This window comes from Micromonospora sp. DT228, assembly GCF_049841595.1.
GTDB lineage: Bacteria > Actinomycetota > Actinomycetes > Mycobacteriales > Micromonosporaceae > Micromonospora.
The window spans coordinates 113,585-171,255 of sequence record NZ_JBNCKO010000004.1; the positions used below are offsets into that span (position 1 = coordinate 113,585).

General features: G+C 71.6%; 49 protein-coding genes and 1 pseudogene (2 of these 50 running past the window's edge). 25 read left to right on the forward strand and 25 right to left on the reverse strand.

The features are described 5' to 3' along the window. A pseudogene (locus tag ACLQ29_RS10050) lies at positions 1–68 on the forward strand (glycosyltransferase) (its annotated part extends 994 nt beyond the left edge of the window); the annotation flags it as partial. A 20-nt stretch (positions 69–88) separates the two neighbouring features. On the opposite strand, the gene ACLQ29_RS10055 reads toward ACLQ29_RS10050, so the two are convergent. Next, positions 89–787 carry an acyltransferase gene (locus tag ACLQ29_RS10055; protein WP_425771349.1) on the reverse strand — a complete coding sequence of 233 codons (699 nt, stop codon included), beginning with the start codon at positions 785–787 and terminating at the stop codon, positions 89–91. A gap of 147 nt (positions 788–934) precedes the next feature. On the opposite strand from ACLQ29_RS10055, the gene ACLQ29_RS10060 reads away from it, so the two are divergent. From ACLQ29_RS10060 to ACLQ29_RS10085, 6 genes are all read left to right on the forward strand, one after another. Beyond that, the gene (locus ACLQ29_RS10060; protein ID WP_425771350.1) at positions 935–2,017 is read left to right on the forward strand and encodes an ATP-grasp domain-containing protein; all 1,083 of its coding nucleotides are present in this window, start codon (positions 935–937) and stop codon (positions 2,015–2,017) included. A gap of 337 nt (positions 2,018–2,354) precedes the next feature. Continuing rightward, on the forward strand, positions 2,355–3,503 hold the full coding sequence (locus ACLQ29_RS10065) for a DegT/DnrJ/EryC1/StrS family aminotransferase (RefSeq protein WP_425771351.1): 1,149 nt from the start codon (positions 2,355–2,357) through the stop codon (positions 3,501–3,503). A 147-nt stretch (positions 3,504–3,650) separates the two neighbouring features. Further along, positions 3,651–5,525, forward strand: a complete 1,875-nt coding sequence (locus tag ACLQ29_RS10070; RefSeq protein ID WP_425771352.1) for a polysaccharide biosynthesis protein — start codon at positions 3,651–3,653, stop codon at positions 5,523–5,525. A gap of 139 nt (positions 5,526–5,664) precedes the next feature. Continuing rightward, positions 5,665–7,083 (forward strand): lipopolysaccharide biosynthesis protein, encoded by a 1,419-nt coding sequence (locus tag ACLQ29_RS10075; RefSeq protein ID WP_425771353.1) that lies wholly within the window; start codon positions 5,665–5,667, stop codon positions 7,081–7,083. Continuing rightward, positions 7,080–8,450: a glycosyltransferase family protein gene (locus ACLQ29_RS10080; RefSeq protein ID WP_425771354.1), complete on the forward strand. Its 1,371-nt coding sequence runs from the start codon at positions 7,080–7,082 to the stop codon at positions 8,448–8,450. The genes ACLQ29_RS10075 and ACLQ29_RS10080 overlap by 4 nt, the downstream gene beginning before the upstream one ends. Positions 8,451–8,470: 20 nt before the next feature. After that, the gene (locus tag ACLQ29_RS10085; protein ID WP_425771355.1) at positions 8,471–9,664 is read left to right on the forward strand and encodes a glycosyltransferase family protein; all 1,194 of its coding nucleotides are present in this window, start codon (positions 8,471–8,473) and stop codon (positions 9,662–9,664) included. On the opposite strand, the gene ACLQ29_RS10090 is transcribed toward ACLQ29_RS10085, so the two are convergent. Together ACLQ29_RS10090 and ACLQ29_RS10095 are read right to left on the reverse strand one after the other, a co-directional pair. Then, positions 9,613–11,067: a hypothetical protein gene (locus ACLQ29_RS10090; RefSeq protein ID WP_425771356.1), complete on the reverse strand. Its 1,455-nt coding sequence runs from the start codon at positions 11,065–11,067 to the stop codon at positions 9,613–9,615. The two genes, ACLQ29_RS10085 and ACLQ29_RS10090, sit on opposite strands and share 52 nt — an antisense overlap. A gap of 224 nt (positions 11,068–11,291) precedes the next feature. After that, positions 11,292–12,518 (reverse strand): O-antigen ligase family protein, encoded by a 1,227-nt coding sequence (locus tag ACLQ29_RS10095; RefSeq protein WP_425771357.1) that lies wholly within the window; start codon positions 12,516–12,518, stop codon positions 11,292–11,294. A gap of 438 nt (positions 12,519–12,956) precedes the next feature. Between ACLQ29_RS10095 and ACLQ29_RS10100 the strand changes: the two genes are divergently transcribed. Both ACLQ29_RS10100 and ACLQ29_RS10105 read left to right on the forward strand, forming a co-directional pair. Next, the gene (locus ACLQ29_RS10100) at positions 12,957–14,960 is read left to right on the forward strand and encodes a heparinase II/III domain-containing protein (RefSeq protein WP_425771358.1); all 2,004 of its coding nucleotides are present in this window, start codon (positions 12,957–12,959) and stop codon (positions 14,958–14,960) included. Beyond that, positions 14,957–16,138, forward strand: coding sequence for a glycosyltransferase family 4 protein (locus tag ACLQ29_RS10105; protein ID WP_425771359.1), 1,182 nt, complete (start codon positions 14,957–14,959; stop codon positions 16,136–16,138). Before ACLQ29_RS10100 ends, ACLQ29_RS10105 begins: the two co-directional genes overlap by 4 nt. A gap of 68 nt (positions 16,139–16,206) precedes the next feature. On the opposite strand, the gene ACLQ29_RS10110 is transcribed toward ACLQ29_RS10105, so the two are convergent. Further along, the gene (locus tag ACLQ29_RS10110) at positions 16,207–18,375 is read right to left on the reverse strand and encodes a bi-domain-containing oxidoreductase (protein ID WP_425771360.1); all 2,169 of its coding nucleotides are present in this window, start codon (positions 18,373–18,375) and stop codon (positions 16,207–16,209) included. 175 nt (positions 18,376–18,550) lie between these two features. Between ACLQ29_RS10110 and wecB the strand changes: the two genes are divergently transcribed. From wecB to ACLQ29_RS10125, 3 genes are all read left to right on the forward strand, one after another. Then, positions 18,551–19,633 (forward strand): non-hydrolyzing UDP-N-acetylglucosamine 2-epimerase, encoded by a 1,083-nt coding sequence (gene wecB / locus ACLQ29_RS10115; protein ID WP_425771361.1) that lies wholly within the window; start codon positions 18,551–18,553, stop codon positions 19,631–19,633. A 129-nt stretch (positions 19,634–19,762) separates the two neighbouring features. Next, positions 19,763–22,867 (forward strand): M14 family zinc carboxypeptidase, encoded by a 3,105-nt coding sequence (locus tag ACLQ29_RS10120; protein ID WP_425771362.1) that lies wholly within the window; start codon positions 19,763–19,765, stop codon positions 22,865–22,867. Positions 22,868–22,967: 100 nt separating this feature from the next. After that, complete coding sequence (locus ACLQ29_RS10125) at positions 22,968–23,879, forward strand: NAD(+)/NADH kinase (RefSeq protein ID WP_393367959.1); 912 nt, start codon at positions 22,968–22,970, stop codon at positions 23,877–23,879. 1 nt (position 23,880) lies between these two features. Here ACLQ29_RS10125 and pgm read toward each other — a convergent pair whose 3' ends face one another. Both pgm and glgC read right to left on the reverse strand, forming a co-directional pair. Continuing rightward, entirely contained in the window at positions 23,881–25,521 is a 1,641-nt protein-coding gene (pgm, locus tag ACLQ29_RS10130) for a phosphoglucomutase (alpha-D-glucose-1,6-bisphosphate-dependent) (protein WP_425771363.1), read from the reverse strand. A 31-nt stretch (positions 25,522–25,552) separates the two neighbouring features. After that, positions 25,553–26,785 carry a glucose-1-phosphate adenylyltransferase gene (gene glgC / locus ACLQ29_RS10135; RefSeq protein ID WP_425771364.1) on the reverse strand — a complete coding sequence of 411 codons (1,233 nt, stop codon included), beginning with the start codon at positions 26,783–26,785 and terminating at the stop codon, positions 25,553–25,555. A gap of 72 nt (positions 26,786–26,857) precedes the next feature. On the opposite strand from glgC, the gene glgA reads away from it, so the two are divergent. Both glgA and ACLQ29_RS10145 read left to right on the forward strand, forming a co-directional pair. Continuing rightward, complete coding sequence (gene glgA / locus ACLQ29_RS10140; protein ID WP_425771365.1) at positions 26,858–28,108, forward strand: glycogen synthase; 1,251 nt, start codon at positions 26,858–26,860, stop codon at positions 28,106–28,108. 13 nt (positions 28,109–28,121) lie between these two features. Further along, positions 28,122–28,616 carry a hypothetical protein gene (locus ACLQ29_RS10145; protein ID WP_425771366.1) on the forward strand — a complete coding sequence of 165 codons (495 nt, stop codon included), beginning with the start codon at positions 28,122–28,124 and terminating at the stop codon, positions 28,614–28,616. Here ACLQ29_RS10145 and ACLQ29_RS10150 read toward each other — a convergent pair. Then, entirely contained in the window at positions 28,588–29,541 is a 954-nt protein-coding gene (locus ACLQ29_RS10150) for an inositol-3-phosphate synthase (protein WP_425771367.1), read from the reverse strand. The genes ACLQ29_RS10145 and ACLQ29_RS10150 overlap by 29 nt on opposite strands. A 95-nt stretch (positions 29,542–29,636) precedes the next feature. Here ACLQ29_RS10150 and ACLQ29_RS10155 point away from each other — a divergent pair, with 95 nt between their 5' ends. Beyond that, positions 29,637–30,887 carry a DUF222 domain-containing protein gene (locus ACLQ29_RS10155; protein WP_425771368.1) on the forward strand — a complete coding sequence of 417 codons (1,251 nt, stop codon included), beginning with the start codon at positions 29,637–29,639 and terminating at the stop codon, positions 30,885–30,887. Between the two features lie 106 nt (positions 30,888–30,993). On the opposite strand, the gene ACLQ29_RS10160 is transcribed toward ACLQ29_RS10155, so the two are convergent. Both ACLQ29_RS10160 and ACLQ29_RS10165 read right to left on the reverse strand, forming a co-directional pair. Then, positions 30,994–31,824: an NAD-dependent epimerase/dehydratase family protein gene (locus ACLQ29_RS10160; RefSeq protein WP_425771369.1), complete on the reverse strand. Its 831-nt coding sequence runs from the start codon at positions 31,822–31,824 to the stop codon at positions 30,994–30,996. After that, complete coding sequence (locus tag ACLQ29_RS10165) at positions 31,821–32,201, reverse strand: nuclear transport factor 2 family protein (protein ID WP_425771370.1); 381 nt, start codon at positions 32,199–32,201, stop codon at positions 31,821–31,823. Before ACLQ29_RS10165 ends, ACLQ29_RS10160 begins: the two co-directional genes overlap by 4 nt. A gap of 136 nt (positions 32,202–32,337) precedes the next feature. Between ACLQ29_RS10165 and ACLQ29_RS10170 the strand changes: the two genes are divergently transcribed. Next, positions 32,338–32,916 carry a TetR/AcrR family transcriptional regulator gene (locus tag ACLQ29_RS10170; protein WP_425771371.1) on the forward strand — a complete coding sequence of 193 codons (579 nt, stop codon included), beginning with the start codon at positions 32,338–32,340 and terminating at the stop codon, positions 32,914–32,916. A 29-nt stretch (positions 32,917–32,945) separates the two neighbouring features. Here the strand turns inward: ACLQ29_RS10170 and ACLQ29_RS10175 are convergent, their stop codons facing one another. Then, entirely contained in the window at positions 32,946–34,082 is a 1,137-nt protein-coding gene (locus ACLQ29_RS10175; protein WP_425771372.1) for a helix-turn-helix domain-containing protein, read from the reverse strand. Between the two features lie 16 nt (positions 34,083–34,098). Further along, complete coding sequence (locus ACLQ29_RS10180) at positions 34,099–34,296, reverse strand: hypothetical protein (protein ID WP_425771373.1); 198 nt, start codon at positions 34,294–34,296, stop codon at positions 34,099–34,101. Positions 34,297–34,595: 299 nt separating this feature from the next. Between ACLQ29_RS10180 and ACLQ29_RS10185 the strand changes: the two genes are divergently transcribed. Further along, positions 34,596–34,823, forward strand: a complete 228-nt coding sequence (locus tag ACLQ29_RS10185; RefSeq protein ID WP_425771374.1) for a winged helix-turn-helix domain-containing protein — start codon at positions 34,596–34,598, stop codon at positions 34,821–34,823. Between the two features lie 579 nt (positions 34,824–35,402). Here the strand turns inward: ACLQ29_RS10185 and ACLQ29_RS10190 are convergent. Both ACLQ29_RS10190 and ACLQ29_RS10195 read right to left on the reverse strand, forming a co-directional pair. Continuing rightward, positions 35,403–35,858 carry a type II toxin-antitoxin system VapC family toxin gene (locus ACLQ29_RS10190; protein WP_425771375.1) on the reverse strand — a complete coding sequence of 152 codons (456 nt, stop codon included), beginning with the start codon at positions 35,856–35,858 and terminating at the stop codon, positions 35,403–35,405. Further along, positions 35,848–36,087 carry an AbrB/MazE/SpoVT family DNA-binding domain-containing protein gene (locus ACLQ29_RS10195; RefSeq protein WP_357104693.1) on the reverse strand — a complete coding sequence of 80 codons (240 nt, stop codon included), beginning with the start codon at positions 36,085–36,087 and terminating at the stop codon, positions 35,848–35,850. Before ACLQ29_RS10195 ends, ACLQ29_RS10190 begins: the two co-directional genes overlap by 11 nt. Before the next feature lie 146 nt (positions 36,088–36,233). On the opposite strand from ACLQ29_RS10195, the gene ACLQ29_RS10200 reads away from it, so the two are divergent. Further along, complete coding sequence (locus ACLQ29_RS10200) at positions 36,234–38,309, forward strand: maltotransferase domain-containing protein (protein WP_425771376.1); 2,076 nt, start codon at positions 36,234–36,236, stop codon at positions 38,307–38,309. Next, positions 38,297–40,399, forward strand: a complete 2,103-nt coding sequence (glgB, locus tag ACLQ29_RS10205) for a 1,4-alpha-glucan branching protein GlgB (protein ID WP_425771377.1) — start codon at positions 38,297–38,299, stop codon at positions 40,397–40,399. Before ACLQ29_RS10200 ends, glgB begins: the two co-directional genes overlap by 13 nt. Positions 40,400–40,489: 90 nt before the next feature. Here glgB and ACLQ29_RS10210 read toward each other — a convergent pair whose 3' ends face one another. From ACLQ29_RS10210 to ACLQ29_RS10235, 6 genes are all read right to left on the reverse strand, one after another. After that, complete coding sequence (locus tag ACLQ29_RS10210; protein WP_425771378.1) at positions 40,490–41,149, reverse strand: DUF6346 domain-containing protein; 660 nt, start codon at positions 41,147–41,149, stop codon at positions 40,490–40,492. A gap of 244 nt (positions 41,150–41,393) precedes the next feature. Continuing rightward, positions 41,394–41,879: a hypothetical protein gene (locus ACLQ29_RS10215; RefSeq protein WP_425771379.1), complete on the reverse strand. Its 486-nt coding sequence runs from the start codon at positions 41,877–41,879 to the stop codon at positions 41,394–41,396. A gap of 96 nt (positions 41,880–41,975) precedes the next feature. Further along, positions 41,976–42,365, reverse strand: coding sequence for a hypothetical protein (locus ACLQ29_RS10220; protein ID WP_425757786.1), 390 nt, complete (start codon positions 42,363–42,365; stop codon positions 41,976–41,978). An 11-nt stretch (positions 42,366–42,376) separates the two neighbouring features. Beyond that, positions 42,377–42,895: a hypothetical protein gene (locus tag ACLQ29_RS10225; protein WP_425771380.1), complete on the reverse strand. Its 519-nt coding sequence runs from the start codon at positions 42,893–42,895 to the stop codon at positions 42,377–42,379. A gap of 5 nt (positions 42,896–42,900) precedes the next feature. Continuing rightward, a complete protein-coding gene (locus tag ACLQ29_RS10230; protein WP_425771381.1) occupies positions 42,901–43,284 on the reverse strand; it encodes a hypothetical protein in 384 nt (127 codons plus the stop codon). Positions 43,285–43,475: 191 nt separating this feature from the next. After that, on the reverse strand, positions 43,476–44,483 hold the full coding sequence (locus ACLQ29_RS10235) for an alpha/beta fold hydrolase (protein WP_425771382.1): 1,008 nt from the start codon (positions 44,481–44,483) through the stop codon (positions 43,476–43,478). 83 nt (positions 44,484–44,566) lie between these two features. On the opposite strand from ACLQ29_RS10235, the gene ACLQ29_RS10240 reads away from it, so the two are divergent. After that, on the forward strand, positions 44,567–45,214 hold the full coding sequence (locus tag ACLQ29_RS10240; protein WP_425771383.1) for a TetR/AcrR family transcriptional regulator: 648 nt from the start codon (positions 44,567–44,569) through the stop codon (positions 45,212–45,214). A gap of 7 nt (positions 45,215–45,221) precedes the next feature. On the opposite strand, the gene ACLQ29_RS10245 is transcribed toward ACLQ29_RS10240, so the two are convergent. Continuing rightward, the gene (locus tag ACLQ29_RS10245; RefSeq protein WP_425771384.1) at positions 45,222–46,262 is read right to left on the reverse strand and encodes an App1 family protein; all 1,041 of its coding nucleotides are present in this window, start codon (positions 46,260–46,262) and stop codon (positions 45,222–45,224) included. Positions 46,263–46,386: 124 nt separating this feature from the next. On the opposite strand from ACLQ29_RS10245, the gene ACLQ29_RS10250 reads away from it, so the two are divergent. The 4 genes from ACLQ29_RS10250 to ACLQ29_RS10265 all read left to right on the forward strand — a co-directional run bounded on the left by ACLQ29_RS10250 (position 46,387) and on the right by ACLQ29_RS10265 (position 50,717). Further along, positions 46,387–48,006 (forward strand): ArnT family glycosyltransferase, encoded by a 1,620-nt coding sequence (locus tag ACLQ29_RS10250; protein WP_425771385.1) that lies wholly within the window; start codon positions 46,387–46,389, stop codon positions 48,004–48,006. Positions 48,007–48,057: 51 nt separating this feature from the next. Continuing rightward, complete coding sequence (gene yaaA / locus ACLQ29_RS10255; protein ID WP_393367422.1) at positions 48,058–48,855, forward strand: peroxide stress protein YaaA; 798 nt, start codon at positions 48,058–48,060, stop codon at positions 48,853–48,855. Between the two features lie 107 nt (positions 48,856–48,962). Then, entirely contained in the window at positions 48,963–49,673 is a 711-nt protein-coding gene (locus tag ACLQ29_RS10260) for a hypothetical protein (RefSeq protein WP_425771386.1), read from the forward strand. 81 nt (positions 49,674–49,754) lie between these two features. Further along, positions 49,755–50,717 (forward strand): TAXI family TRAP transporter solute-binding subunit, encoded by a 963-nt coding sequence (locus ACLQ29_RS10265; protein WP_425771387.1) that lies wholly within the window; start codon positions 49,755–49,757, stop codon positions 50,715–50,717. A 10-nt stretch (positions 50,718–50,727) separates the two neighbouring features. Here the strand turns inward: ACLQ29_RS10265 and ACLQ29_RS10270 are convergent, their stop codons facing one another. The 3 genes from ACLQ29_RS10270 to ACLQ29_RS10280 all read right to left on the reverse strand — a co-directional run bounded on the left by ACLQ29_RS10270 (position 50,728) and on the right by ACLQ29_RS10280 (position 53,256). Continuing rightward, on the reverse strand, positions 50,728–52,194 hold the full coding sequence (locus ACLQ29_RS10270) for an ATP-binding protein (protein WP_425771388.1): 1,467 nt from the start codon (positions 52,192–52,194) through the stop codon (positions 50,728–50,730). Between the two features lie 9 nt (positions 52,195–52,203). Then, complete coding sequence (locus tag ACLQ29_RS10275; RefSeq protein WP_393367418.1) at positions 52,204–52,860, reverse strand: response regulator transcription factor; 657 nt, start codon at positions 52,858–52,860, stop codon at positions 52,204–52,206. A gap of 84 nt (positions 52,861–52,944) precedes the next feature. Further along, on the reverse strand, positions 52,945–53,256 hold the full coding sequence (locus ACLQ29_RS10280) for a hypothetical protein (RefSeq protein WP_355031047.1): 312 nt from the start codon (positions 53,254–53,256) through the stop codon (positions 52,945–52,947). A 113-nt stretch (positions 53,257–53,369) separates the two neighbouring features. Here ACLQ29_RS10280 and ACLQ29_RS10285 point away from each other — a divergent pair, with 113 nt between their 5' ends. Then, positions 53,370–53,708: a DUF952 domain-containing protein gene (locus ACLQ29_RS10285; protein ID WP_425771389.1), complete on the forward strand. Its 339-nt coding sequence runs from the start codon at positions 53,370–53,372 to the stop codon at positions 53,706–53,708. An 83-nt stretch (positions 53,709–53,791) separates the two neighbouring features. Here the strand turns inward: ACLQ29_RS10285 and ACLQ29_RS10290 are convergent, their stop codons facing one another. After that, positions 53,792–55,555 carry a CDP-glycerol glycerophosphotransferase family protein gene (locus tag ACLQ29_RS10290; protein ID WP_425771390.1) on the reverse strand — a complete coding sequence of 588 codons (1,764 nt, stop codon included), beginning with the start codon at positions 55,553–55,555 and terminating at the stop codon, positions 53,792–53,794. Positions 55,556–55,785: 230 nt separating this feature from the next. Then, a protein-coding gene (locus ACLQ29_RS10295) for a DUF6077 domain-containing protein (protein ID WP_425771391.1) crosses the window boundary here: on the reverse strand, positions 55,786–57,671 show its 3' portion. It continues 229 nt past the right edge of the window; the window shows 1,886 of its 2,115 coding nt (coding positions 230–2,115); its start codon lies beyond the right edge, outside the window; the stop codon is at positions 55,786–55,788.

The window sequence follows — 57,671 nt, forward strand, 5'->3', positions numbered from 1 at the left end:
GGCGCGGCATCGAGCGGGCGCTGCGTCTCGACGACGCGGCCTGGCGGGCGATGAGCCGCGCGGCCCGGGAGCGGGCCCACTGTTTCGACTATCGCGGCTGGACGCCTGTGGTCAGCGACTTCGTCACGGGCGTCGGGCGCGGCTCGGGCGCCGGCAGCTCGGCGAGGCCGGCCATCTCGGCGGCGGTCAGCCGACGGTCGGCCGGGTAGAGCTGCCGCTCGTGGGCCTGGATGGTCTCCACCGGCCACCGCAGGCGGATCACCCGGGCCGGGTTGCCGGCGGTCACCGCGTACGGCGGGACCGACCGGGTGACCACCGCGCCGGCGCCGATCACGGCGCCCCGGCCGATGGTCACCCCGTGCAGGATCACCGCCCGGGTGCCCACCCACACGTCGTCGCCGATGGTCACGCCCCGGTCGTGGCTGTCGTCGCCGGCCTCCTTGTCGACCGCGATCATCGGTACGCCGACCTGCTCGATGCGGTGGTTGCCACCCCGGATCGTCACCTCGGGGCCGAACATCACGTTGTCACCGATGCGGATCCGACTCCGGGCCGCCACCAGGATCGGCCGGTATCCGAGATCCACGTTGTCGCCGACCTCGATCGACTCGCAGGTGTACACACCGTCCGGGTCGAACGTGAAGTTGTCTCCGCGGGCCGCGAACCGGCCGGCGAGCGCAAGACCCCGGATCGCCCGACGGGCCCGCGCCCCCGCGCACAGGAGACGATCGAGTGCCCCGATCACCGGGCCGAGCAGCGTTCCAGGTTGGTCGCGGCGGACGCGCATCAGACCCCCGCCCGCTCGGGCACCACACGCATGTCGCCCCCGCATCTCCGCCGTTCGTCCAGGTCGATACCGGGGCCGATGGTAGCCTCATCATCCTCCACAATAGGTGCGTAACGCTCGAAATCTGCGTGGCGCAGAGAGTCCGAGATGACCAGAATCCTGATCCTGACCGACTACCGCGGCACGTTCTACTCCACCGCCCGCACCCAGCACGGGCTGTGCACGATGGACGTCGACCGGATCACCGCGTACCTCGCCCGCGCCGGCCTCGCGCCGGAGGTCATCCGCTTCGCGGACCTGGACCTGAGCGACGATCTGCGCGGTGTCCCGGTGCTCTACACCTCCTCGGAGGATCGCGGGCTGTGCTACAAGAGTTGGATCGAGGACCTGGTGCTGGCGTTGGAGACCAGCGGCGCCCAGGTCCTTCCGGGCTACCGCTACCTGCGCGCGCACCACAACAAGGTGATGATGGAGGCGCTGCGCGCCCACCTCTTCCCCGCGGACGCCAGGCGTCTGGGCACCCGCTCCTTCGGCACCTACGAGGAACTCGCCGAGACGACCCTGGACGGGCCATGGCCGATGGTGCTCAAGTCCGCCTACGGCGCCGGCTCCCAGTTCGTGGCCCGCGCCGCCAACCGAACGGAACTGCTGCGCGCCGCCCGCACCCTCAGCCGCACCCACGACCACGCGGAGTCCGTTCGCGAGCACGGCAGACGACTGCTTCGCCGCGCCCACCACCCGCGCTCGCTGCACCGACAGAAGTTCCTGGTGCAGGCGCTGATTCCGGGGCTGACCGGCGACTTCAAGGTGCTGAAGATGGGCGCGCGCTACTACACCCTCTACCGCCGTAACCGGCCCGGCGACTTCCGGGCCAGCGGCAGCGGCGACTTCGACTTCCAGGACATGGCGGGCGTCGACCGCGACGCGCTGCTGGACTACGCCGAGCAGGTCTGCGACGTCCTCGGCACCCCGCTCGCGTCGCTGGACATCGGCCACAGCGGCGACCGCTTCCACCTGATCGAGTTTCAGTGCCTGCACTTCGGCACCGTCACCGCGGAGAAATCGACCGGCTACCACGTCCGGGCGGGCGAGGCGTGGCAGCACGTCGAAGAGGAGTGCGACATCGAGGCGGTGTTCTGCGCGGCGATCGTCGGCCACCTTCGACGCCCCGGGCCCGCACTGCCGGCGCAGCCGACCCGATCGGCCACCTCGCGGCCATCGACCCACTGACGTCGAGCGCGTCCACTCGGTGACCTGAGCGGCGGCACAACCCCCCGCCGAAGGGGCCACCCCTCCCCTCGCCCGACCGGCCAGTCTTCCCCTCGCCCGACCGGCCGTTGCGACGCTCGCGGCTCGCGCCGCCGACCACCAGACCGCAGAAGGCAGCCGACCTGGCCGTGTCCGACTGTGGGTTTTGCGGTTGATCGGGGGAATGCTGGTTGAGTGTCACCAATCAGGGTCGTCATCCGATTTCTGCCCCGGTGGGCCACTCACCCGGCGTTGTCCCCGACGCCGTTGGAGGTCAGATCGTGCCGATCCCTGGTGGTCTCGTGACCGGCGGTGCCCCATGAGCGACACCGTGTACCTGTCGACACCCGACATCGGGCCACTCGAGGAGTCGTACCTGATCGCCGCCCTGCGCTCGGGCTGGGTCGCGCCTGTCGGCCCGGACCTGGAGGCGTTCGAGCAGGACGTGGCAGCCCGGGTCGGCACCCAGGGAGCCGTGGCCGTCAACTCGGGGACGGCGGCTCTGCACCTCGCCCTGCTCGGTGTCGGTGTCGGCCCCGGCGACGTGGTCATCGTGCCCACGCTCACCTTCGTCGCCACCGCGAACGCGGCCCGCTACATCGGGGCGCGGCCGGTCTTCGTCGACTGTGATCCCCGCACCGGCAACGTGGACGTCGCCCTCGTCGACGAGGCGCTGCGACGGCTGCGCTCGCGCGGCGAGCGGGTCGGCGCGGTCGTTCCCGTCGACATGTTCGGCAGCTGCGCCGACTACCGAGCACTGATCCCGGTCTGTGCCGACGCCGACGTCCCGGTGGTGGAGGACGCCGCGGAGGCCCTCGGCGCCCGCCACGGCGGACAGGCCGCCGGCTCCTTCGGGCGCGTCGGCGTGCTCTCCTTCAACGGCAACAAGATCATGACCACCTCCGGCGGTGGGATGCTGGTGTCCGACGACGCCGCGCTCCTCACCCGGGCCCGCCACCTCGCGACCCAGGCCCGCGAACCCGCGCGGCACTACGAGCACCGCGAGACGGGTTACAACTACCGGCTCAGCAACCTGCTCGCGGCGCTCGGCCGGGCCCAGTTGCTGCGGCTGGACGCGATGATCGCCCGCCGTCGACACCTGCGCGACCACTACGCCAAGCTCTTCGCCCCGGTGCCGGGCGTCCGGCTGCTCGGCGCGGAGGACGGCGAGTCCAACTGTTGGCTCACCGTCCTCACCGTCGAGCCGAAGCGGTGCGGCTGGCGGGCGGACGACCTGGCGGACCACCTGGCCGAGCGCGACATCGAGACCCGGCCGGTGTGGAAGCCCATGCACCTGCAGCCCATGCACGACGGCGCGGAGAGCCTGCTCACCGGCGCGGCGGAGCGCCTGTTCACCGACGGGCTCACGCTGCCCAGCGGAAGCGCCCTCACCGAGCCGCAGATCGCCCGGGTGTCCGCCGCGATCGAGGAGTTCCTGAGCCGCCGGACGGGAGCCGGCCCGGTGTGACCGCCGAGAGGCGCGAGAGGTGGCCACGGCGATATAAGCCAGAAACCGCCCGAAGACACGAAACTGCCTGTAGCAAGGACAAAGGGCGTTAAACCCCTTCTGCCGTACGCGGCGGAAGCGGTCGCAGACGGGTCAGGGAGCCAGCACATGTCGCAGGAGACCGAGCACACGGAGCACGCGGACCGCTCGACACGGCGGGCCCGGGCCCGCCGCCGCACCGCGGGCTTCCTCGCCACCGACACCACCGCCTGGGTCAGCGGCTTCGCCGCGGCCGTCTGGGCCCGGTTCGAGTTTGACCTCCCGGCGGGCCAACTGGGCCGGGCCGCGGCGATCGGCCTGCTCGCCGCGGTCGTGCACGTGGGCGTGGCGGCGGTCCGCCGGCTCTACTCCGGACGACACCCGCTGGGCAGCCTGCAGGAGGTCCAGGGCGTCGCCGGCACCGCCATCTCGACGGCGACCATCGTGCTGCTCGGCCTGCTGTCCTCCGGTGAACGGCCGGTGCCGGCGAGCACCCCGCTGGTCGGCGGCGCCCTCGCCCTGCTGCTGATGCTCGGCGCCCGGTTCGCGTACCGGCACCGCCGGGACCTCTCCATGCGCCCCGACGTGCGGTCGTCGACGCCTGTGCTGCTGTTCGGGATGGGCAACGCCGGGCAGGAACTGCTGCGGGCGATGGTCGGCGACCCGCGCGGCCGGTACCTGCCGGTGGGCGCCCTCGACGACGATCCGGACAAGCGCGACCTGCGCATCCGGCGGGTACGGGTGCTGGGCGGGCGGGACGACGTCGATGCCGCGGTCCGCCGGACCGGCGCGAAGGCGGTCATCTTCTCGGTGGCCAACGCCGACGCGGCGCTGATCCGCCAGATCCGCGAGGCCACGCTCACCGCGGGGGCGGTGTTCAAGGTGCTGCCCCCCGTGCGGGACCTGGTCGACCACCGGATCACCGTCACCGACGTCCGGGACGTGCAGATCGGCGATCTGCTCGGCCGCCGCCAGGTGATCGGTGACCTTCCGCTGAACACGAACAGCCTGACCGGGCGGCGGGTCCTGGTCACCGGCGCCGGCGGGTCGATCGGCTCGGAACTCTGCCGGCAGGTGATGAAGGCCGACCCGGGTGAGCTGATGATGCTGGACCGCGACGAGTCGGCCCTGCACGGCCTGCAGATGTCGCTCGCCGGCCGAGCCCTGCTGGACAGCCCCGAGCTGATCCTCGCCGACCTGCGCGACGACGAGGGTCTCCGCCGGATCATCCGGGATCGCCGTCCGGAGATCATCCTGCACGCGGCGGCGCTCAAGCACCTGACCCTGTTGCAGCGGCACCCCGGCGAGGCGGTCAAGACGAACGTGTGGGGCACCCTGTCGGTGCTGGACGCCTGCCAGGACGTGGCCAAGTTCGTCAACATCTCCACCGACAAGGCGGCCGACCCGATCAGCGTGCTCGGGTACTCCAAGCGGATCACCGAGCGACTGACCGCGCACGCCGCGTCCCGGTTCCCGGGGACCTTCCTCAGCGTCCGGTTCGGCAACGTGCTCAGCAGCCGCGGCTCGGTGGTGACGGCCTTCCAGCGACAGATCGAGGACGCCAAGCCGCTGACCGTCACCCACCCGGACGTCACCCGCTACCTGATGACCGTCCAGGAGGCGGTCCACCTGGTGCTCCAGGCCGCCGAGATCGGCCGGGACGGGGAGGCGCTGGTGCTGGACATGGGTGAGCCGGTCCGCATCGCCGACCTGGCCCGGCAGATGGCCGAGCAGGCGTCCAGCCGGGTGCCGATCGTCTACACCGGCCTGCGTCCCGGCGAGAAGCTGCACGAGGACCTGTTCGGCGCCGGCGAGGTCGACACCCGGCCGTTCCACCCGCTGGTGTCCCACGTGGCCGTGCCGGGGCTCGACCCGATGGAGGTGAGCGGGCTCGACCCGTACGACGACGCGGCGAAGATCGCCGAGCACCTGGCGCTGCTCTGCGCCCAGCCGATCGACCCGACGGTGGGCGGCCCGGTGGGCGTACCCCTGCAGTCCCGGTGACCGGCGGGCGCGGACGGTGGCCGGGAGCCGCACCCAAATCCCCGCACCGGCAGTTATGACCGTGAGGAACCCCAACGCGAGGCCGCGTCGCGGCAGCCGCCTCCCTCCGGCGTTCGCCGCAGACCGACAGGACCGAGAGATGCGGACCCGGGACGGCAGGTCTCAGCGGTACGAGCCGCTGCACGCCGCACCGCCAAGGTCGCGCCGGGCCGTCCAGACGTTGGAGCCACACGCGTCGGTCGAGGCCACTCCCCCCGCCCCGAGGCGCGGTCGTCGACTGCTGTCCTGGATCGCCACCGCCGCGCTGAGCCGGGTGGTAAGCGCTCTCGTGCCACTCGTCCTCCTCCCCGTGACCCTGTCCTATCTGGGCACCGACCTGTACGGACTGTGGGCCGCGGTGCTGGCCGTCACCGGGATGGTGGCCTTCGCGGACCTGGGCGTCGGTCTCGGGCTCATGACGAGGCTCGCGCCCTGTCGGGTGGACGGCGACTCGGACGCGGCCCGGCGGTACGTCTCCAGCGCCTACGCGGCGGTCTGCGGGGTGGCGCTGCCGACGTGTGGCCTGCTCTGGCTGTTCGGCGGGTTCATCCCGTGGCCGCTGCTCTTCAACGCGACCGGGGCGGCGGCGCGCGACGCCCACCTCGTCGCCCTGGTGTGCCTGACCGCGTTCCTGCTCAACATCCCGCTGTCGCTCATCGCCCGCGTCCAGTACGCGTATCAGCAGGTGGCGGCCAGCAATGTCTGGCAGGCGACGGCAAGCGCGCTCTCCCTCCCACTCGCGCTCGGCGCGGTGTACGCGAAGCTGCCCCCGATCGCGGTGATCGCCAGCATCGCGATCGGCCCGTTGCTCGTCAACATCGTCAACACGGTCTGGACGTTCGGCTGGCGCCTGCCGCAGCTGAGGCCCCGGCCGAGATACGTCGACGGCCGGGGGGTCCGGGAGCTGTTCGGCCTGGGCGGCCTCTTCTTCCTGGTCACGCTGATCATGGTCCTGGCGGACAATGCCGACCCACTGCTCATCGCACACGTGCTGGGTCTCGCCAGTGTCACCGCGTACGCGGTGCCGGCCCGACTGTTCAACCAGCTCGGCGCGCTCGTGACACTTGTCAACCAACCCTTGTGGCCGATGCACGGTGAGGCCCTGGCGCGTGGCGACCTCGACTGGATCCGCCGAACCGTGCGCCGGATGACGATCGTGTCGACGCTCATCGCGGTCGGGCCGTCGACGATCCTGGTGCTGTTCGGCGAGCAACTCCTCGCCGCCTGGCTGCCGATCTCGATCGGAAACCGGTCACTCCTGTTGGGCCTCGCCTGCTGGTGGATCGTGCTGGCCGCGATCTCGCCCCGGTTCATGGTGCAGAACGCGGCCGGAGTCGTCCGCCCCCAGTTGTGCGGCTATCTGCTGTACCTACCACTGTCAATTGTCGGAAAACTGCTCGGAGTGCACTGGTGGGGAGTGGCCGCGGCGCCTTACGTCGCCGTTGTCGTCTACACCGTGACTGTTGTCCCGGCGGCCATTGTCGGCTACCGGCGGGCGCTGAGAATACGGACCACATGAGAGAGGCGGACGCACCGATGGTGTTGGACGAGGAATTTCCGCGGGTGCTGGTGGTGAGCCACACGCCCTTCAGCCGGGTCAGCGGCACCGCCATGACCCTGTCGAACCTCTTCTCCGGCTGGCCCAGGGACCGCCTCGCCCAGGTGCACACCGGAAACATTCCGCCGACCACGGACGTGTGCGAGAACTTCTTCCACTTCCCGCCCCGAGACCACTACCTGCCGATCCAGTACTACGCCATGCGGATGTCGGGCTGGAACGGTCGCACGCCCCTGCAACAGAGCCGGCCGATCGCCGCCGTACACGCCGCGGCGGAGAGCCGTCCCACCATGGCCAAGATCTACGCACAACTGCGCGCGACGGCCGACCTCAGCCCGATCCGCGTCCCCCCGGCGCTGATCGAGTGGATGCGTGGTTTCCGGCCGGACGTCGTCTACTCGATGCTCGGCAGCGTACGGCTGACGAGGATCACGGCGCTCGCGGCGCGTACCTGTGGCGTCCCGGTCGTGCCGCACTTCACCGACGACTGGCCGGCGACCCTGTACGACAACGGTGAGCTGTTCGGTCGGGCCGACCGCTCCGTCCAGGAGACGATCGCGAGGCTCATCCGCCTGGCCCCGCTGGGCATGGTCATCAGTCAGCCGATGGCCCAGGAGTACACCCGGCGCTACGGCGTCCCGTTCAGCGCGTTCGCCAACTGCGTCGACGAGACCTTCTTCGCCCCGCCCCGCCGCGAGGCGGAGCAGCGGGGAACGACCGAGCTGGTCTACGTCGGCGCCCTGCACCTCAACCGCTGGGAGTCGCTGCGCGACATCGGCGCCGCGCTGGACGGCCTGGCCGCGGCCGGTCTGCCCGTCCGGCTGACCATCCACGCGCCGGAGCAGGACCTCACCCGGTACGCGCGCCACTTCGCCCCCCTGGCGCGGGTGCGGCTCGGGCCGTCGCTGAGCAGCGACGAGGTGCCCGCCGCGCTGCACGGCGCGGACGTCCTCGTCCACATCGAGTCCTTCGACGAGGAGATCCGCCGCTACACCCGCTACTCGGTCTCGACGAAGATCCCCCAGTACCTCGCCTCGGGCCGTCCGATCCTCGGCTACGGGCCGGCCGAGGTGGCGTCGATGCACCACATCCAGGAGGCCGACGCGGGCCTGATCGTCGGCACCGACGACACCGCGGCGCTGGTCCGGGGCCTGACCGACCTCTGCCGGGACGCGGCCCTGCGGGAGCGGCTCGCCCGCAACGGGACCGCCTTCGCACGGCGGGAGCACGCCAAGGAGAACGTGGCCGCGCGGTTCGCCGCCACGCTGGGCTCGGCGGCGCGCACCGGATCCTCCACCGCCGGGGCCGCCGGCCGGCAACTGACCTAGGAGCGAGTCGAGGTGCTGCGATGAGACGTACCCGATGGGTCGCCTGTGTGGGTCCGTTCCTGTTTCCGTGGGGTGAGGCGGGGTCCCGACGGGTCTACGGCCTGGTGGCGTCGTTGGCCGCCGCCGGTTACGACGTGGTGGTCGCCAGCGGTGGGTCGGAGCCGGTCACCCGCACGGCGCTGCCGGGCGTCGACGGACCGGGCTCGGTCTCCCACCTCGGTCTCGCGGAGCGGCCGTCGCCGGAGGCGGGGCCGCTGGGCAGTTCGGTGCAGACGCTTGTGCGCTGGGGTCAGCGGACGGCCCGGTGGCTCGACGCCCAGCCGACCAAGCCGTCGCACGTGCTGGTGCACGGCGGTCAGGCCCAGTACATGTTCCACCTCCAGCGCTGGTGTCGCCGGCACCGGGTGCCGCTGATCGTCGACGTCGTCGACTGGTTCAACGGACGCCACGTCCGCGGCGGCTACCTCGGCCCGCTGCACGTCAGCATGAAGCTGGCGCTGCGCCACTACTACCCGCGGTGCGACGGCATCATCGTGATCAGCTCCTACCTGGAAGACCACTACCGCGGCAGCGGTAGACCCATCCTGCGGGTGCCGCCCACTCTCGACGTCAAGAGCCTGACGCCGGAGGCCCGGCAGACCGCGGGCGACTCGCCTCCGCTCACGCTCGCCTACGCGGGCAATCCGCACGGGAACAAGAAGGATCTCCTGGGCACCGTCATCGAGGCGGTGGGCAACGTCCAGCGCGACGGCGCGAGTGTCGAGCTGCGCGTCTACGGCCCGACGCGGGACGAGGTGGGCCGCCTCTTCGGCGGTCGGCCGCTGCCGGACGGTGTGCGGTGCCTGGGTCGGCTACCGCAGGCCGAGGTGTCGACCGCCCTCCAGGGCGCGGATTTCACAGTCCTCGTCCGCAGGCCGGAGCGGGCGGCGGACGCGGGCTTCTCGACGAAGTTCTGCGAGAGTCTCGCCAGCGGCACACCGGTGATCGCCAACCTCACCAGCGACCTGGGCAGATACCTGCGCCCCCACCGTGAGGGCCTGGTCTGCCGGGACCACTCGGTCACCGAGGTCACCGGGGCGTTCCGCGCGGCGGCGGGGCTCAGCCCCGCACAGCGCAGCGACATGCGCCAGGCCGCGCGCAGCCAGGCGCTCGAATCGTTCGACTACCGGGCGTACGCGGAGCCGCTCGGCAGGTTCTTCCGACAGTGGGGCTGACGTTCGCCGAAGAGCGACTGCATGACGTGCAGGGCCAGGAGCGTGGCCATCCCGACGATGGACTCCGGTGCCATCCCGAGCTGGTTGTTCGCCGGCACGTAGATGATGAGAATGCACAGCTGCGCGAAGATCAACGACGGGACCACCCGACGGGACGACGCCGCCGCGCGCCACGAGCCGGCGAAGAGCCACCCGACCAACCCCATGAACAGCGCCGCGCCGGGGAAGGTGAGGTCCGAGGCGAGCCAGGGGTAGATGGTGGCCCAGTACATCCGCGCCGGCCATCCCGTCTCGTTCTCCGTCCGGTCGGGGAAGCTGGGATGTTCGCTGAGGTCCACGTCGAGGGTCTGCTCGGCGAAGATCGCGGCGGACGGCGCGCTGCCGAGACCACGGGACCACTCGAAGGGCACCTGGAGGTTGTAGGACAACCCGAGGTAGCCGTGCGTCGGATAGCCGATCATCGCGGCGATGCCCTCGGCCATCGTTTTACCCAGGACACGTTCCACCGAGGGGTTCACGTGCACCACGTCACCCGTGGTGCCGAACTCGGCCGCCCGCGTCGCGTGATTGTGGATCATGTAGGTGGCCAGGAGCACGAACGCCCCGACGACGAGCAGGAGCGCCCGACGCCGGCGCGAGTAGGTCCGCGGCCGGTGCCGGGCCGACGCCCACGCGACCAACATCCCGGCCGCGAGCATGATGACGACGTCGCCGAGCCCCTTCATCGTGCCGATGAACAGGTAGAACGCGATGTGCGTCGCCGTCGCGGCCACGCCTGCGAGGCGCAGCCAACCGGGGAGAGCGCGCCAGTGCACCGCGAGCAACGGTACGAGGGCCACGCTGAGGACGCCGAGGGGAAACAGGGCGGTCATCCACGGGCTCGTGCTGCCGACCCCCTGCTGGTAGACGTCGAACTTGTTGACGTAGCCGGTGGCGGGCGCCTGGATGTTCGCCCAGACGCTGCTGGGGCCGGTGGCGCCGAACTGGGTCAGCCGCGTCAGGCTCACGACGACGTAGTAGACCGCACTGGCCAGGACCAGTTGACGCACCAGCCGGACGCGGCCGACGGAGTGTGTCGCTGCGGCTACCGTGGGCGGACGGCGGGCCATCTGCGCCACGTATCCCCCGGCGAACAGCGCTGTCGCCACGAGCACGAAGGCGGAGAGCTGGTACGGGTTCCGGACGTCGTGGGCAAGTCTCGTCGTCCAGAACGTGCCGAACGTGCCGAGCATCCACACCAGCGCCAGCGCCAACGGCAGCCAGGTGACCGTGCGACCGGCAGGTGCCGGGCGGGCCATCGGCGGGCGTACGCGCTGCTCGGGTCGCGGTGCGGCGGCCGGGAGCTGCCAGCCGCCGACCGGCGAGCGGTGTCGGCCGTCACTGACTCTGTCGACGGCGGTCACCGAGGACCACTCCCGGCGCAACGGCCGACCCTGGGCGGTCGCGAGTCGACCCGGACGGCATTCCGAGATGGCACTCGCCGGCCCTCCACACTGTTGAGCACCCGCCGACCCACGGTACGAAGGGCGCGGCACGGCACGCTCCGTCGGCGCGGACGGCGCTCCGCCACGCTGCGGGCCAATCGGTTGGCTGTCAGTAGTCACTGAACGAGCCAACGACCGGGTAGTCACCGGGTGATGGCCGCGCCCCAGTCCAGGGCGGTCGCGCCGGCCGGGGGTGCGGTGGCGCGAGCCCGGACCGGACCGGGCGGGCCTGTCAGGCGTCGTCCCGGGTCGTCCACCTTCTGCCGGACGGAGGCGTGGACCGGCAGCATCGACAGCAGGGCGAGGGCCAGCCACGACCCCCGCTCGAACTCCCACACCCCGGTCAGCCAGAGCGGAAAGCCGCCCACCAGGAACAGCCCGGCGACCCGGAGCCCGACCGGGCACCGCGCCGCCCGCCGGGCCAGCACCGCCCCGAACAGGGCGGCCACGCCCACCAAGCCCACCAGCCCCAGGTCCACGGCGACGGCGAGCACGGCGTTGTGCGCTCGGATGCCCAACGGGTTCCACAGCTCGAAGGTTCCCGCGCCGCCGCCCACCCAGAGGGAGTCCCACCAGTACGAGGACGCGTACCGCCACAGCTCGATACGGCTCAGCACGTCGCCGGTCGCCGCCGAGCCGATGACGTCGTCGGTCCACACCAACGCGCTCTGCCCCAGACCGAGCGGCACCGTCACCAGCAGCGTCGGCACCACGGCGACCGCGGCCACCCAGGTCACCCGGGGGTTGAGTTCGCTGAGCAGCGCGTACGCCACCACGAGCAGCAGGGCGACCAGGGCGCCCTTGGTCCGGTTCAGGAAGATCCCGGACGCCAGCACCGGCAACGCGGTGGTCAGAGCGATGGTGACGAGCCGGCGTTGACCGCGGATCTTCAACAGGCCCAACGCCAGGACGAACGCGGTGACGCTCGAGTAGGCCGTGAAGTTGATGTTGGTGCCCTCGATGCCGAAGCGCACCGCCATGTCCATCGCGCCGGTCGATCCGCCGGCCGCGCGCGCCTCGATGATCAGGCGCCACGCGGCGATGGCACACCCCACGATGTACGAACCCCCGACCGCGAGCAGGTGCCACGGCGTGGTGGCGACGTGCCGGACCGCGACGAACAGGAGAGCGGCCGAGGTGTACGCGAGGGCCACGCTCCGCGTCTGCGCGACGTCGCTGGACCAGACGACGGTGAGCTGCGCCCAGGCGGCGATCGCGACCGCCAGCACATCGGGCAGTCGAGGGCGCGGAAGGCGGCAACGGAGCAGGATCGCCCCGGCGGAGGCCTGCAGGACTGTCAGCCAGACGTTCGCCGTGGACGCCTGGAAGGCCGCGACACACAGCAGCGCGACGGCGAGAGTCGTCATCATCGTCCGCCAGCCGCCCGGTCCGGCGCCGGCCCCGCCTCCGGGACCGGCCCCGCCTCCGAAGCCGCGTCCGCCTCCGAAGCCGGGTCCGCCTCCGAAGCCGCGTCCGGCTCCGACACCGGCCGGCGGCGGCATCGGCGAGCGGAATCCGAGCGGCACCCGGGTTTGCGCTGTCACGACCACTCCTCCTCGTCCCCGCGGCGGCACCCGCCATGTCGCGGGTGGCCATGTCGCCACCGGCGATGTCGTCACTGAAGCGGCACCGGCGGCGTTGGACAGACGTCAGACCGACGACCCGCCCCGACCGGCGCGCGCCCATGCGGCTCACGCACCACCAAACGCGTCCTAAATGCCCGATTTGATGCGCTTGCAGCTTCCTACACCCGTGGTCCTGGTCGGGACGAAACGACGGAATCGCCATTGCCCAGGGGGAAGTCGAAGGTGAAACCCGATCTCCGCGCGATCGCCGTGGACATGCGCGCGCTGGGCCTGTCGGCGCCGCTGCGCGCGGCGTACGAGGCGTCCAAGCGCAGCGGATTCCACGCCGTCCTGTTCCGCGGGCAGGCGCACCGGCACCACGCGTCCGCGCCGGTGCCGCTGACAAGCGTGCTGCCGATCGGCGACGGAGCGCGGCAGCGGTGCCTGGACGACGCCGGCCACGTGCTGAACGACGGGCTCCGGGTCTTCGGCGCCCGGGTGGCGACGGGCGTGTCGGCGCCATGGGGCACCGACCCGCTGACCGGGCGGCAGTGGCCGGCCGACGACCCGTGGTGGCGCATCGACATCCGCTCCGAGGCTCGGCTGTCGGACGTGAAGCACACCTGGGAGGCGGCACGCCACCGCGACCTGGTCGTCCTGGCCCGCGCGGCCCGCCTCGACCCGACCGGCCCGTGGCAGGGCGGCCTCGACGAGCTACTGCGGGCCTGGTGTACGCAGTCCCCGCCGGAACGGGGCGTCAACTGGTACTCCAGCCTCGAACTCGCCCTGCGCGCCATCGCCTGGAACCAGATCCTCGCGCTCGTCGGCGACCGACTACCCGGCGACGTCACGACCGCCATGGAGCGGTTGCTGCTGGCCAGCGCCCGGCACCTGATGGTCGAGCTGCCCTACACGTTGAGCAGCATGCGCAACAACCACCTGCTCGGCGACGCGCTCGGGCTGCTGCTGCTCGCCCGGATGTTCCCCACGGCCCGGCGGGCCCGCTGGTGGGCGCGTACCGGCGAGAGGATGTTCGCGGCTCAGCACCGCCGACACTTCGGCGCCGACGGCCGGATGATCGAGGATTCGGTGTCGTACCACAGGTTCGTCCTCGAAATGCTCATCGTGCGGGTGCTGCTCGGCGGCGCGCCGCCGCGCGTCCGCCGTGATCTGCACGCCGCGAGCCTGCACCTGGCCCGGCTCGGGGTGTTCGACGGGGACGTCCCGCAGTACGGCGACTGGGACGAGGGACGGGTGCTCGCGTCCTCCGGCGACCCGCTCGACGTGGCCGGCTCCGCCGCGCTCGGCCTCGCGCTGTGCGGCGAACGGCTGCCCGCGCGGTGGTACGCCGACTTCGACGAGTTGGCGTGGTACGCGCCCCCGCCCGACCCCGAGGCCACCTCGGAGACGTTCGCCGCGACGATGCGCCCCCGGTCGGCGGCGACCACCTCCGGAGGCATCGCGCGTGTCGACCGGGGGCCGTGGCGCGTGTGGTTCAAGGTGGACGGCGGCCCCTCGCACGGCCACGCCGACCTGACCTCGGTCTGGATCACGCACGACGACAGGTGGCTGATCGCCGACCCGGGCACGGGCACCTACAACGGCCCGCTGGAGGTCCGCAACGGGTTGCGCACCTCCGCCGCCCACCCGGTACGCCGCCCGGACGGGCAGGACCAGCTCGTCCCGCACCGGGCGTTCCGCTGGCTCAACACCGGTCGTGGTCACCTGGGCGCACCGCTCGTCCTGCCGGATCGCACGATCGTCTTCGGGTGGCACGACGCGTACGCGCGCGGTGACCACCCGGTGCGCGTCGGCCGCGCGGTCGTGGTGGCGGAGCAGTACGTGGCGATCGTCGAGTTCGCCGACCCGCCGGCGACCGCCCGGTCCTGGTCGCTCACCGTGCCGCTGCACCCCGACGTCGTCGTGGACGCCGACACGCTCGTCGTCGGCGGGACCAAGCTCGGCCTCGTCGGGCTGGACGGACACCAGGCGGTACGCGGACGGTCGACGCCCTTCGCGGGCTGGCACAGCCGGACGTACGGACGCTGGGAGCCGGCGACGTGGCTGACGGCCGAGAGCCGGGCCGACACCACGGTGTGGGGGCTCGGCGCGATCCCCGGGCCGCCACCCGAGCCGGACGCGCTCGACGGCTTCAGCTATCAGGTGACCTGGAGCGACGCGGGCGCCTCCCTCACCGCCACCCACCTCGGATCAGGGGACGTCCACCACGTGCGAGCACCACGATGACCCCACGCAGAGTCCTCGTCCTCAACCACTTCGCCGTACCGCCGGGCCATCCGGGCGGCACCCGGCACGTCGAGTTGTTCAGTCGACTGCCCGGCTGGACGCACGTGATCATCGCGGGCCGCCGCAACATGATCACCGGTCAGCGGCAACGCGCGGAGCCGGGCTTTCACCTGGTCGCCGTCACGCCGTACCGGGGCAACGGCCTGGGCCGGGTGGTCAACTGGGCCAGCTACGCGGTGACGGCCACGGTGGCCAGCCTGCGGCAGCCCCGACCCGACGTGGTCTACGCCTCGTCGCCACACCTCCTGGCCGGCCTCGCCGGCTGTGTCGTGGCCACGCTCCGGCGCACACCGTTCGTCCTGGAGGTCCGGGACCTGTGGCCCCGCGTGCTCGTCGAGATGGGCACGCTGTCGGAGACGTCGGTGGCGTACCGGGCGTTGCAGCGCCTCGAGGTGTTCCTGTACCGGCGCGCCGACCGCGTGGTGATCATGGCGCCCGGCGTACGGGCGGCGATCGAGGGCAAGGGGGTAGCGCCCGAGAAGATCGCCTTCATTCCCAACGCGGCGGACCCCGAGGACTTCGTACCCAGCCGGCCCCGTGCCGAGTTGCGGCGGCGTTACCGGTTCACCCGTCGGACCGCCGTCTACGCCGGCGCACACGGCCCGGCCAACGGGCTCGACCTGCTGCTGGCCGCCGCCGAGGCGGTACCCGAGATCGACGTCGTGCTGGTGGGCGCGGGGGTGGAGAAGTCACGCCTACAGGCCAAGGCCCTCGGCATCCCCAACGTGCGCTTCCTCGACCCGGTGCCGAAGTCGGAGATCCCCGATCTCCTGCACGCCGCGGACGTCGGCGTGCACGTGCTCGCCGACGTCGAGCTGTTCCGGGCCGGGGTCAGCCCCAACAAGGTGTTCGACTACATGGCCGCCGGGCTGCCGATCGTCACCAACAGCCCGGGGACCGTCGGTGACCTCGTGCTGGGCGCGGACTCCGGGTACGTGACCCCGCCGGGCCACCTCGCCCACGGCCTCGCCCAGATCACCCAGGCGAGCCCGGACGAGCTGGCCAAGATGGGCGCGGCCGGCCGGAGTTGGATCCGGGCGAACCAGTCACGTACGGCGATGGCCCACGCCCTCGGGCGGCTGCTCGCCCCGCTCGTCGACGGCGACCCGCCCCGCTGACCCCGGCGCCCCGGCACTCTCGGCAGCGCCGGCGCCGGGCGCGGCGGGTCACGAGGTGGCGCGGCGGGTCACGAGGTGGCGCCGGCTCGCACGCTCGCCACGTCTGCCTGGGTGGGCAGCCGCGACGGGTGATCCTCCTGGATGCCCGCCAGGGCGGCGATCGCGGACAGGGCGGCCCTCGTCGTGCCGAAGGACGCGTCCAGCTCCCGGTCGTCGGGCGCGTTGCCGGCGATCACCGCTCGGGTGTGGGCGAGCAGCTCCTGGTGTCCCTTGCCACCGGGTACGCGCTTCACCTCCCGGCCGTCGATCTCCAGGCGTCGAAAGTCGTCGATCACCACGGTGTGCCCGCGACCGAGGACCTCCAGTCGTTCCTTCGGCGTACGCCGGTGCCCCCAGGTGGAGTAGGTGATCGTCGCCGTGGACCCGTCCGGGTATCCGAGCAGGACACTCACGTCCTCCTCCAGGCCCGGCTCGCCGCGACCGCTGCCGTACGCGTGCACGACCCGCGGCTGGTCGCCCACCAGCCACGACGCGAGGTCCATGAAGTGGCACACCTCGCCCCGGATCCGGCCACCCTGGCGTCGGTCGTGGTACCAGTGGGCGGCGGGCAGTTGCCCGGCGTTGACCCGGTAGGCGACGGTTATCGGCCCGGACCCGGCCGCCAGGGCCTGCTTGGCGTGCACGACCATGGGCGCGTGCCGACGGTTGAACCCGACGAACAGGTGACCGGAGTTGCGGTCGTAGGCGGCCCGAACCTCGTCGAGCTCGTCCTGGGTCAGCGCGAGCGGCTTCTCCACGAAGACGTGTTTGCCGGCGTCGAGCGCCTGCGCCACCAGGCGGGCGTGCGAGTCGTGGCGGCTGAGGATGAACACCACGTCGATGTCGTCGCGGACCAGGAGGTCCTCGACTGTCGGCGCCACCACGGCGATGCCGTTGCGCTCGGCCGCGTGCCGCGCGGACAGGCCCTTGGCCGACGTGATGGCGACGAGGTCGTCTCCCCAGCCCGCCGCCTTGAGCGCGGGCAGGAACGTCGCCTTGGCGTAGGTGCCGGCGCCGATCAGGCCACCCCGTGGCGACGTCGAGGTGCGGCGCGGCCGCATGGTGATCGTCTGTCGGGACGGCTGCGCTGGCGCCGAGTAGCTGAGCTGCACCGCGAGCGAGCGCGGGTCGGAGGCCAGCACCTCGTAGGCCGCCGTCGCGCGCTCCACCTCGTAGACATGCGTCACCAGGTCGTCGACCGCGACCCGGCCGTTGGCCACCAGGTCGAGGTAGGCCTCGACGTTGCGCCGTGCCGTCCAGCGCACGTGCCCGATCGGATAGTCGATGCCCCACTCCTCGTAGGACCGATCGTGGCGGCCGGGACCGTAGCTGCGCGCGAACCGGAGATCCAGCTCCCGCTCGTAGAAACGTCGACGGTCGAGGTCCAGACCGACGTCGCCGACCACGACCAGCCGGGCACGGTCGCGGGCGATCTCGGTGCTGCGCGCGACCGGCTCCGACGAGGCCGTCGCCGCCGTGATCAGGACCGCGTCGACGCCTCGGCCACGGGTCAGCTCCATGATCTGCTCGGTGGTCGCCGCACCCGCCTCGACCAGGCCGACCGCACCGCACTCGCCGGCCAACTGCGCGGTCCAGTCGCGCAGGTCGATGCCGATGACGTGCAGACCCGAGGCGAGCGCCAGTCGTACCGTCAGTTGCCCGACCAGGCCGAGACCGACGACCGCGACCGAACCGCCCAGGCCCACCTCGGCCTGTCGCAGGCCCTGCATGGCGATCGCCGCCACCGCGCCGAAGGCGGCCGCCTGGTCGGACACCGACTCCGGTACGGGTACCGCGAGCAGACCCGGCACCGCCTGGTACTCGGCGTGCCCCACCGAGGCGGTGGCCACCCGCATCCCGGGTCGGATGCCGTCCGTGGCGGCGCCTGCGGTGACCACGACACCCGCGGCGCTGTAGCCGAGCGGCATGTCCTCGTCGAGCCGGCTGCGCACCGCGGCGATCGTGGAGCGGACTCCCCCGGTGCGTGCCCGGTTGACGACCTGGCGGACCAGATCCGGCCGGGCTCGTGCCTTGCGCAGCAGGCTCGCCGACGCCAGCTCGCGTACGGCGCGCTCGGTTCCCGCGGAGAGCAGGGACCTGCGCGTGGCGACGAGCACCTCGGTGGAACCGGGCTCCGGCTGGGGAACGTCGACGACGCGCAATTCTCCTCCGGACACCGACTGGACGATCTGCTTCACGCGGGTCTGCCTGCCTTCGGGAAGTAGGAACATCGTTCGCGGGGTCGCCGGCTCGGCAACGCAGACCGCAACGCATCCGTCATTCGACATTCTATGACGATTAGATGCCCTAAACTGGATAACTTGTACTATTGGCGCGCCGCCGTTGATTCGTACCGAATTTTCGAGGAGATCCATGCCAGCCGACACCGTTCTGCACGTCGCGGGTGCACGTCCCAACTTCCCCAAGGCAGCACCGGTGATCCGTGCGCTGGAGCAGCACGGCGTGGCGCAGCGCCTCGTCCACACCGGACAGCACTACGACGAACGGATGTCCGAGGTCTTCTTCCGGCAACTGGGCCTGCCCGAGCCGGACCTCAACCTGGGGGTCGGTTCGGGCAGCCACGCGCGCCAGACCGCGAGCGTCATGACCGGCCTGGAAGAGCTGATGATCGCCGACCGACCGGCCCTGACCGTCGTCTACGGCGACGTCAACTCCGCGCTCGCCGCCGCCCTCGTGGCGTCGAAGCTGGGCATTCCGGTCGCGCACGTGGAGGCGGGGCTGCGCAGCTTCGACCGGTCCATGCCCGAGGAGATCAACCGGATCGTCGTCGACCACGTGTCCGACCTGCTGTTCGCCACCAGCCCCGACGCCGTGTCGCACCTCTCGACCGAGGGCGTCGCGGCGGAGAAGGTCCACCTGGTCGGCAACCCGATGATCGACACTCTGCTGGCCAATCTCCACCGCTTCGACGTCGCCGGCATCCGGGCGGCGCTCTCACTCCCCGAGCGGTACGTGGTGGCCACGCTGCACCGACCGGGCAATGTCGACGATCCGACGGACGTCGTCGACCTGGTCAAGGCGATGCACGCGGTCGCCGACCAACTGCCCGTCATCCTGCCGCTGCACCCGCGCGGCCGGCAGCACCTGGAAGGCGCGGGCCTGCTCTCGCACCGCGCGCTGCGGGTCGTCGCCCCGCTGGGCTACCTCGAGTTCGTCAGCCTGGTACGCGGCGCGGCGGTCGTCGTCACCGACTCCGGCGGGGTGCAGGAGGAGACGACGATGCTCGGCGTGCCCTGCCTGACACTGCGACCCAACACCGAACGCCCGATCACGATCACGCACGGCACCAACCGCCTCGTCACCCGGTCCACGCTCGCCGAGACCGTGGCGAGCACGGTGGCCGCGCAGCGACCCGCCGTCTGGCCCACGCCTCCGCTGTGGGACGGCGCGGCGGGTACGCGCATCGCGGACGTCATCTCGTCGACGCTCCGGTAGCCAATCTCACTCGATCACTGCCGGCACCCGCACCGACACGGTCAGCCACCTCGCGCTCATCGAACTATTGACATCGATAGGGCCACACCGAAGGCTCGCGCCTACAGGTCCTTGACCCAAGGAGGCGCGATGAGACCGAGACGACTGGCGATCGCCGGCGTGCTCACCCTGCTCGGCGCACTGGCACTGACCCCACCCGCCAGCGCGCGGCCGTCGTCCGATCCGGGCACCCGCGACGGCCTGGAGGTGTACGTCGGCACTGTCGACGCGAAACAGCGCGACACACTGCGCGCGGCGGGGGTCGACCTCGGCCACGACGCGAAGACCGACTCCACCGGACAGACCACCGTCGAGACGGTCCTCAGCCGCCGGCAGGCCAAGCGGCTCACCGACCAGGGCGTCCCCCTGTCGGTGAAGAAGGTGCGCGGCAAGGACGCCTCGCAGGCGCTGCGGGAGCAGGCCACGGCCGGCTGGACGGCGTTCCGCCCCTACGGGGAGCCGGGCGGCCTCCGGGACGAGCTGAACGCCACCGCCGCCCGTCATCCCAAGCTGGCCAAGGTGGAGACGCTCGGCCGCAGCCAGCAGGGCCAGCCGATTCTCGCCCTCAAGGTCACCAAGAACGCGCGGACCGTCGAGGACGGTAAGCGTCCGGCGGTGCTCTACGCCGGTGCGCAGCACGCCCGCGAGTGGATCACGCCGGAGATGACCCGCCGGCTGATGCACCACGTGCTGGACAGCTACGGCACCGACCGGGAGATCACCCGCCTGCTGGACACCACCGAGCTGTGGTTCCTGCCGGTCGCCAACCCGGACGGCTACGACCACACCTTCACCCCCGGCAACCGGCTGTGGCGCAAGAACCTGCGGGACAACAACGGCGACGGGCAGATCACCGCGGGTGACGGCGTCGATCTCAACCGCAACTTCAGCTACAAGTGGGGGTACGACAACGAGGGCTCGTCACCGGAGCCCAGCAGCGAGACCTACCGGGGCCCGAGCCCCAACTCGGAGCCGGAGACCAAGGCCCTGGACCGGCTGTTCAAGCGGGTCGGGTTCGAGTTCTTCGTCAACTACCACTCGGCGGCCGAGTTGCTGCTCTACGGCGTCGGCTGGCAGGTGAGCACCCCCACCCCGGACGACGTGATCTACGAGGCGATGGCCGGTGACGACGCGCACCCGGCGGTGCCCGGCTACGACCCGGACATCTCCGCCGAGCTCTACACCACCAACGGTGACACCGACAGCCACGCCACCGTCAAGTACGGCACGTTGGGCTTCACCCCGGAGATGTCCACCTGCGAGGCCGCCTCGGCTGTCGACCCGGATGACCAGTGGCGCCCGGAGGACTGCGTGAGCGGCTTCATCTTCCCCGACGACGAGGCCCTCATCGCCGGTGAGGTGCGCAAGAACCTGCCGTTCGCGCTGTCCGTGGCCCGATCCGCGGCGGACCCGGACGACCCGGTGTCGGTGGTCGGCCGCAGCACCCCGGACTTCGTGGTGGACGCGTTCGACACCTCCTACGGGCGCACCCAGCAGGTCGCCTCGATCACCCGGCGGGCGCTGAAGAACGTCCGGATGCACTACACGGTCAACGGCGGGCGACCGAAGACGGTCGCGGTCCGCGAGTGGCGCGGCGGCGAGCGGTACGGCGACACGCACGACGACTACTACGCCGAGCTGCGCGGCACGGTCACCGGCGCGAAGCCCGGTGACCGGGTGGAGGTCTGGTTCACCGGGAGCAAACCGCGTGCCGGGGTGGTCGCCAGTCAACACTTCACCTACCAGGTGCACAGCGACATCGGCGGCGACGTGCTGGTCCTCGCGATGGAGGACGTCACCGGCCTCAGCCCGACGCAGACCGGCACCACGGCGAAGTACGCCGACGAGGTCGCGGCGTCGCTGACAGCCGCCGGGCGCAGCAGCGACGTGTACGACTTCGACACGATGGGACGCACGGCGCCCCACCCGCTGGGCGTGCTGTCGCACTACAAGGCGGTGGTCTGGGAGACCGGCGACGACGTCATCCTGCGCTCCCCCGGGCAGGTGCCCGGCACCACGGCCAAGGCGGCGCTCAACACCGAACTGGCCGTCCGGGACTACCTCAACGAGGGCGGCAAGCTCCTGATCAGCGGCCAGTACGCGCTCTACGCCCAGGGCGCCAACGGGTCGTACGTCTATCACCCGGACGCGCCGCCCGAGTGCACCGACGCCGAGTCGGACACCTGCCTGCCGCTGTTGAACGACTTCCAGCAGTACTGGCTGGGCGCGTACACCTACGTCAGCGACGGCGGCACCGCCCCGGAGGGGGGACCGTACCCGGTCGCCGGGACCGACGGGGCGTTCGCCGGCTTCAGCGGGCAGCTCAACGCGCCCGGGTCGGCGCAGAACCAGGAGCACGGCGCGTCGTTCCTGACCACGTCGGGCTTCCTGCCGCCGGACGAGTTCCCCCAGTTCGCCAGCTCCGCGCCGGTGGGCTGGACCCGGCCGAGCGGCGCGCCGTTCGATCCGCGTACCGGCGAGTGGTACCTGCACAGCGGGCAGAGCGACGAGTCGTACAAGCGGCTCACCCGCACGGTGGACCTGACCGGGGCGAGCAGTGGTGAGTTGCGCTTCTTCACCTCCTACGACACCGAGCAGGACTGGGACTTCCTCTTCGTCGAGGCCCACGAGGTGGGCACCGACAACTGGACGACCCTGCCGGACGCCAACGGCAAGACCAGCACGGCCACCGGGGAGAGTTGCCTCGGCAACTGGGACGATCTGCACCCGTTCCTCGCCCACTACCAGGGTGCGGACTGCTCGCCCACCGGGACCACCGGCAGCTGGAACGCGGCGTCCGGCGCCTCCGGCGGCTGGAAGGAGTGGGTGGCGGACCTGTCCGGTTACGCAGGTAAGCAGGTCGAGGTGTCGATCACGTACGCCTCGGACTGGGCCACGCAGGGTCTCGGCGTCTTCGTGGACGACGCCCGGGTGCTCGTCGACGGGTCGGCCGTGGCGGAGACCTCGTTCGAGTCGGCCGACCTGGGCGGCTGGGCGGTGGCCGGGCCACCGGCCGGGTCCGGTGGCAACGCCACCGACTGGTCGCGCAGCCAGCGGGCGTTCGAGGAGGGCTCGGTGGTGGTCACCGGCGACACCGTCTACCTGGGCTTCGGGCTGGAGGGCCTGGCCCCGGCGGCCCGCGACGACCTGGTTGCCCGCTCGCTGCGACACCTCACCGGTCGACCCCGACCCTGACGGCGGCGAGGTGCGCCGGCTGCCTCCGGGCCGCCGGCGCACCTTCGCGGTACGCGGGGTGCGGCCACCGCGAATGTGGTGAGCTGTACGGGTGTCGGGGCTGGGACTTGTGCTGCACCCCACCCGGGATGTCACCGAGGTGGTCGGGATCATCGAACGGTGGGCGACGCGCCACCACAAGACGCTGATGGTGCGCGAGGAGGACCAGCACCGCGTACCGTCCTGCGTCGAACCGGTGCCGGCCGACGAGGTCGCCATCCGCGCCAACGCGCTGATCAGCATCGGCGGCGACGGCACCATGCTGGGCGCGCTGCGCTCCGCCATCCGCGACCCGAAGCCGGTGCTCGGCGTACACCTGGGTCATCTGGGGTTCCTCGTCGAGATCGAGCCGCCGGAGCTGCCCGACGCGCTGAGTCGGCTGCTGTCGAAGGACTTCACCGTCGAGTCGCACGCCTGCCTCGCGTGCGACGTGTGCGGTGACGACGTCGTGGCGTTCAACGACATCGCGCTGGTCCGCCAGCCCGGCTCCGGCTTCGTCAGCGTCACCCTCGGCATCGACGGCCAGCAGTACGGCTACTACCGCAGCGACGCCGTGGTGGTCAGCACCCCGATCGGCTCGACGGCGTACAGCTACGCGGCCGGCGGCCCACTGATCTCCCCCGCCGCGGACTCGGTGGTGATCACGCCGTCGGCGCCGATGGCCGGCATCTCCCGGTCGGTGGTGCTCTCGCCGGACGAGAAGATCCGGTTGGAACTCCGGCCCGACTCGTCGCCGGTCGTGGTGGAGATGGACGGGCTGGTGTTCCGCGACGCGGCCACGGAGGGGACGGTGGACATCACGTACCGCCGCAACGCCGGCCTGGTGGTCCGCTTCGACCCGCTGCGCTACCAGGAACGCAACCAGCTGAAGATGACACTGCTCGACCTGCCGTTCCTGCCGGAGCAGCTCCGCGAGCTGCTCCCCGAAGAACTCCGACGAAGAGCCCAACAACAAATCCCCCCACCCTGCTGACTCAGCCGGTCAGGGCCTGGTCTACCAGGTTCTTGGCTTCTTCTTGGATCTGCTTGAGGTGGTCGGGGCCCTGGAAGGACTCGGCGTAGATCTTGTAGACGTCCTCGGTGCCGGAGGGCCTCGCGGCGAACCAGCCGGACTTCGTGCTGACCTTGAGGCCGCCGATCGGGGCGTCGTTGCCGGGGGCGGTGGTCAACGTCGCGGTGATCGGCTCACCCGCGAGCTCGGTGGCGGTCACCTGCTCCGGGGAGAGCTTGGCGAGCACGGCCTTCTGCTCCCGGGTGGCCGGGGCGTCGATCCGGGCGTACGAGGGCGCGCCGAACCGCTCGGCCAACTCCGCCCAGTGCTCGCTCGGGCTGCGCCCGGTGGTGGCCAGGATCTCGGCGGCCAGCAGGCAGAGCAGCAAGCCGTCCTTGTCGGTGGTCCAGGTCGAGCCGTCGCGGCGCAGGAACGACGCCCCGGCGCTCTCCTCACCGCCGAAGCCGACGGACCCGTCGAGCAGGCCGGGCACGAACCACTTGAAGCCGACCGGCACCTCCAGCAGCGGCCGGCCCAGGTCCGCGGCGACCCGGTCGATCATCGACGAGGAGACGAGCGTCTTGCCCACCGCGGCGGCCGGACCCCACTCGGTACGGGTCCGGAACAGGTGGCCGATCGCCACCGCCAGGTAGTGGTTGGGGTTCATCAGGCCCGCGTCCGGGGTGACGATGCCGTGCCGGTCGGCGTCCGCGTCGTTGCCCGTGGAGATCTGGTAGTCGGCGCGGGCGGCGATCAGCGACGCCATCGCGTTGGGCGAGGAGCAGTCCATCCGGATCTTGCCGTCGCCGTCGAGGGTCATGAACCGCCAGGTCGGGTCGACAGTCGGGTTGACCACTGTCAGGTCCAGCCCGTGCCGCTCGGCGATCTCACCCCAGTACGCCACGCTCGCCCCGCCCAGCGGGTCCGCGCCGATGCGGATCCCGGCGTCGCGGATGGCGTCGATGTCGATGGCCGCCGGCAGGTCGTCGACGTAGTGGGCGAGGAAGTCGTACTCCCCGGTGGTGTCGGCGGCCCGCGCCCGCGCGTGGGTGATCCGGCGGACCTCCTTGAGCCCGGCGGCGAGGATCGCGTTGGCGCGGTCCTGGATCCACCGGGTCACGTCGGTGTCGGCCGGCCCGCCGTTTGTGGGGTTGTACTTGAAGCCGCCGTCGTCCGGCGGGTTGTGCGACGGGGTGATGACGATGCCGTCGGCGAGCCCGCTGGTACGACCCCGGTTGTGGGTGAGGATCGCGTGCGACAGCGCCGGGGTGGGGGTGTAGCCGTCGCGGCTGTCGACAAGCACGGTGACCCCGTTGGCGGCGAGCACCTCCAGCGCGTCCACGGCGGCCGGCGCGGAGAGCGCGTGCGTGTCCCGGGCAAGGAACAGCGGGCCGTCGAGGCCCTGCTCCCGCCGGTAGTCGCAGAGCGCCTGGGTGACCGCGAGGATGTGGTCGGAGTTGAACGCGTTGCGCAGGCTGGAACCCCGGTGGCCGGAGGTGCCGAAGGAGACCTGCTGCGCCGGGTCCGCGGGGTCCGGATGCTCGGCGTAGTAGGCGGTCACCAGGCGCGGCACGTCGACCAGGTCGGCGGGCTCGGCGGGCTGGCCGGCACGGGGGTGGGTCACTGCGGGATCCTCCTCGGGGAGTGCCTGTCGCTCACGGCTCGACCTTCTGGCCCTTGCCGATCACCACGATGCCATTGTCGGAGACGGTGTAGCGCTGCCGGTCCTTCTCCAGGTCGACGCCGATCTCGACGCCCTCCGGGACGAACACGTTCTTGTCCAGGATGGCCCGCCGGACCACCGCGTGCCGGCCGATCTCCACACCCTCCATCAGCACCGAGCCCTCGACGTGCGCCCAGGAGTGCACCCGCACCTTCGGCGAGACGATCGAGTTCTCCACCAGCGAGCCGGAGATCACCACACCCGGGGAGACCATCGAGCCGACGGCCCGGCCGACCCGCTCACCCCACTGGTGGACGAACTTCGCCGGCGGCCACGGCGGCTGCTCGGTGTAGATCGGCCACTCGAAGTTGTAGAGGTTGAAGACGGGGTGCACGTTTATCAGGTCCATGTGCGCGTCGTAGAACGAGTCGAGCGTCCCCACGTCACGCCAGTAGCCGCGGTCCCGGTCGTTGCTGCCCGGCACCTCGTTGTCGCGGAAGTCGTAGACGTTCGCCTCGCCCCGCTCGACGAGCATCGGGATGATGCTGCCGCCCATGTCGTGCTTGCTGGACTTGTCCGCCGCGTCACGCTCGACCGCCTCGCAGAGCGCCCGGGTGGTGAAGACGTAGTTGCCCATCGAGGCGTAGATCTCGTCCGGCGCGTCCGGCAGGCCCACCGCGTCGGTGGGCTTCTCGCGGAACGCCCGGATCCGCTTGCCGTCCTCGCCGACCTCGATGACGCCGAACTGGTCGGCCATCGACAGCGGCTGGCGGATGCCGGCGACGGTGACCGCGGCGCCGGAGGCGATGTGGTCCTCCACCATCTGCCGCGGGTCCATCCGGTAGATGTGGTCGGCGCCGAAGACGATCACGTAGTCGGGCTGCTCGTCGTTTATCAGGTTGAAGCTCTGGTAGATGGCGTCGGCCGAGCCGGCGAACCACCACGGGCCACGACGCTGCTGCGCGGGCACCGGGGTGACGTAGTTGCCGAGCAGCGTGGACATCCGCCAGGTCTTGGTGATGTGTCGGTCGAGGGAATGGGACTTGTACTGGGTCAGCACGACAATCTTGAGATAGCCGGCGTTGGCCAGGTTGGAGAGGACGAAGTCGACCATGCGGTACATCCCGCCGAACGGGACGGCCGGCTTGGCCCGATCCGTGGTGAGTGGCATCAGGCGCTTGCCCTCACCACCCGCCAGGACGATCGCGAGCACCTTGGCAGCCATGCCCCGACGCTATCCACCCGCGTCGGACTTCACCACTCGTACGGGGACTCTTCTGCATTAGGGTGCGGGGTCATGACGGAACCCACCCCGCTGCGCGTCGACCTGCTCACCCGCGAGTACCCGCCGGAGGTCTACGGCGGCGCCGGGGTGCACGTCGAGTACCTGGCCCGTGAGTTGCGCCGCCGCGCCGACGTCCGGGTGCGCTGCTTCGGTCTGCCGCGCACCGAGCCGGGCGTCACCGCGTACCCCGAACCGCCCGGCCTGACCGGCGCGAACGCCGCGCTGCGCACGATGGGCGTGGACCTGGAGATGGCCGCGGGCGCGGCCGGCGCCGACGTGGTGCACAGCCACACCTGGTACGCGAACCTGGCCGGCCACACCGCGAAACTGCTGCACGGGGTGCCGCACGTGGTGACCGCGCACAGCCTGGAGCCGCTGCGGCCGTGGAAGGCCGAGCAGCTCGGCGGCGGCTATGCGCTCTCCTCCTGGATCGAACGCACCGCCATGGAGGCCGCCGACGCGGTGATCGCGGTCAGTGGCGGGATGCGCAACGACGTGCTCGCCGCCTACCCGCAGATCGACCCGGACCGGGTCCGGGTGGTCTACAACGGCATCGACACCATTCAGTACGCGCCGGATCAGGCGACAGACGTGCTCGACCGGCTCGGCGTCGACCCGTCCCGTCCCAGCGTGGTCTACGTGGGAAGGATCACTCGGCAGAAGGGCCTGCCCTACCTGTTGCGGGCCGCGCGGGAGCTGCCGGCGGACACCCAGCTCGTGTTGCTCGCCGGCGCACCGGACACCGCCGAGATCGCCGCCGAGGTCCAGGAGCTGGTCGCCGAGTTGCGGGCCAACCGTTCCGGCGTGGTCTGGGTCGCCGAGATGTTGCCCAAGCCCGAGGTGATCCAGGTGCTCACCCACGCCACCGTCTTCGTCTGCCCGTCGGTGTACGAGCCGATGGGCATCGTCAACCTGGAGGCGATGGCCTGCGAGACGGCGGTGGTGGCGACCGCGACCGGCGGCATCCCCGAGGTGGTGGCCGACGGTGAGACGGGCCTGCTGGTGCCCATCGAGCAGGCCACCGACGGGTCCGGCCGACCGCTGGCCCCGGAGAAGTTCGTGGCCGACCTGGCGGCGGCGATCAACACGCTGCTCGCCGATCCGGCGCGCACCGGGCGGCTCGGCCTGGCCGGTCGCCAGCGCGCGGTGGACCACTTCTCCTGGGACGCCATCGCCGGTCAGACCCTCGACGTGTACCGCTCCGTCGGCGCGGGCTCCGCTGGCTTCACGGGCTCCGCGGGCTTCACGGGCTCCGCGGGCTGAGGCGGCCGGCGACATGCGGTACGACGAACTCGAAGCGGCGATCCTCCGTCTGGTAGTCGCGGCCGGGGAGGACGAGCTGCGTGCCTTCGGCCTCGACACGGTCACCCGGCTGGTCCGCAGCAACCTGCTCGACACCGCCGCAGGCGACGAGTTGGACGAGGACGCGTGGGCGGCACTGGCCACCGCCCGGGAAAATGTCCGCACCGCCAGCGCGACGGAGCTACGCGCACAGCTGGAGCGGATCGACGCGGGCGTCCTCGCCGACGGCGACCTCGATCAGGGGCTTCTGATCGTCATCACCGCGCTCGAACACTGGACCACCTACCTGGAGGAGGACCAGCGTGGGGAGCTGTACGAGCTGGCCATCCGCTCCGTCGAGGAGGTCGACTTCCAGATCTCGGCCGATCTCGACGACTTCCTCGCCACCCCTGAGATGACCGCCGAGTACGCCCGGATCGAACGCCTGCTCACCACCGGCCTCAGATCGCCGTCCCCGGCGGGGACTTGAGTGACGGAGTCGCCTCGGCGGAGTGACCGCCGCGCCCGTTGCGGAGCGCGCTCGCCGCGATGCGGATCAGGTCGATGTTGACCCCGGCCGCGCCGCTCGGATCATGCACCTTCAGCTTCACGTCGAGGCTCACCGCCGTCGCACCCCAGCCCTGCGCCTCGATGTTCAGGTGCGCCACCTTCTGCGACGCGAGGTGCGGTAAGTAGCCGAGCGGAGCGACCTCGACCGTGCCGGCGGCGTGGCTTTCCGACAGGGCGTTGAGCTTGGACTGCTTCTTGGTGTTGGGGTTGTCGACAAGGTTGCGGAAGTCCTCGGTGCCGCCCAGATTGACCTGGTAGGAGCTGACCAGGGTGAGGCCCCGCTCCTGAAGGAGCCGCAGCAGCGCGTTGTGCAGCACCGAGGTGCCGAACTGGCTGGCCAGGTCGTCGCCCAGCAGCGGCACGCCCGCCTCCTCGAACCTGTGCAGCACGTCCGGATCACGGGCGACCGGGTCGGACGTGGTGTTGATGAAGGCGACACCCGCTGTGCGCGCTGCTTCCGCGTACGCCCGTGCCGTGTTCGGCCGCCCGCTCGGCGCCGAGTAGAGCAGCACCTCCGCGCCGGCCAGCGCCGCCGCTACCCGTTCCACCTCCGCCGCGTCGACAAGGCCCTTCGTGACGGGCACGCCCGCTCGGGGTAGGTCGCAGTCCAGCCGGGGAAAATTGTTGGGCGGTAGGAAGATCGCCTCGGTCAGGTCCCGACCGATCTTCTCCGCGGAGGTGGCGAAGGCCACCACGACGTCGATGTCCCCCACCCCGAGCCCGTCGATCATCGGCCTGCGGATGCCGACCAGACTGCCGCTCTGGCGGTAGAGAGCAAGCCCCTGCACCAATGCCGACGTGTTGTTACCGACCCCGACAACCGCCACCTTCACCCGTTCGATCATGGCCGGAGGCTACGTCACCTCCGGTTCGGTGATCCACTCCAACCGGCCCGTCGACGGCGCCGGAAAGTGTCGTACAGGTGTGCCAATCTCTTGGTGTGATTGAAGCGTTGGAGCAGGCCGAGGCCGCGGTGGCGGCCTGCTTCGACACGCCCCCCTGGGCTGCGGCCGAGCACGACCTCGTGGCGGCGTTGGACGCCACGCACCGCCTCGAGCAACGGCTGGCCGCGGTCAAGCTGGGCCTCGTGCGTGAGTTGGACGGTCGCGGCACCGCGACGGCGCAGGGCGCGTCCTCGACGGCGGTGTGGCTCCGCGACCGGTTACGCCTCGGCGTCGGTGTCGCCCGCCGCCTGGTCGAGCTGGCCGCGACGCTCGACGCCGCCCCGCCCGGCGTGCGGGACGCGTTGGCCGGCGGGTCGGTCGACGTGGAGCAGGTCCGGGTCATCGCCACCACTGTCGAGAACGTCCAGGCCAGCGCCGGCCCGGAGGCTGCCGACAAGGCCGTCGGCGTCCTCGTCGACTGGGCGGCGCAGTTCGACGCCACCCTGCTGCGCAAGCTCGGCACCCGGATCCTCGACCACGTCGCCCCGGACATCGCCGACGCCGCCGCCGAGGCCGCACTACGGGCATCGGAGTCGCGGGCCGCCCGGGACCGGCACGTCACCATCAGCGAACAGCCCGACGGCCGACTACGCCTGACCGGCATCCTCGACACCGAAGCCGCCGCCGCCCTGCGGGCCGCCATCGACCCGCTGACCACGCCCACCGGCACCGACGACACCCGCACCCCGGGCCAACGCCGCCACGACGCCCTCGCCGACGTCTGCCGGCTCGCGCTGCGCACCGGCGAGCTACCCGACAACGGTGGCCACCCCACCCAGATCGTCGTCACCACGAGCTACGACGGGCTGACCCGGCAGTTGGGCACCGCCGCCCTGGACACCGGCCTACACCTCAGCGCCGAGGCCGTGCGTCGGCTCGCCTGCGACGCGAGCATCCTGCCCGCCGTCCTCGGCGGCGGCAGCCAGATCCTCGACGTCGGCCGGCAACGCCGCCTCATCACCGGCCCGCTCCGCCGCGCCCTCGTGCTGCGCGACCGGGGCTGTGCGTTCCCCGGCTGCGACCGCCCGCCCCGCTGGTGCGACGGCCACCACATCCACCACTGGGCCGACGGCGGCGACACCAGCCTCACCAACGCCGTCCTGCTCTGCGGCCACCACCACCGACATCTCCACCACAGCGACTGGGTCGTGCGGCTCGGCGGCGACGGGCACCCCGAATTCGTGCCACCTGCCTGGCTCGACCCCAACCAGATCCCCCGCCGCAACCACTACCACCGGCGCAACTAGCCAGACAGCCGGCCGAGACCGAGCTGCGCCAGGACCTCCCCACCCCCGACGCCCCCCACCCCGTCGGGCCTCGGACATCTCCGCCGCGTTCCCGGATCCGGCGGTGTCAGCCAGAGCGGTCGGCGCACAGGCGGCCCCGGCAGAAGTCCCGGAAGGATCGTGGCGTACGACCGGTCACATCTGCGACGGTCGACGTCGTCCGGTCTTCCGCGCCTGCCGCGATAGCCGTGTCCAGGCTCGCGAGGAAGCGGGCGAAGTCCGGCGGTATGCCGTTCGCGCTGTGGCGTTCGGCCAGTTCCGCCGCGTCGATCGAACGGTGCCGGACCGGCCGGCCACCGACCTCGGTGAGGACGGCGGCGACAGCGTCATAGCTCAGCGCCTCCGGTCCGGTGATGATGTGGTCGGTGTTGTGCGGTGTCGGGTCCGTGAGAGCCCGCACCGCCACCTCGGCGATGTCGGAAGGATCGACGAAGCCGACCCGGGCGGTGCCGGTGGCGCTGACGATCTCGCCATGGTCGCGGGCACTCACGGCGTACGGCTGCTCACCCACGAAGTTCTCCATGAACCAGGACGGCCGCAGTACCGCCCATTCCGCGAACAGCTCACCGAGGCGTGCGTGCACAAGGCCCAGCCCGTGCTCGGCGGGCGGGACGGCCGAGGAGCTGAGCAGGACCACCCGGCGGACACCGGCGTCGCGTGCCCGCTCAAGGAAGGGCAGCATGATCGGCGCCGGGTCGACCTCGCCGACCGGGGGGATGGCGTAGATCGCGCGCACGCCACCCAGAGCGTCCGGGTGGGTGGTCGGGTCGCGCCAGTCGAAGCGGACCCCTCCGGTGGCGGGGCGTCGGCTGGCGATCCGGGTGGGGTGACCGCGCTCGGCAAGCTTGGCGGCGACGATGCGGCCGGTGGTCCCGGTGCCACCGATGACCAGGATCATGAGCGCACCAGGCCGCCGCCGAGCAGATCCTGTGCGGCGATCGGATCCCAGTAGTCGCGATAGCGCACAAGCTGCCCGTGACGGATGGTCAGGACGGCGATGTAGCGCACCTCGTACGGTCGACCCGTCGCGACGACGAAGCCGGAGGCGACGAACTCGACGACGATGACCTCGGGGTCCCTGGTCTCGTGCACGGTGCGATCGCGGATCTCGCGGACGTCGAGCAGTGCGGGGTAATTGATCAGGTACTCGTGCAGCTCGGCGCGCCCGGCTACCCGACGCGGCTGGCCGGGCGGTGCGAACGGGAGCTCCAGCACCGCATCCTCGGCAAACAGCGCGATGAACCCGGCCATGTCCTTGGCGAGCAGCAGCTCCATGCCTCGATGGAACACGGCGGTGGGGTGGTCCGACATGATCGTCCTTTCGTCGTCCGGGACGGTCGCGATAAGATTCGGACCGCCGGTCCGCTTTGACTATACGGACCGACAGTCCGTTTGGCGAGAGGGGTGTCCGGTGCGGGCCGATGCGCTACGCAACAGGGAGTCGGTGCTGGCCGCCGCCGGGCGTCTCTTCGACGCCGCAGCCGACCCCGATCAGGTGTCGATGGACGACATCGCCGCCGCGGCCGGCGTCGGCAAGGGCACCCTGTTCCGGCGCTTCGGCGACCGCATCGGGCTCGTCCGCGCCCTCTACGAGCAACGGGGACTGCGGTTGCAGGCTGCGCTCGCGGTGTCAGCCACCCGGCCGGCGGCGGAGCAGGCCGTCGAACTGCTGCGGGCCATGCTGCGCTTCAAGCTCGACAACCGGGTGCTCACGCTGGCGCTGGAGAGTGCCGGGGGCGGCAGTCCTTACCGCAATGAGGCGTACGACTACTGGCACGCCCTGCTCGCCGGCCTCGTCGTGGAGGCCCGCGGCCCGCAGACGGCGGACTATCTGGCCCACGCCCTGCTCGCCGCCGTCCGCAGCGACCTGGTCGAGCACCTACGCGACTGGCCCGAAGCGCGGTGGCACGAGGGACTGAACGCACTCGTCGACTCCGTGTTCGACGGTCACGACTGCCAGTCCGAGCGCCCCACAGGCCCACCGCGCTGACTGACTCCCCCGGGGGCCGGTGACGGACGTCAGGCGACGCCGAGGGTGGTGGCGAGCTGGACGATGCCAGCGGGCGCGTCGGCGGACCGCCACACCACGGCGACCAGCTTTCGTACCGCTGGCCGGTCGTGCACCTCGCTGTGGGCGGTGCGTTCCGCGTCGAGCAGCGTCCGGCCAGCCCGAAGCATGTCGCCGGTCAGGGCATATGCGCGGGCCACGTCGAGGAGGTACGCGGCACGGTGCTCGGGCGGCAGCCACCGCCACTCCTCGCCGGCCACCAGCCGCTCGTGCCGAGCTGTGGCCGTGGTGACGTCGCCAAGGGCCGCCTCGGCCACCACCCGGGCGGCCTCGACCACCGCCTGGCCGACGATCCCCGTGGCCCCGTCGAGCGCCCGGCGTGTGCGGGGTTGGTCCTTGCCGCCTGCAGCGGCGAGCGCAGCCTGGATCAGTAGCGTGCCCCGAAGCGATGAACCGACCGGAGAGTCATCGCCGGCCCGCAACGCACCGATGCGGTCAGCGGCGACGAGCGCGGCATCCAGGGCGGACCGTCGTCGACCACGGGACCGCAGGGCCTGACTCAGTGCCACGGTGGCGATGCCGGCCACCTGCGGATCGTGGGTCGCCAGGGCGACTGTCATTCCACGGTCGGCGGCCAGCCAGGCCAACTCCCCCTGGTCGACCTTGACCAGCACCAGCGCCATGAGCGCGTACACCCGCACCAGCAACACGTCCGTCGCTCCGGGGCGAGCGGCATGCGCTTCACGGACGGCGCCGAGCAGGTCGGGCAGCAGTGCCAGCAACGCCGGGTACCGGGCGTGCCGATAGCTCTGCTCGGCATGGTCGAGCCGGGCCTGTAACTCCTCGACCAGCGGCGGTCGGTCCGCGCCCGGCAGGTCGTAGCGGGCCAGCGCCGTCCGGATACCGTCCACCCCGGCGGCCACCGGAGTCGGTCGCACGGGCCGGGCCGCCAGCAGGACCTCCACGTCGATGCGCAGCGTCTCGGCGACCTCCCGGAGGTTGGACACCCGCTCCAACCGGCGTACCCCACGCTCGACCTTGTCCACCCAACTCTTCGACTTGCCGAGCCGGTCGGCGAACTGCTGCTGCGTCATGTTGCGCCGCACCCGCCACTGGGCGACCCGGCGACCCACCGGCAGCTCGTTCACCGCCGGCCCGTCGCGCTCACCGCAGGACCCCCACCACAAACAACAGGAGTACGACCACCGCGATCGCGATGCCGTAGGCGTACTGCCGCCGGGTGAGCGGTGCCCGCGTCGGCGGGGGCGGACCGGGCACCCGATCCCCGTCCGGCTGCGGAGGCCGCGCCCCAACAATCGGGTACGCCGGCGGCAGCGGCCCCTCCGGCAAACGCTCGTCCAACTGTGCCTCCTCGCGGCGCAACGACATCGTGGGTGATGGGGGTGGGTGAGCGCTGGGAGCGGTGGGGAACGGACGGGGCGGAGTGGGGTGGTGGGGCTGGGTGGGTGAATGGATGGGGGATGCAGTTCGGGGCGGGGCCGGCACCGGAAAGCACGCCAGCTCATGAAGAACTCCGCTGCTGACGAGAGCACCTTCAACGCAACCCAACTTAGGACCCTAAGTAGCAAGAGTCAACACAGGGTCCAGACTGTGTCGCGCGTGGTGAGACTCTGTACAGGCTGACGAGAGGTGGTCCCACCATGCCCCGCAAGCCTGTCTACGAGCAGGTCGTCGATGACATCACGACCTCGATCCGCAGCGGCACCATCAAGCCCGGCGACAAGTTGCCGACCATCGCTGAACTCGCTCGCCAGTACAACTCGTCGGACAACCCGATCAAGCGGGCTCTGTGGATCTTGGATGAGCGGGGCTGGATCGAGGTGCACCAGGGCAAGGGCTCGTTCGTGGCACCGAACCCGCCCGCCTGACTCCGTTCGGACCCTCGCCCGACCTAGATCCACTCGGGTTTCTGGAAACCGCCGCGTCCGGGTCGCCTCGATACCGCGCTTTCAAGGAGCGCGTGTGGATCTTGTGGCGTCCGGGCCACGGCACCGCCCCCGAGAACGGAACCCGGGCTTGGAGTGTCTACCGCCGTCAAGGTCACGCTCGAACCAGGATCTAGGGCGTGTGTCAAAGTCCTCGGTCGAGCCGAGGCGGAGTCCAGGCGGCGGTCCGGCAAGGCGGAGATTGGTCCGGATACCGGTGTTGTATCCGGACCAATCTCCAACGCGGCCGGTCGTCGTCTGGGCCCGCCGCAGGCCGGCCAGGGGCTTTGACACACGCCCTAGTGGCATCGCCGACGCGCCGATACCACTACAACCAGGATTTGTGCGATCTTGCCGCCTGCGGATCGTCGCGACAGGGCGGGGGCGGACAGGCGAGGTGCTTGGCCGCGCGCAAACGGACGACGGCCGGACGACGGCCAGCGGCCCGGTGTGGTCAGGCGTCTGGCGTGGTCAGGCGTCTGGCGTGGTCAGGCGTCTGGCGTGGTCAGGCGTCTGGCGTGGTCAGGCGTCTGGCGTGGTCAGCGTCAGGGTCGGGAAGTATGTGCGGTAACGCGACCCGTCACGGGTCAGCAGGTGGTACCGGCACACGGCCGCATGCGCGCCGATGTAGAAGTCGGCAAGCGGCGACCGCTTCGCGCCGCCCAGTTTCCGGTACCGCGCGTACGCCTTGCCGGCGAGGAAGCCCGCCAGGTACGGAAGCTCCTCGCGCAGGAAGTCCCCCGCCGGCAAGGCCTCGTCCAGTTCTTCGATGCGGTCGAAGCGGACCGACACCTCGGCGTACACGATGGGGTTGATCACCAGGTTGCCCGCGTCGCGGGCTTCGGCGAGCGCGGTCCCGGACCACTCCGCCCACTTGGGGTCATCGGTGAGGATGTCCAGCAGCACGTTGGTGTCGACCAGGGTCGTCACGGCGTCAGGTGGACGCGGCGGCACGGCACGGAGCCGGTCACTCGCCACGCAGCATCTCCATCAGCTCCTCGGTGGACATGTGCTCGGTCTCCTTGGCGCTGCCCCGGCCCCGCAGGTGGCCGACGAGACGTTGGCCCCGGGTTTCGGCGCCGTGGACTCGAACGATGCGGAGGGCGCCACCCTCCTCGACCACATCGACCTCGTCGCCCTCATGCAGGTTGTACTGGGCCCGCAGCGCCGCCGGAATGGTGACCTGGCCCTTGCTATTCAACCGCATACCTGACCCCCTGTCACGTGTCTCATATGATACGCGACACTTGGAAGGTATGCAGGCGGCCTTGATGGCTTCTATCGGGCGCGCCCTCCCGCCGGCGTCCGGGGCTTGGCCGCGCGCGAACGGATCTCGCGCAGTAGGTTGGCGGGGTGACTGGACGGTTCCCGATCGAAGACGTCTCCCCCGTCGTCTCGTGCGGGCGGTACCCGGCCAAGGCGGTGGTCGACGAACCGGTCCCGGTGTCGGCCCGCGCCTACCGGGAGGGGCACGACGCGCTCGGCTGCAACGTGGTCTGGATGGGTCCGGACGGCGTCACCAGGCCGTTCACCCGGATGCGCCCCGGCGAGCCCGGTCAGGACCGGTGGCACGCCACCATCCGACCCGACGCCGTCGGCCCCTGGGCCTTCGCCGTGGAAGCGTTCCAGGATCCGTACCTGACCTGGCAGAACGCGGTGACGAAGAAGATCGCCGCCGGGCAGGGTCCGGAGGACCTGGCCAACGACCTGGCCGAGGGCGCGCGGGTGCTCGCCGCCGCCCGGGACCTCGTCCCGACCGCCGACCGGCCCCGGGTCGCCGACGCGCTCACCGCGCTCGTCGAGACCGACAGGCCGTTGCCGCAGCGGGTCGAGCCGGCGCTCGCCCTGGCCGACCTGCTCTGGGAGCACCCGGTGCGGGAGTTCGTCACCGCCGGTGACACGTACTCGATCTGGGTGGACCGCAAGCGGGCCCTCTACTCGGCCTGGTACGAGTTCTTCCCCCGCTCCGAGGGGGCGACGCAGGACCGGTCCGGCACCTTCGCCACCGCCACCGACCGGCTGCCGGGCGTGGCCGCGATGGGCTTCGACGTGCTCTACCTGCCGCCGATCCACCCGATCGGCCGGATCAACCGCAAGGGCCGCAACAACGCGCTCACCGCCGGGCCGACCGACGTGGGCTCGCCGTGGGCGATCGGCGCCGCCGAGGGCGGCCACGACACGATCCACCCCGACCTGGGTACGCCCGCGGACTTCCGGGCCTTCATCGAGGCGGCGGCGGCACAGGGCCTTGAGGTGGCGATGGACCTGGCGTTGCAGTGCGCGCCGGACCACCCGTGGGTCACCGAGCATCCGGAGTGGTTCACCACCCGGGCCGACGGCAGCATCGCGTACGCGGAGAACCCGCCGAAGAAGTACCAGGACATCTACCCGGTCAACTTCGACAACGACCCGGAGGGCATCCGGGCCGAGGTGCTGCGGGTGGTGCTGCACTGGGTGGGCGAGGGCATCCGGATCTTCCGGGTGGACAACCCGCACACCAAGCCGTTCGACTTCTGGCACTGGCTGATCGCCGAGGTCAAGAAGATCGACCCGGACGTGCTGTTCCTGGCCGAGGCGTTCACCCGGCCGGCCATCATGCACGGCCTCGGCAAGATCGGCTTCACCCAGTCGTACACCTATTTCACCTGGCGCACGACGGCCGCGCAGATGCGGGAGTACTGCGAGGAGCTGGTCGAGTCGGCCGACCACATGCGGCCGAACTTCTGGCCGAACACCCCCGACATCCTGCACGAGTCGCTGCAGCACGGCGGCCCGCCGATGTTCAAGATCCGGGCGGTGCTGGCCGCGCTGCTCTCCCCGTCCTGGGGCATGTACGCCGGCTACGAGCTGTTCGAGCACGTGGCCCGGCCGGGGGCCGAGGAATACCTGGACAACGAGAAGTACGAGCTGCGCCCCCGCGACTGGGCCGGCGCCGAGGCGCAGGGCCGCTCGCTGGCACCGTTCCTGACCACCCTCAATCGGGTACGCCGCGACAACCCGGCCCTGCACCAGCTCCGCAACCTGGTCTTCCACGAGATCGACAACCCGGCGTTGCTCTGCTGGTCCAAGCACGACCCGGACACCGGCAACACCGTCATCGTGATCTGCTCGTTCGACCCGCGCATCGTGCAGTGGGGCAACACCACGCTCGACATGCCGGCGCTCGGCTTCGACTGGCACGAGCGGTTCACCGTGCACGACGAGCTGACCGGCACCAGCTACGACTGGGGTCAGCGCAACGCGGTGCGGCTCGACCCGTACCTGCAACCGGCGCACGTGTTGACCGTGCGCCGCCCGACCCCACCCGCCACGCCGGAGCCCACCGGCGTCGTACCGGCGGACCTCACCGTCACCGACGTGCCCACCGACCTGTCCGGCGGTACCGCGCCGACCGCCCCCGCCCCGAAGGACGCCCGATGGACCAGCTGATCTCCGGAGCGACGCACGACCCGCACGCGCTGCTCGGCGCGCACCCCGCCGAGGGCTCGACGACGATCCGCACGCTGCGCCGGGGCGCCGGTGACGTGGTGCTGCTCGTCGGCGACGAGCGGCATCCGATGAAGCGGGTGCACGACGTGGGTGTCTTCGAGGCCCAGGTCGACGGCACCGTGCTCGACTACCGGGTGGAGGTCGACGGCACCGCCCACGACGACCCGTACCGCTATCCGCCGACGCTCGGCGAGCTTGACCTGCACCTGATCCGGGAGGGCCGGCACGAGCGGCTGTGGGACGCGCTGGGCGCCCGGGTCTTCGACGAGGGCGTCGCCTTCGGCGTGTGGGCGCCCAACGCCCGCGGCGTGCGGGTGGTCGGCGACTTCACCGGCTGGGCACCGGACGACGGCTGGCCGATGCGGTCGCTCGGCTCCAGCGGCGTGTGGGAGCTGTTCGTCCCCAACGCCCGGGTCGGGGCCCGCTACAAGTACCGGGTGCTGGGCGCCGACGGGCAGTGGCGGGACAAGGCCGACCCCCTGGCCGCGTACGCGGAGGTGCCGCCGGCCACCGCCTCGGTGGTGCACCACTCGACGTACCTGTGGAACGACGCGGACTGGCTGGCCCGACGGGCCGAGCGGCAGCCGCACCAGGAGCCGATGAGCGTCTACGAGGTGCACCTCGGTTCGTGGCGACCCGGGTTGGGCTACCGCGAGCTGGCCGACCAGCTCACCGCGTACGTCACCGAGTTGGGCTTCACGCACGTGGAGTTCCTGCCGGTGATGGAGCACCCGTTCGGCGGTTCCTGGGGCTACCAGGTCACCGGCTACTACGCGCCGACCTCCCGCTTCGGCGACCCGGACGACTTCCGCCACCTGGTGGACCGGCTGCACGCCGCCGGCATCGGCGTGCTCCTGGACTGGGTGCCTGCGCACTTCCCGAAGGACGAGTGGGCCCTCGCGCGCTTCGACGGCACCCCTCTCTACGAGCACCCCGACCCGCGCCGGGGCGAGCACCCCGACTGGGGCACGTACGTCTTCGACTTCGGCCGCAACGAGGTCCGCAACTTCCTGGTCGCGAACGCGCTCTACTGGTGCGACCAGTTCCACGTCGACGGGCTGCGGGTGGACGCCGTCGCCTCGATGCTCTACCTGGACTACTCCCGGGAGCACGGGCAGTGGGCCCCGAACCAGTACGGCGGTCGGGAGAACCTGGAGGCCATCGCGCTCATGCAGGAGGTGAACGCGACTGTCTACAAGCACCACGCCGGGGTCGTCATGATCGCCGAGGAGTCCACCGCCTGGCCGGGTGTCACCGGCTCCACCGCCGAGGGCGGGCTGGGCTTCGGGTTCAAATGGAACATGGGCTGGATGCACGACACCCTGCTCTACACCTCGAAGGACCCGATCTACCGCCAGCACCACCACCACCAGCTCACCTTCTCCCTGGCGTACGCGTGGAGCGAGAACTACGTGCTGCCGATCAGCCACGACGAGGTGGTGCACGGCAAGGGCTCGCTGGCCGGCAAGATGCCCGGCGACACCTGGCAGCGGCTGGCGAACGTCCGGGCGCTGCTGGCGTACATGTGGGCGCACCCGGGCAAGCAACTGCTCTTCATGGGCTCCGAGCTGGCCGACGACCGCGAGTGGAGCGAGGAGCGCGGCCTGGACTGGTACCTGCTGCACGACCCGGCCCGCGCCGGGGTGCAGCGCCTCGTCGCCGACCTCAACCGGGTCTACCGGGACACCCCTGCGCTCTGGGCACAGGACACCCAACCGGCCGGGTTCCGGTGGATCGCCGGCGACGACGTCGCCAACAACACCGTGTCGTTCGTCCGGATCGCCCCGGACGGCTCGACGCTGGTGTGCGTGGCGAACTTCTCCGCCCAGCCGCTGCACGACTACCGGATCGGCCTGCCGGCCGGCGGCACGTGGACCGAGGTGCTCAACACCGACGCCCACCACTACGGCGGCTCCGGAGTGGGCAACCTGGGCCAGGTACGCGCCGAGGACGTGCCGTGGCACGGCATGGTCGCCTCGGCGGCCCTCCAGGTCCCGCCGTTGGGCGCCGTCTGGCTCCGCCAGAGCTGACCTGCTGACGCCGTTCCCTGCACCGGACCCACAGATGACGCCGTCCTCATGATCACTTGATGCTGAGTAGTTCTGTGGATCTCCTGGCAACTACTCACCATCACGTGATCGAGCGGCATCCGCTCGTCGAGCCGTGAAGCGACGGCGCTGGCCACGGCGGTTGACCCAGGCGTAGTACCTCGGAACGCCCACCACGGTTCTCAGCAGATAGACCCCGACAAGAAAGAGCAGCAGGAGAACCAGGCTGGTCCGCAGGATGCCCAGCAACGCCAGGGCAAAGGCCCAGATTCGCCACGCCGGACGACCGTACCGGCAGTCGGTGTTGCCCTTGCCGTGGCAGACCTCGCGGAACTCGACCGGCCCACCCCGGTCGGCGGGGGTGACGGTCGAGTGCCGGACCACGGTCCGCACCTCGCGACCGTCGCGGGTCCGCACCGTCAACGCGCAGTGCCACCAGTAGCCGAACCCGTCGCCGCTCACCGGACCGACCCGGCGGCACTCGTGGACCGTCGCCTCCACCGGCTGCTGGGCAGGGGTGGACTTGAACACTCCCACGCCCGGGTAGAAGCTCCACACGGTGTCCAGCGCCAGCGACGAGGCGACGAGGCCGGCCGCGAGGGCAACCACCGCCGCGAACTGCGTCAGCCGCCCCCAGAACGGCCCGCGCCGCTCGTACGCGGCGGTCTGTTCACCCTGCAGGCGCGCGGTCTCGTCCCTGTCGCCGTCGGGCAGCTCGGCCGTACCTGCCACGCCATTCACCGTCACTCCCCACCCCACCTACCGCCCAGGCCGGTCGGATGGGACCGTAGCCCAGCACGGCAACCCCGGCGGCGGCCAGACCGGGCCGGCGTCAACCGGCTGGCCGTCGAGCTCTGCGGCCTGCCCGTCGCTGGGGTGCCGTCTGGCTTCGCCAGGCTGAGACGGTCCGCTCAACCGGGGCCTCATGGCTGCTCCGGTTCCCGGAGCCTTCAAAGGACTGTTCAGCGTCAGGTGGTCACGCCGCAGGCCACGGACGACGGCCTGCGGCACGGGATCGCCGGGCAGCCCTGGCTATCGCCCGGCGGCGACGCCAGAGGGAGATCAGCCCCGGCTCCCTGCGATACGGCGGCGGGACCAGGAAACGTGGCTGGTTGAACCAGATGATTGCCGGCATGGACAGCATGAGAAAGAAGAGCGCGCCGGCTTCCACCCGAATCACCACGGTGGCGAGATCGGACGACACCTCCCCCAACGGGATCAGCATCACCACCATCAGGAGCAGCGTGAGAAACGCGGCCGGCGAGGCCCGCCAGAGCGCGTTCTTGGCGGAACGTGAGATCGGCAAGAACCAGTAACCCCGCATCGTCGCCGCCTTCCCGATCCCTCGCCAGCAGCGCCTGACCGCCACGGCGGCGGCAATCAGGAACAGCGCCACGAGCAGTGGCATGAGAAAGCCCTCAACCCTGCCCGACATGTCACCAGCGCCCATCCACACGAGCATCGGTCCTTTCCTCAGGAATTCATGACTGTCCGGTGAGCGGGAGCGCGGATTCGGCGCAATCCCCGCCCAACAGCCAGGAGAAGACACCTCAACACGTCAGCGGGTTCCATCGTCAACCCACTTCGATGGCCGGACCGCAGGCAGCTCCCGGCGGGCGTTGGGGCTCCACGGCAGGGTCACCAGATCCACCAGAAGCATGCGACTGAACCGGACCTGCCGCTGCACCACCCCACTGCCGAGGGGGTTGACCGAGAAGTGAGCTGCCTGCATCGCCCCGGTCACGAGCATCAGGAACCAGGACCCACAAAAGACCGCAACAAGTGGCACGACCACGACCACTGAAGCCGGGTGGCCGATGACGTGCTGGGCGCGCAGGAACTGGGTCAGCGCGGCGAGGGCACCAGCCAGGAACGCCAGCCGCCAGGACAAGACGTGCAGACGGTAGGACGCGCGGCGCCTGGTCGCGGTCACCTGCTCGTGGGGCATCTGGCTGCTCCTCAAAGGACACGGACCAATGGGGGTATGAGTAACGCGAAGACCGACCAGCCGCCCACCAACCACAGCAGGTGACGCCGCCAGGTGGCTCTGCTTTCCGGGTCGCCCTCGTCGGCGAGGGCCACGCGCCGCCCGTAAGTGTCGATCTTCCTGACCGCTCGACGGGCGCCCGGATAACCCATCAGGCGGCCGACGACGGAGGGCTGGAACGCGTAGCAGTGGACGTCCTCGGCGCCGCTGACCCGGACGACAAGACCATGCTCCGCGACCACCTCCTGGACGCGGCTCCACGGTATCGCTGTCGACAGTCCCGGGTTGACCACCAGCAGTGCGGCCGGAGTCACCCGCACGTAGGAGAACATGGCGGCGAGCGTGACGAGGTGACAGAGGCCGACGAAGAACGCGGCGACCAGCAACAACTCGCTCCAACCGTTCGCCGGATTCCTGCTGAACATCACCATCATGAAGCCGAACACGGCCCACAGCAGCAGACCGCCGAACCACGCACCCCATCTCCTCATCGGCATCAGAGTCGTTCGCGAACAGCCTGCCTGATCCGCCGAACTGTCTCGTCCCGATACGGAACGGCGTCGCGCGCCTGCCAGACGAAGCCCAGACCCGTGGGGAGGATGGCGCAGAAGGAGACGGTGTCGCCGTACCGGGAACTGATCGTCAACCGCGCGCCGGACGCGGGTTCGACGGCCGTCACGTCCGGAAGGCTCATCGACTTGGCGCGGACCCAGGCCTCTCCAGGGTTGTGGATTTTCCAGATCCGCTCCGGCGCGAAGAGCAGGCGCCTGGTGGTGAGGACGAGGAGAGCACCGTAGGCGCTGAACACCGTTGCACCAAAGGGAAAGTATCCCCGCTGGCTGAACAGGACCGGTTCGTCGGGCGCCAACTGTGGCTGCACGTATCGCACCATCGACCCCCGCTCCGGCCGCCCACGCCGGCCGGCTCGGATGGGACCGTAGCGCAGCGCGGCAACCCCGGCGGGGGACGCTCCTGTGCCACGTCACGTGTTGGCCGTCGCGCTCTCCGGTCTGCCCGCCGCCGGGGTGCCGTCCGGCTCCGACAGGCCCAGACGGTCGGCTCGACCGGGCGTCAGGGCTGCTCGGCCCGGAGGAACGCGCCGATGTCGGCGGCGATCTCGTCGGGGTGCTCGCCGTTGATGGCGTGCGACGCCTCCGGGTAGGTCTTCACGGTGCCCCGGGGCAGGGACCGCTGCGCCAGCTTCGCGGCCTCGCCCGCGTCGTGCAGCCGGGACTTCCCCGCCATCAGCACGAGCACCGGGACGCCGACCGCCGCGAGCTGTTGCTCGGACAGCCGTGTCGGGGCGGACAGTTTCATCGCGTACGCCTGCATGCCGGCCTCGATCATCCGCGCGACCGGCACGTCCTGCACCGGAGCGCCGTTCGCCGTCCAGCTGGTGAAGCTGTCCCGCCAGGATCGGGGCGCCCAGCGAACACTCACCGGGATGGACCGCAGCACCACCTCCGCGGACAGGCCGGCGAAGACGAGCACCGGATCGAGCAGCACGACACTCCCGATTTTCTGCGGCCGGTGCACCGCGAGGTTCATCGCCGTCCAGCCGCCGAACGACACGCCGACCAGGTGGATGGTCGGCTCGGGCAGCGCCAGCAGGACCTCGTGCAACCACTGTGCGTGCGCGGCCGTGTCCTTGATGGGGCGCTGCTGGATGCTCATGCCCGGCTCACCGAGCAGGTCGACGGTGTAGACGTCGCGCAGCCGCAGCAGTGGCGGCAGGTTGTCCGCCCAGACCGGCGACGCCGACGCCCGACCTGGCAGAAGGAGCAGGGGCGCGGCGGCCGGGTCGGCGCCGCCGCTGAAGTGGTAGAGCCGGACGACGCCGTAGCCGGTCCGGACGTCGAGCGTGCGGTCGGGCTCGGGTAACTCCGCCATCGCCTCCCGGTAGGCGCCGACGAAACGATCGTGGGACTCCGTCGACGTGAAGTAGCCGACGGGTGCCGGATCGCGCAGCGCGTACGCGATCGCCACCGTGACCACCGCGAGCACCGCCGCGGCCCGGAGGAGGGCGCGCCGGTGCGCTCGTAGGAAGTTGCCAACCTTTCGTGCGATCTTAATTACCATACGGTCAGATTACTAACCGCACGGTAGAAAATACAACCGACAGGTCAGAGATCGGGTGGCGAATCGGCCGGTACGGTGAGCGGGTGCACCCGAACGACGCCGCATCAGCGCAGGTCCGCCCCACCAAGCCGCTCACGATCACCGAGCAGGCACGACGGGCGCAACTCATTGGCGTGACCATCGACCTGGTTGCCCGACACGGCTATCCGGGCACCTCGCTCGCCCGGATCGCGGAGGCGGCCGGCATCTCCAAGGCGGCAGTCCTCTACCACTTCCCGTCCAAGGACGCGGTCGTGCGAACCGCCTACGGCTCGGTCCTGGAGTCCCTCACCGCGTACGTGGGCGCCGAGGTCGCGGTGCGATCCGGCGCGTCCGCGGTGGAGGCCTACGTCCGGTCCCTGGTGGCGTACCTGCGGGACCACCCGGACCACACCCGGATGATCGTCGAGGCGTTGAGCGAGGAGACCGGCATCGGTGACACGCCGAACGCGCGCAGCCGGCGGGACGCGGTCGCCGGTCTGATCGAGGCGGCGCGGGCGGCCGGCGACTACCGGCCCGGCGTCGACCCGCAGGCCACCGCCGTCATCGTGAACGGCGCCATCGACGCGATCGTCTCCGAGCGCCTCGCCGACCCCGACTTCGACAGCCGCCACGCGGCCGAGGAACTGGTCACCATGCTTCGCCGGTCCCTCGGCATCGCACCCCAGGACACCGAGAAGCCGGGCCCCTGACCGGCGGTCAGACCAGGCCGGCGTCGCGCAGCAGTTGCCACAGGCCGGCGCCGTCCGGGGCGGACAGCCACTTCTGCCCCACCGGACCCGACGACGGGCGACCCGCCGGGGCGGGCAGGGTGCCGGCCAGCACGGACTGCGTCGGGGAGAGCCGGCGGATCGCCACCCCGGCGACGTTCTCCGGGTGGGCGGCGGCGAACTCCCGGTAGATCTCCTGGTCGTGCTGGCCGTCGTCGCCGACCAGCAGCCAGCGCACGTCGGGGAACTCGCGGGCCAGCCGGGCCAGGGTGACCCGCTTGTGTTCCATTCCGCTGCGGAACCAGCGGTCGGCGGTCGGCCCCCAGTCGGTGAGCAGCAGCGGCCCGGCCGGGTAGAGGTGCCGGGACAGGAAGCGGGTAAGCGTGGGCGCCACGTTCCACGCGCCGGTGGAGAGGTAGAAGACCGGCGCGCCGGGGTGCGCGGTGACCAGCCGCTCGTAGAGCACCGCCATGCCGGGCACCGCGTTGCGGGCGTGCTCGTCGAGCACGAACGTGTTCCACGCGGCGAGCAGCGGCCGGGGCAGCGCGGTGACCATCACCGTGTCGTCGATGTCGGAGATGATGCCGAACTTGACCTCCGGGTCGAGGATGCGCACCGGCGCGTCGACCGGCTCGGCGTCCGGGACGCTGAGGCGGACCGTGCCCCAGCCGGGTGGCAGGTCGGCCTCGACGAGCGTGTCCACGAAGCCGCTGCGGTCGGCCTGCGTCTCGTGCCGTACCCCGCCGGCCTCGATGGTCACGGTGACGTGCTTGTTGGGCAGGGTGGTGAAGCTGCGCCAGCCGCGGACCTTGTCGAGGCGGCCCCGCTGGCGGGTGTCCGGTCGGCCCAGCAACACCCGGCACATCACCCGTACCCAGCCCGGGGCGCCGTAGCCGGTGTACGCGACGATGTTGACCCGCCAGCCGGTGCGCCGCAGCCGGCGCTGGACGAGTTGGTGTACGGCGTCCTCGATCCGCGCAGCCCGGTGCAGGTTCGGAACGGCCAGTTGACCGGCGGGAGTGGGTGGCACGCGCCAACCCTGCCACACGTCGACGGCAGCGGCCACGCGAGCCGACTCCGGCTGCGCCGAACCTCCCCGGCCCGCCCGCCGTCCGTGAAACACTCCGGTCGGGACGACGACGGGGGCGTTGGTCGTGTCGCATCCAGAGCAGCACGGTGGGCGGTGGCGTCCACGACTCGACCGGCCGGCGCTCGTCGCGCTGCTGTTCGGGCTGGCCGGCGTCGTCTACCGGCTGGTCCTGACGTTGTACACGGTGCCGGTGTCGAACAGCGACGAGGCCACCTTCGGCCTCGCCGCGCTGCACATCGGGCAGGGCCGGGAACGCCCGGTCTTCCTGTACGGCCAGCACTACATGGGGATGTTGGAGTCGTACCTGGCCGCGCCTCTGGTGGCGGTGGCCGGGCCGAGTTGGCCGGTGCTGCGGCTGCCGATGCTCGCGCTGTACGCGCTGTTCCTCTACCTGATCTACCGGCTGACCCGCCGACTCTGCGCGCCCTGGTTCGCCACCTTCGTGGTGGGCCTGCTCGCGCTCGGTGGCGAGCGGGTGGTCCGCGACCAGCTCACCGTCGTCGGAGGGCGGCCGGAGGTGAAGCCGGCGGTGCTGCTGATGCTGCTGATCACGGTGGGGTTGGCGGCCGGCACCGTGCGCCGTCGGCGGCTCGCCGTCGCGCTCTTCGGTCTGCTCGTCGGGCTGGCCGCCTGGTCGGACTGGCTGATCCTGCCGTACCTGGCGGTGGCCGGGTTGGCGCTGGTGTGGGCGCTGCGGCGCGACCTTCTCGGCTGGTCCGGTCTGCTGCTGGTGGCGGGCGTCGTGGTCGGGGTCGCGCCGATGGTCCTGGACAACCTGCGCGCCGGGCCGGGCGAGGACTCGCTGACCGTGTTCCGGGAGGTCAGCACCAAGGCGGGGCCGTCGCCGCCGTGGTCCGAGCGGCTCCGGGGCGGCCTGCTGGAGGGGGTGCCGCTGGCGCACGGGCTCTGCCCGGTGGACGGCTGCGGGCGCTGGCAACAGTGGTTCGGAGTGGTGTACCCGCTGCTGCTGCTGGTCGCCGCGGTGCTCGCGGTGCTCGCGTACCGCCGGGCCGCGGCGACCCCGCGCGGGGAGCGGGTCGGGCCGGTCGTGCAGCTCGCGCTTGTCGCAGGCGCCGCGTTGACCCTGGTGTCGTACGTCCGCACTCCGCTCGCCGCGACCAGCCCACTCGACAACGCCCGCTACCTGTCGGTGCTGCAACTGTCGCTGCCGGCGGCGCTTTGGCCGCTCTGGGTGGTGGCGCTGACCGCCTGGCGGGGCACCAGCAGCGTGCTGGGGCGGTTCACCGGCGCGCTGTCCGCCGCCCTGCTTGTCGCCCTGACCGCGACCACGCTCGTGGTCACCGTGCTCTTCGCGGCCACCGGCACCGCCGCGTCGCGGACCGAGGAGCGCCAGGCCCGGGAGTTGGCCGCCGCGCTGCGCGCCGACGGCCCCCACGAGGTGTACGGGGACTACTGGACCTGCAACCGACTGATCTTCAACACGGACGAGACGGTGGTCTGCGGGGTGCTCGACGGTGACCTGTCCCCCGGGCAGAACCGCTACCGCCCGTACTGGCAGCAGGTCGGGAGGGCCGCCCGGCCGGGCTATGTGGTGGAGGTCGACTCCCCGATGGATCGCCGGCTGCGCCGACTGCTCGCCGACCGGGCCGACGCCACACCGGTACGCGAGGTGGGCGGCTATCGCGTGTACCACCCCGAGGCCCCGGTGCGGCCCTGGCGCTGAGGGCGGGTCGTACGCTGGCCGGGCCGCCGTCCCGCCCGTCGAGGAGACCCGATGCTCATCCTGCTGCCGCCCTCGGAGGGCAAGGCCGACGCCGGCACCGGACGGCGCTGGGCCCCGGACCGGCTCTCGCTGCCCGAGCTGAACCCGGCCCGGGAGCGGGTGCTGGACGCGCTTGTGGCGTTGAGCGCCGGGCCGGACGAGGCGACGGCGCGGGCGGCGCTCGGCCTCAGCGAGGGCCAGCGGGGCGAACTGCGCCGTAACGCCCGGCTGCGGGAGGCGGCCACCGCGCCGGCCGAACGGCTCTACACGGGTGTGCTCTACGAGGCGCTGGAGCTGACCTCGTTGCCGGTCGCGGCGCAGCGGGCGGCCCGCCGGTCGATCCTGATCAGCTCCGGGCTGTGGGGCGCGGTCCGGTTGGCGGACCGGATCCCCCCGTACCGCTGCCCGATCGGCGCCCGCCTGCCGGGCGTCGGGGCGTTGTCGACGTACTGGCGCGGGGAGCTGACGCCGGCGGTGGACGCCGCCGCCGGCCGAGGGCCGGTGCTGGACCTGCGCTCCGGCGCGTACGCGGCCACCTGGACGCCGCGGGGAGAGCTGGCCGAGCGGACCGTCAGCGTGCGGGTGCTGCACGAGCGGGAGGTCGACGGCGTGCCGGTCCGCTCGGTGGTCAGCCACTTCAACAAGGCGACAAAGGGCCGGCTGGTCCGTGACCTGCTCGTCGCCGGCGCCCGACCGCGCACCGCCGCGGAGCTGCTCGGCACGCTGCGGGAGTTGAAGCACACCGTCGAGGAGCAGGCCGCCGCGCCGGGCCGGGTGCGGCAGGTGGACCTGGTGGTCACCGACCTGTAGCGGTGCGAGCAGGCGCAAGATTTGCTCAAGGCTGGGCCGGAGGAGTTCCGTAAGGGCGAGGCAGGGGCCACGGTAGGGGAACCCAGACTCCGACGAGGGAGCCTTCGTTGACCCGCGAACCCGCCCTGCTCGACCGGCCGCGCTCGCCGACGCCGCCGTCCCCGCTGGACTGGCTGACGCTGAGCGACGCGTTCGAGGCCGCCTGCCTGCTGCGCTGCACGCCGTCGGCGACCGCCGCCCGACCGAGCGCGGCACGCCTGGCGCACGCGCCCGGGGTGGAGTTCAACCGGGAGGACGCCGCACAACGGGCGCGGCAACTGCTCGCCCGGCTGGACATCCCGGTGACCCACGAGGTCGTCGTCGGCGGTCTGCGCCGCCGCTACGAGCTGCACCGGCTCTGGGTGCCGCTGGAGCACCGGGAGGCGTACACCCGGGTGGTGGACGCGGGCTGGTGGCAGGGGCGGCGCGAGCTGCTCGGCGGGCCGCTGCCCGGTGCCTCGCCGGCGCGCCGGCGGATGGTGAGCCGGCTCGCGGCGGCGGCCTGGCGCTCGGCGCTGCTGGCCGCCGGACGACACGTCCGCCGGCACATCCTCGGCGTGCGGCTCGCCGACCGGGAGTTGGCCGCCGTGCTGATTCGCAGCGCTGCCGTGCTCGACGTGCCGGCCCGGCTGAGTCCCGGCACCGGCTGCTTCCTGGTCAGCGTCGCCGACGGCCCGGACCGGGCCCGGATCCTGAGCAGCGCGGCATTGGCGCCGGCGCGCGGGCCGGCGGCGACGCGGGCCGGGGTCGTGGCGCCGGCACGTCGCCCGGCCTGCTGATCGAGGTCCCGGCCACGCCCACCCGGCAGCGGCACGGCAGCGGGCTTGCGCCCACCAGTCCGACGGCGCACAGTGCACCGCGTGAGACGTACCTCCTCCCGCCGGCCCGGGCGTCCGCGCGCGGGGACGGCAGCCCTGTTGACGGTGCTGCTGACCGCGACCCTGAACACCGCCGGTTGCCAGGACGCCCCCACCGAGCCGATCCTGATCCGGATCGCCACCGGCAGCCCCACCGCCGTCTACTACGCGTTCGGGCAGTCGCTGGCGGCCATCCTCAACCGGGAACTGCCCGACGTCGACGCCCGCGTGGTGGTCACCGCCGCGTCCGCGGAGAACGTCCAACTTGTCGAGTCCAACCGGGCGGAGCTGGGCTTCACCCAGGCTGACGTCCTGCCCACCAGCACCGCGGGAAGCTCCTCGGTCGAGGCGATCGCCCGGGTGTACGACGACCAGCTCCACCTGGTCACCACGGCCGGAGGGCCGGTGCGCACGCTCGACGACCTGCGCGGCCGGCGAGTCTCCGTCGGCGCACCCCGATCGGGCACCGAGATCACCACGACCCGACTGCTGGAGGTGGCCCGCCTCGGCGGCGACGCGATACGCCGTACGCGGCTCGGGCTGGACGACTCGGTGGCGGCGCTGCGCTCCGGGCAGATCGACGCGTTCTTCTTCTCCGGTGGGCTGCCGGTGTGGGGCATCGAGAACCTGGCCCGGCAGCATGCCACCCGGATCGTGGACCTCAGCGAATGGACCGAGCGGCTGCGCTCGCGCTACGGCCAGGTGTACGTCTCCCGGGACATCCCCCGCTCCGTCTACGGGGTGGACGCGGTGACCACGGTGGCCGACCCGAACTACCTGGTCGTCAGCGCCAGCCTGCCCGAGCCGTTGGTCCGGGAGGTGACCCGCCTGCTGATGGACGGGCGGGCCGAGTTGGCCGCCGCGCATCCGGCGGCGGGGCGGATGAGCCCCCGCTCGGCGATCGTCACCGCGCCGCTGACGCTGCACCCCGGCGCCGCCGCCTGGTACCGGGAGGACAAACCCTGACGGTGCGGCCCTACCGGGTCAGGGTGGGCCGCCGGTCGGTGGCCAGCTCGCCGTCCACCGGCTCCGTCAACGGGTCCGTCAACGGGTCCGGGTCCGGCTCCGGCTCCGGCTCCGGCGCGGGAAACCACAGGGCGGCCACCAGCCCGCGTGTCTCCCCCGGGCGCATGGTGAGCCGACCGTCGGACGCGTCCGCAAGCACGGCGGCGATGGTCAGGCCGAGCCCCGCGCCGTCCACGTTCTGCGCGTCCGGCGCCCGCCAGAACCGCTCGGTCGCCTGGCCGAGCTGACTCTCGGTCATCCCCGGTCCGGAGTCGCGCACCTCCAGGACCACCCCGTTGTCGCGGCGGGCCACTGTCACCGTCACCGCCCCGCCGGCACCGCTGAACTTCACCGCGTTGTCGATCAGCGCGTCCAGCGCCTGGTCGACGGCGGTCGGCACGGTCTGCGCGTACGCCGGGGCGTCGGACGTGGCCAGCAGCAACGCGACCGAACGGTGCCGGGCCAGCGGCGCCCAGGCAGCCACCCGGGACGCGGCCACCGCGGCGGCGTCCACCGTGATCCGCTCGTTCTCCTCCCGTTCGGCGCGGGCGAGGGTGAGCAGCGCGTCAAGCACCAACGCCAACCTGTCGGTCTCCTCCAGGGCCAGCCGGTGCTCGGACCGGCCGTCCGGGTCGGTGAGGCTGGGGCCCAGCTCCTCCACCCGCAGCCGCAGCGCGGTGAGCGGGTTGCGCAGTTGGTGGCTGGCGTGCGCGACGAAGGCGCGTTGCCGGTCCATCACGTCGGAGACCACGTCGGCCATGTGGTTGAAGCTGGCCGCGAGGCGCCGTAGCTCCGGCGGGCCCAGCCGGTGCTGCACCCGGGCGCCCCGGTCACCCTCGGCGATCTCGTGGGTGACCGCGTCCAGCTCGGTGACCGGGCGCAGCACCCAACCGGCCAGCCCGAACGCGGTGAGCACGCAGGCCAGCACGGCGAGCAGGCCGGCCAGGGCGAGCAGCGACCACCACACGGCGACCGCCCGGCGGATGGGGTCGGCCGGAGTCACGATCACCACCGCGCCGAGCACCTCACCGCCGTCGTTGATCGGCACCGCCACCACCACCGGGCCGGTCGTCCACGGCCAGACCGACTCGGGCACGCTGGTCTGCTGCCCGGACAGCGCCATGTCCAGCACCGACGCGGTCCCCGGGGTGGGCCGCCACCGCGGCGACGCCACGGGTGTGCTCCGTTCCCGGTCGACGATCGCGGCACCGATCCCGTACAGGTTGTCGTAACTGCTCAGCTCCGACGCGATCGGACCCGGCTCGGCGTCGCGCAGCGCGGGCCCGGCCAGCGAGGCGAACCGGGTCGCGTCGGCGAGCCGGTCGGCCCGGACCCGGTCGGTTTCGCGGCTGGCCATGGTGACCGCCAGCGGGGTCTCCAACGCGATGAGGACGAGCACCATCAACAGCAGGTAACTGATCACCAGTCGACGACGCACGTCAGCCCCTCACGCGGCGCGCAGCCGGTAGCCGACGCCACGGACGGTCTCCACCAGGCGGGCGTCGCCGAGTTTGCCGCGCAGGGACCCGACGTGCACCTCGACGGTGTGCCGATCGGCCCAGGTGGTGCCCCAGGCGTCCAGCAGGATGCGGTCGCGGGGCACCGCCACCCCCGGTTGGCGGGCCAGCGAGAGCAGCACGTCGAACTCCTTGCGGGTCAACGTGACGGCACGGCCGTCGACGGTCACCGTCCGCGCGGCCACGTCGATGTGCACCGACCCGGCCTGGATGAGGTGGCGCTCCGGCGCGGCGTTCGCGGCCCGGCGCAGCACCGCCTCGATCCGGGCCTGCAACTCCACCATCGAGAACGGCTTGACGACGTAGTCGTCCGCGCCGAGACGCAGGCCCAGCACCCGATCGCGTTCCTCACCCCGCGCGGTCACCGCGATGATGCCGAGCTGGCTGCTCCGCCGGCGCAGCTCCCGGCACAGGTCGGTGCCGTCGCCGTCGGGCAGGGTCAGGTCGAGCAGCACCAGGTCGCACGGGGCGGCGGAGAGCGCGGCGGCGACGGTGGCGGCGTGCTCGACCTCGTAGCCCCGGCGGGTGAGCGCGGAGGAGAGGGCGGCGGCCACCCGGCGGTCGTCCTCCACCAGCAGGATCCGCACCCGTGCCCCCGTTTCGTCGCAGCGCTGTTCTGCGAATGGTGGCAGAAGCGCGCGCCCGGCGGGAAGCCGAGTGTCGGGTCGGACCTACAAGCCGAAGACGTCGTCGGCGGTGGCGTCCCGGACGCCGTCGGTGAAGCCGCGGAAGCCCGGATCCTCGTGGCTGGCCGGCACGCTGGTGACGGTGACCCCGCTGGCCTGGGTGACCGCGTCGACAAGGGGCGGATAGTCGATCTCCGCGTCGTTGAAGGCGTCGTCGTCCGCCTCGGCCAGGTTGATCACGTGCTGTACGTCATCGGACGGAGTGTCCGGGTCCTCGGCCCACTCGCCGCCCGCCCGGTAGCACTCGTCGTACAGCGCGCGCTGACTGTCGGTCCAGTCGTCGTCGTAGCTCTGCATCGCCCATCCCTCCGCGGCCCTTGACCTGAGCATGCCCGGCCCGGGGCGACGGGCGCGGCGGTACCGGCGAAAACCGGGCGAGCGCGCCGACGGCGCCCCCGTAGGCTGCGGTGGTGATCTACAAGCTGTTGTCGGCCACGGAATGGGACGACGCCCTCGCCACCGGATCCTTCACCGGCTCCGCCGTGGACCGGCAGGACGGCTTCATCCACCTCTCCGACGCCGACCAGGTGGTCGAGACGGCCCGCCGGCACTTCGCCGGCGCGACCGGCCTGACCCTGCTCAGCGTGGCCGAGGAGCGGCTGGGTGACACGCTGCGGTGGGAGCCGTCGCGCGGCGGACACCTCTTTCCGCACGTGTACGGCCCGCTGCCGGTCGCGGCGGTCGTCGCGGCGCACGCGTTGCCGGCGGACACTCCGGCCGCCGACGCGGTGGCCGCCCTGCTGGGCTGACCGGGTCGCGCCCGACCCGAACGGTGTCGGGCCGGGCGCGCGGCGTGATCCGTGCGCCAGTCGCGCGGCGCTGTTGGTGCCGCTCAGCGGCAGAGGCGGTCGATCTCCTCCTGGAACCGGTCCATCGGGTTCGCCTCGGCCGGGCCGAGCAGGTAGGTCTTCAGCTCCCGGCGGGCCTCGGTCATCGGGTCGTCGCCGGCCCGGGTGACCGCCACGATCTTCTCCAGCTCGCCGCAGTCCTTGGAGAGCAGGTACGCGGCCCGAGCCGTCGGGTACTCCCGGCGGAATTCGTCCTCGGACAGGCCGGACGGGTTGGCCACCACGTACGGCCGCTGGCTCTGCACGAAGTCGGAGACCACGCTGGACACGTCGCTGATCAGCAGGTCGGTCTGGTTGAAGCAGTCGAACAGCGCCGGCGTACGGCCGGTGACCACCAGGTGCGCGGTGCCGTCCAGGGAGGACGCGTTCGGGTCGCCACCGGCGGCGCGGATGGCCGACACGATCCGGTCGTGCGCCGCCCGGGCCGCCCGGGACCGCGACCCGGTGAGCGGGTGTGGCTTGTAGACCAGCCGCAGCCGGGGCGTCGTGGCGAGCAGTCCCTTGACGATCCGCTCGCCCATCAGCACCAGCGAGGTGTGGTACGGGTCGTCGTCGAGCCAGCCCTCCCAGGTGGGGGCGTAGAGCACGGTGAACTGCCGGTCCACCGACTCGGCGCCGAAGGTGTGCACCCCGGCGAGCTGCGGGCGGCCGATCTCGACGATGTCCGAGTCGAGGACCCCCACACCGGCTCGGGCGTAGCGCTCCCGGCCGGCCAGGCCGGCGACCCAGACCTCGTCGTACACCTTGCTGTACGGGTTGACGCTTGCCTGCTTGTCGCTGTCGCCGTGCCCGACGAAGACGTGTTTGGTGCTCGGCTCACGCAGCATGTGGATGTTCGCGCCGACGTTCGCGGAGTAGAGGGCCGCGCGGATGCTGCGCAGATCGAGGTTCATGAAGTCGACCCCGGTCGGTACGCAGATCACCGGCAGCCGGGTGTCGGCCAACTCCAGGAACGCGTCCCGGCTGCGCAGCAGGACCACCGCGCGCTGCTGGAGCGCCTCGGTCGGGGCGAGCCACATGTTCGCCTGGTAGACGTCCTTGGCCGGACCGGCGAAGTAGAGCGCCACCTCGGGCCGGTGGTTGTCCAGCCAGCGCTGCACGGCGGGCAGCAGCGGGCCCTCCCCCATGCTCCGGCCCCGGCCGCGCAACCAGGTCAGCGCGGTGATGGCGCCCACCAGACCGGTCGCCACGACCGCCACCGCGGCGGCGGCGAAGAACGGCGTCGGGTCGTGCTGGACCGCCGCGGCCACGGCGGCCGGCACCAGCAGCAGGTTGAGCAGGGGCATCCGGTCACCGGCCACCGCCGCCACCCAGCCCGGCAGTTGGGGAGCGGAGCGCAGCTCGCCCAGCTCGATGTTGCGCACCATGGCGGAGAGGGGGTTACGACGCTCGATCATGATGGAGAGCGCGCCGGCGAAGACCGACACGACCCACACCGCGGCCGGCAGCGCCAGCAGCAGGGTCAGCTCACCGCCGCTGAGCCGCACCTCCGCGGCGACGAGCAACACGGCCGCGAGGTCCCGGGTCAGCTGCCGGTACGACAGGTGCAGGCCCACCTTCTCCAGCAGCAGCTGCGACGGGGGTGACCAGCGGGCGACGGCGAACTCGCCGATGATGGCGGCGAGCCCGGCGACGGCGAACAGGCCGACCCAGCCGAACAGACCACCGACGAGCATGACCAGGTAGGCCAGTACCAGTAGCGCACAGTGGGCGGCCACTCCGAGGCGTCCTGTGAACGTGCCGAACAAAACGAGTTCGCTCCCTACGAGAATGCGTTGCGGGCTGCGCCCGTGCTGGGCCGACGTCATTCCCCCGTGGCGCGGCGGGTCAATCGCGGCCGGCCGCGCCTGACTGCGACCTTAACGCGAAGGGACAGCTCGGTGTCGCTCGGGTATCCCGCACCATTTCGGGCAAAGTCGCGTGTCCGGCGCAGCCCGACCCCGCCCCGGCGTCGGGTGCCCGACGACGGGCGGAGCGCTCAGCCGGCCCGCCCGAAGCAGGTCATCGCCCCGGGGGCCTTGCGCGTGGCGAACTCCGGGTAGCCGAGCTGTGGCGCGGTGTCGCGGGCGTACTGGTTGCCGTTGTAGACGCAGATGGTGCCGACGTCCAGGCGGTCGAGTGCCGGCGTCAACTCGGCCGGTGACGGGCTGGACGTGCCGTCGGCGAACCCGGCCAGCAGCAGCCGGTCCTTGGCGAACTGGGAGGTGAGGTCGTACTCGACGAGGTAGAAGTCACGCGGCAGGACGACCCGGACCTCGCTGGTGACGATCGGCACCGTCCGCATGATCGTCTTCGGCGCGAGCAGCATGCCCTGCGGGCGGTCCAGGCCCTTGATCCAGAAGGCGATCCCCTGACGCTGCTGGGGAATCTTCCAGGTGGGGCGCTTGTGCACGTCGACCCAACTCTTCGCCGACCACATCGGGGTGGCGAACAGCGCGAACGAGGCGACCAGCAGCACCGCGATCCCGCCCACCGCCGCGCGGTACAGGGCCGGTCGCGGCGTCGGCACGCGCACGGTGCTGAGCAGAGCGATGAGCGTCGGCAGGGCGAGCAGCCACGGCACGCGCCAGAGCACCACCGAGATCCCGCTCAACGCACTCATCAGCTCGAGCACGCCGGGCACCAACATCACGCTCAGCGCGAGGGTCGCGCCGGCGGCGAGCAGCGCGGGCGTACGCCGACGGGCGAGCAGGGGGCCACACCACAGCGCCAGACCGCTGATCACGCCCACCACCCCGAACAGCAGGGTCCGCCGGTAGGTGTACGCCGCGTCGAAGAAGGCGTCGTCCGCGCCCTCCGCGGACATCCCGCCGAGCAGCAGGCGGGAGACGACGAGCGAGCCGATCGGGTACGCGAGGGCGGCGACCGCCGCGATGGCGGCGTCCTTCCACCGGCCGACGAGCAGCATCGCGAAGCCGGCGGCACCGACAAGCAGCGGCAGGATGATCGCCGCGGTGTTGGTGAGGCCGATCGCGGTGATCGAGAGCGCCACGATGAGCACCAGGCTGCGCCGCGACCGGGTGTCGAACCACTCGGTCAGGTAGAGCCACATCAGCGGAATGACCGCCGACACGAACATGCCCTTGCCCTCGTGCAGCCGCAGCAGGTGGAACGTGCCCAGTGCGGCGTCCGCGCCAGCGACGAGGTACAGGTACGCGAGCGCCACGGCGAAGGCGAGCACCGGACGGCGCGGCGCCCACCGGTGCGTCAGCCGCCAGAGCGCCAGCGCCGCGATCATCGCCATGATCGGCAGCAGCACATACCAGAGGGCCGAGCTGGCGTGGATGCCGACGACGTTGGCGAACGCGCCGTCGAAGACCTCGATCGACGGGATCGGCGGCTGCGAGCCCATGGCCGGCAGCACGTTCTCGGAGAACAGGAAGTCGTTGAGCGGGATCAGGTCGCGCTCGGCGATCCAGACCGACTTGCCGACGTAGTAGACGTCGTCCGGGGTGTTGCGGGCCATGAAGAACGAGGAGATGCCGACAAGCGCCGAGACGACAAGCGCGTACGCCGACTGGGCCGCGGTGGGCGCCGGGGCGACCGTGGTGGACACCGGGCCGCGCAGCCAGATCTGGCGTACCAGCAGCAGCCCGCCGATCGCGGCGAGCAGGCCGGCCACCGCCGGAATCCACCACGCGACGCCGGCGCTGGTCCCGGCGGTGACACCGGCGGAGACGGCGGCCACGCCGGCGGCGACAAGCACCCCGATCAGCAGGCGGCGGTCGACGGCGGGCCGCGTGTCGCCCGGCTCGGCCGGCGCGCCGTCGGCAGCCGCCGCCCCCTCGGTGCCGGCCGGGGCGTCGACGAGCCGGCGGCGGGCGCGCAGCAGGACCACGGCCGCGAGCACCACGCAGGCCACCA

Coding starts and splice junctions, on each gene's coding strand:
- ACLQ29_RS10055 (WP_425771349.1), bottom strand. CDS start 787: ATGCGCGTCCGCCGCGACCAACCTGGAACGCTGCTCGGCCCGGTGATC.
- ACLQ29_RS10060 (WP_425771350.1), top strand. CDS start 935: ATGACCAGAATCCTGATCCTGACCGACTACCGCGGCACGTTCTACTCC.
- ACLQ29_RS10065 (WP_425771351.1), top strand. CDS start 2,355: ATGAGCGACACCGTGTACCTGTCGACACCCGACATCGGGCCACTCGAG.
- ACLQ29_RS10070 (WP_425771352.1), top strand. CDS start 3,651: ATGTCGCAGGAGACCGAGCACACGGAGCACGCGGACCGCTCGACACGG.
- ACLQ29_RS10075 (WP_425771353.1), top strand. CDS start 5,665: ATGCGGACCCGGGACGGCAGGTCTCAGCGGTACGAGCCGCTGCACGCC.
- ACLQ29_RS10080 (WP_425771354.1), top strand. CDS start 7,080: ATGAGAGAGGCGGACGCACCGATGGTGTTGGACGAGGAATTTCCGCGG.
- ACLQ29_RS10085 (WP_425771355.1), top strand. CDS start 8,471: ATGAGACGTACCCGATGGGTCGCCTGTGTGGGTCCGTTCCTGTTTCCG.
- ACLQ29_RS10095 (WP_425771357.1), bottom strand. CDS start 12,518: ATGATGACGACTCTCGCCGTCGCGCTGCTGTGTGTCGCGGCCTTCCAG.
- ACLQ29_RS10105 (WP_425771359.1), top strand. CDS start 14,957: ATGACCCCACGCAGAGTCCTCGTCCTCAACCACTTCGCCGTACCGCCG.
- wecB (WP_425771361.1), top strand. CDS start 18,551: ATGCCAGCCGACACCGTTCTGCACGTCGCGGGTGCACGTCCCAACTTC.
- ACLQ29_RS10120 (WP_425771362.1), top strand. CDS start 19,763: ATGAGACCGAGACGACTGGCGATCGCCGGCGTGCTCACCCTGCTCGGC.
- glgC (WP_425771364.1), bottom strand. CDS start 26,785: ATGGCTGCCAAGGTGCTCGCGATCGTCCTGGCGGGTGGTGAGGGCAAG.
- glgA (WP_425771365.1), top strand. CDS start 26,858: ATGACGGAACCCACCCCGCTGCGCGTCGACCTGCTCACCCGCGAGTAC.
- ACLQ29_RS10145 (WP_425771366.1), top strand. CDS start 28,122: ATGCGGTACGACGAACTCGAAGCGGCGATCCTCCGTCTGGTAGTCGCG.
- ACLQ29_RS10150 (WP_425771367.1), bottom strand. CDS start 29,541: ATGATCGAACGGGTGAAGGTGGCGGTTGTCGGGGTCGGTAACAACACG.
- ACLQ29_RS10160 (WP_425771369.1), bottom strand. CDS start 31,824: ATGATCCTGGTCATCGGTGGCACCGGGACCACCGGCCGCATCGTCGCC.
- ACLQ29_RS10165 (WP_425771370.1), bottom strand. CDS start 32,201: ATGGAGCTGCTGCTCGCCAAGGACATGGCCGGGTTCATCGCGCTGTTT.
- ACLQ29_RS10185 (WP_425771374.1), top strand. CDS start 34,596: ATGCCCCGCAAGCCTGTCTACGAGCAGGTCGTCGATGACATCACGACC.
- ACLQ29_RS10195 (WP_357104693.1), bottom strand. CDS start 36,087: ATGCGGTTGAATAGCAAGGGCCAGGTCACCATTCCGGCGGCGCTGCGG.
- glgB (WP_425771377.1), top strand. CDS start 38,297: ATGGACCAGCTGATCTCCGGAGCGACGCACGACCCGCACGCGCTGCTC.
- ACLQ29_RS10215 (WP_425771379.1), bottom strand. CDS start 41,879: ATGCTCGTGTGGATGGGCGCTGGTGACATGTCGGGCAGGGTTGAGGGC.
- ACLQ29_RS10220 (WP_425757786.1), bottom strand. CDS start 42,365: ATGCCCCACGAGCAGGTGACCGCGACCAGGCGCCGCGCGTCCTACCGT.
- ACLQ29_RS10225 (WP_425771380.1), bottom strand. CDS start 42,895: ATGAGGAGATGGGGTGCGTGGTTCGGCGGTCTGCTGCTGTGGGCCGTG.
- ACLQ29_RS10235 (WP_425771382.1), bottom strand. CDS start 44,483: ATGGTAATTAAGATCGCACGAAAGGTTGGCAACTTCCTACGAGCGCAC.
- yaaA (WP_393367422.1), top strand. CDS start 48,058: ATGCTCATCCTGCTGCCGCCCTCGGAGGGCAAGGCCGACGCCGGCACC.
- ACLQ29_RS10280 (WP_355031047.1), bottom strand. CDS start 53,256: ATGCAGAGCTACGACGACGACTGGACCGACAGTCAGCGCGCGCTGTAC.